The organism is Muricoccus harenae (assembly GCF_009848505.1).
GTDB classification, from domain to species: Bacteria; Pseudomonadota; Alphaproteobacteria; order Acetobacterales; family Acetobacteraceae; genus Roseomonas; species Roseomonas harenae.
This window is the reverse complement of record NZ_WWDL01000005.1, coordinates 1-54,005: the sequence shown is the minus strand read 5'-3', so window position 1 is coordinate 54,005 and position 54,005 is coordinate 1. Positions and strand designations below refer to the sequence as shown.

Annotated in this window: 55 protein-coding genes (1 of these 55 running past the window's edge); 28 read left to right on the top strand and 27 right to left on the bottom strand. The window is 70.0% G+C overall.

Features of this window, described 5'->3' with window-relative positions:
- The 9 genes from GSE44_RS05660 to GSE44_RS05620 form a co-directional block, all read right to left on the bottom strand.
- A protein-coding gene (locus GSE44_RS05660; protein ID WP_159347824.1) for a calcium-binding protein crosses the window boundary here: on the bottom strand, positions 1-971 show its 5' portion. Its footprint begins 187 nt before the window's first position; the window shows 971 of its 1,158 coding nt (coding positions 1-971); it begins with the start codon at positions 969-971; the stop codon falls past the left edge of the window.
- A gap of 139 nt (positions 972-1,110) precedes the next feature.
- Complete coding sequence (locus GSE44_RS05655) at positions 1,111-1,998, bottom strand: EamA family transporter (RefSeq protein WP_159347823.1); 888 nt, start codon at positions 1,996-1,998, stop codon at positions 1,111-1,113.
- A 266-nt stretch (positions 1,999-2,264) separates the two neighbouring features.
- Entirely contained in the window at positions 2,265-3,296 is a 1,032-nt protein-coding gene (locus GSE44_RS26380) for a calcium-binding protein (protein WP_159347822.1), read from the bottom strand.
- 231 nt (positions 3,297-3,527) lie between these two features.
- Complete coding sequence (locus GSE44_RS05645; protein ID WP_159347821.1) at positions 3,528-4,199, bottom strand: phosphoribosylanthranilate isomerase; 672 nt, start codon at positions 4,197-4,199, stop codon at positions 3,528-3,530.
- On the bottom strand, positions 4,196-4,906 hold the full coding sequence (gene pyrF, locus GSE44_RS05640) for an orotidine-5'-phosphate decarboxylase (protein ID WP_159347820.1): 711 nt from the start codon (positions 4,904-4,906) through the stop codon (positions 4,196-4,198). Before pyrF ends, GSE44_RS05645 begins: the two co-directional genes overlap by 4 nt.
- A 76-nt stretch (positions 4,907-4,982) precedes the next feature.
- Entirely contained in the window at positions 4,983-5,678 is a 696-nt protein-coding gene (locus GSE44_RS05635; protein ID WP_235924578.1) for an FMN-binding negative transcriptional regulator, read from the bottom strand.
- 253 nt (positions 5,679-5,931) lie between these two features.
- The gene (locus GSE44_RS05630; protein ID WP_159347819.1) at positions 5,932-7,167 is read right to left on the bottom strand and encodes an argininosuccinate synthase; all 1,236 of its coding nucleotides are present in this window, start codon (positions 7,165-7,167) and stop codon (positions 5,932-5,934) included.
- 106 nt (positions 7,168-7,273) lie between these two features.
- A complete protein-coding gene (locus GSE44_RS05625; protein ID WP_201305944.1) occupies positions 7,274-7,702 on the bottom strand; it encodes a transposase in 429 nt (142 codons plus the stop codon).
- A gap of 482 nt (positions 7,703-8,184) precedes the next feature.
- Entirely contained in the window at positions 8,185-9,456 is a 1,272-nt protein-coding gene (locus GSE44_RS05620; protein ID WP_159347818.1) for a cation:proton antiporter domain-containing protein, read from the bottom strand.
- A 258-nt stretch (positions 9,457-9,714) separates the two neighbouring features.
- Between GSE44_RS05620 and GSE44_RS05615 the strand changes: the two genes are divergently transcribed.
- Positions 9,715-11,061: an IS5 family transposase gene (locus tag GSE44_RS05615; protein ID WP_159347817.1), complete on the top strand. Its 1,347-nt coding sequence runs from the start codon at positions 9,715-9,717 to the stop codon at positions 11,059-11,061.
- Between the two features lie 280 nt (positions 11,062-11,341).
- Here GSE44_RS05615 and rlmN read toward each other — a convergent pair whose 3' ends face one another.
- The 3 genes from rlmN to GSE44_RS05600 all read right to left on the bottom strand — a co-directional run bounded on the left by rlmN (position 11,342) and on the right by GSE44_RS05600 (position 13,661).
- Positions 11,342-12,544 (bottom strand): 23S rRNA (adenine(2503)-C(2))-methyltransferase RlmN, encoded by a 1,203-nt coding sequence (gene rlmN, locus GSE44_RS05610; RefSeq protein ID WP_159347816.1) that lies wholly within the window; start codon positions 12,542-12,544, stop codon positions 11,342-11,344.
- A complete protein-coding gene (locus GSE44_RS05605) occupies positions 12,541-13,032 on the bottom strand; it encodes an invasion associated locus B family protein (protein WP_159347815.1) in 492 nt (163 codons plus the stop codon). Before GSE44_RS05605 ends, rlmN begins: the two co-directional genes overlap by 4 nt.
- Positions 13,033-13,277: 245 nt before the next feature.
- Positions 13,278-13,661 carry a hypothetical protein gene (locus GSE44_RS05600; protein ID WP_159347814.1) on the bottom strand — a complete coding sequence of 128 codons (384 nt, stop codon included), beginning with the start codon at positions 13,659-13,661 and terminating at the stop codon, positions 13,278-13,280.
- A gap of 217 nt (positions 13,662-13,878) precedes the next feature.
- Here GSE44_RS05600 and GSE44_RS05595 point away from each other — a divergent pair, with 217 nt between their 5' ends.
- On the top strand, positions 13,879-15,144 hold the full coding sequence (locus tag GSE44_RS05595; protein ID WP_159347813.1) for a class I SAM-dependent methyltransferase: 1,266 nt from the start codon (positions 13,879-13,881) through the stop codon (positions 15,142-15,144).
- The gene (locus tag GSE44_RS05590) at positions 15,141-15,662 is read left to right on the top strand and encodes a YdcF family protein (protein ID WP_201305943.1); all 522 of its coding nucleotides are present in this window, start codon (positions 15,141-15,143) and stop codon (positions 15,660-15,662) included. Before GSE44_RS05595 ends, GSE44_RS05590 begins: the two co-directional genes overlap by 4 nt.
- Before the next feature lie 78 nt (positions 15,663-15,740).
- Here GSE44_RS05590 and GSE44_RS05585 read toward each other — a convergent pair whose 3' ends face one another.
- A complete protein-coding gene (locus tag GSE44_RS05585; protein WP_159347812.1) occupies positions 15,741-16,076 on the bottom strand; it encodes a TIGR02300 family protein in 336 nt (111 codons plus the stop codon).
- 128 nt (positions 16,077-16,204) lie between these two features.
- Between GSE44_RS05585 and aroA the strand changes: the two genes are divergently transcribed.
- The 3 genes from aroA to rpsA all read left to right on the top strand — a co-directional run bounded on the left by aroA (position 16,205) and on the right by rpsA (position 20,214).
- Complete coding sequence (gene aroA / locus GSE44_RS05580) at positions 16,205-17,569, top strand: 3-phosphoshikimate 1-carboxyvinyltransferase (protein WP_408015091.1); 1,365 nt, start codon at positions 16,205-16,207, stop codon at positions 17,567-17,569.
- A gap of 35 nt (positions 17,570-17,604) precedes the next feature.
- Positions 17,605-18,240 carry a (d)CMP kinase gene (locus GSE44_RS05575; protein WP_159347811.1) on the top strand — a complete coding sequence of 212 codons (636 nt, stop codon included), beginning with the start codon at positions 17,605-17,607 and terminating at the stop codon, positions 18,238-18,240.
- A gap of 255 nt (positions 18,241-18,495) precedes the next feature.
- Complete coding sequence (gene rpsA / locus GSE44_RS05570; protein ID WP_159347810.1) at positions 18,496-20,214, top strand: 30S ribosomal protein S1; 1,719 nt, start codon at positions 18,496-18,498, stop codon at positions 20,212-20,214.
- A 67-nt stretch (positions 20,215-20,281) separates the two neighbouring features.
- On the opposite strand, the gene mltA is transcribed toward rpsA, so the two are convergent.
- Complete coding sequence (gene mltA, locus GSE44_RS05565) at positions 20,282-21,184, bottom strand: murein transglycosylase A (RefSeq protein WP_159347809.1); 903 nt, start codon at positions 21,182-21,184, stop codon at positions 20,282-20,284.
- Between the two features lie 119 nt (positions 21,185-21,303).
- Positions 21,304-21,957 (bottom strand): Tim44/TimA family putative adaptor protein, encoded by a 654-nt coding sequence (locus GSE44_RS05560; protein WP_159347808.1) that lies wholly within the window; start codon positions 21,955-21,957, stop codon positions 21,304-21,306.
- Between the two features lie 145 nt (positions 21,958-22,102).
- On the opposite strand from GSE44_RS05560, the gene GSE44_RS05555 reads away from it, so the two are divergent.
- Complete coding sequence (locus tag GSE44_RS05555; RefSeq protein ID WP_159347807.1) at positions 22,103-22,660, top strand: histidine phosphatase family protein; 558 nt, start codon at positions 22,103-22,105, stop codon at positions 22,658-22,660.
- Between the two features lie 44 nt (positions 22,661-22,704).
- Here the strand turns inward: GSE44_RS05555 and GSE44_RS05550 are convergent, their stop codons facing one another.
- Positions 22,705-23,397 (bottom strand): winged helix-turn-helix transcriptional regulator, encoded by a 693-nt coding sequence (locus GSE44_RS05550; protein ID WP_201305942.1) that lies wholly within the window; start codon positions 23,395-23,397, stop codon positions 22,705-22,707.
- Positions 23,398-23,598: 201 nt separating this feature from the next.
- Here GSE44_RS05550 and GSE44_RS05545 point away from each other — a divergent pair, with 201 nt between their 5' ends.
- Positions 23,599-24,759, top strand: coding sequence for an acyl-CoA dehydrogenase family protein (locus tag GSE44_RS05545; RefSeq protein WP_159347806.1), 1,161 nt, complete (start codon positions 23,599-23,601; stop codon positions 24,757-24,759).
- A gap of 134 nt (positions 24,760-24,893) precedes the next feature.
- Positions 24,894-25,403, top strand: a complete 510-nt coding sequence (gene secB, locus GSE44_RS05540; RefSeq protein WP_159347805.1) for a protein-export chaperone SecB — start codon at positions 24,894-24,896, stop codon at positions 25,401-25,403.
- A gap of 78 nt (positions 25,404-25,481) precedes the next feature.
- Here secB and GSE44_RS05535 read toward each other — a convergent pair whose 3' ends face one another.
- Complete coding sequence (locus GSE44_RS05535; protein ID WP_159347804.1) at positions 25,482-26,099, bottom strand: Maf family nucleotide pyrophosphatase; 618 nt, start codon at positions 26,097-26,099, stop codon at positions 25,482-25,484.
- Positions 26,096-26,971 (bottom strand): pyruvate, water dikinase regulatory protein, encoded by an 876-nt coding sequence (locus GSE44_RS05530; RefSeq protein ID WP_159347803.1) that lies wholly within the window; start codon positions 26,969-26,971, stop codon positions 26,096-26,098. Before GSE44_RS05530 ends, GSE44_RS05535 begins: the two co-directional genes overlap by 4 nt.
- 354 nt (positions 26,972-27,325) lie before the next feature.
- On the opposite strand from GSE44_RS05530, the gene hemE reads away from it, so the two are divergent.
- The 3 genes from hemE to GSE44_RS05515 all read left to right on the top strand — a co-directional run bounded on the left by hemE (position 27,326) and on the right by GSE44_RS05515 (position 31,465).
- Positions 27,326-28,378 carry a uroporphyrinogen decarboxylase gene (hemE, locus tag GSE44_RS05525; protein ID WP_159347802.1) on the top strand — a complete coding sequence of 351 codons (1,053 nt, stop codon included), beginning with the start codon at positions 27,326-27,328 and terminating at the stop codon, positions 28,376-28,378.
- A 509-nt stretch (positions 28,379-28,887) separates the two neighbouring features.
- Positions 28,888-30,390: a tripartite tricarboxylate transporter permease gene (locus GSE44_RS05520; protein ID WP_159347801.1), complete on the top strand. Its 1,503-nt coding sequence runs from the start codon at positions 28,888-28,890 to the stop codon at positions 30,388-30,390.
- 130 nt (positions 30,391-30,520) lie between these two features.
- Positions 30,521-31,465, top strand: coding sequence for a metallophosphoesterase (locus GSE44_RS05515; protein ID WP_159347800.1), 945 nt, complete (start codon positions 30,521-30,523; stop codon positions 31,463-31,465).
- 245 nt (positions 31,466-31,710) lie between these two features.
- On the opposite strand, the gene thrC is transcribed toward GSE44_RS05515, so the two are convergent.
- A complete protein-coding gene (thrC, locus tag GSE44_RS05510; protein ID WP_159347799.1) occupies positions 31,711-33,111 on the bottom strand; it encodes a threonine synthase in 1,401 nt (466 codons plus the stop codon).
- 100 nt (positions 33,112-33,211) lie between these two features.
- Between thrC and GSE44_RS05505 the strand changes: the two genes are divergently transcribed.
- The 7 genes from GSE44_RS05505 to GSE44_RS05475 all read left to right on the top strand — a co-directional run bounded on the left by GSE44_RS05505 (position 33,212) and on the right by GSE44_RS05475 (position 38,300).
- Positions 33,212-33,853: a histidine phosphatase family protein gene (locus tag GSE44_RS05505; protein WP_159347798.1), complete on the top strand. Its 642-nt coding sequence runs from the start codon at positions 33,212-33,214 to the stop codon at positions 33,851-33,853.
- 86 nt (positions 33,854-33,939) lie between these two features.
- Positions 33,940-34,251, top strand: a complete 312-nt coding sequence (locus GSE44_RS05500) for a putative quinol monooxygenase (protein ID WP_159347797.1) — start codon at positions 33,940-33,942, stop codon at positions 34,249-34,251.
- Positions 34,248-34,766: a CinA family protein gene (locus GSE44_RS05495; protein ID WP_159347796.1), complete on the top strand. Its 519-nt coding sequence runs from the start codon at positions 34,248-34,250 to the stop codon at positions 34,764-34,766. Before GSE44_RS05500 ends, GSE44_RS05495 begins: the two co-directional genes overlap by 4 nt.
- Before the next feature lie 57 nt (positions 34,767-34,823).
- A complete protein-coding gene (locus tag GSE44_RS05490; RefSeq protein WP_159347795.1) occupies positions 34,824-35,387 on the top strand; it encodes a TetR/AcrR family transcriptional regulator in 564 nt (187 codons plus the stop codon).
- Positions 35,384-36,367 carry an efflux RND transporter periplasmic adaptor subunit gene (locus GSE44_RS05485; protein WP_159347794.1) on the top strand — a complete coding sequence of 328 codons (984 nt, stop codon included), beginning with the start codon at positions 35,384-35,386 and terminating at the stop codon, positions 36,365-36,367. Before GSE44_RS05490 ends, GSE44_RS05485 begins: the two co-directional genes overlap by 4 nt.
- Positions 36,364-37,599 carry an ABC transporter permease DevC gene (gene devC / locus GSE44_RS05480; protein WP_235924577.1) on the top strand — a complete coding sequence of 412 codons (1,236 nt, stop codon included), beginning with the start codon at positions 36,364-36,366 and terminating at the stop codon, positions 37,597-37,599. Before GSE44_RS05485 ends, devC begins: the two co-directional genes overlap by 4 nt.
- The gene (locus tag GSE44_RS05475; protein WP_159347793.1) at positions 37,599-38,300 is read left to right on the top strand and encodes an ATP-binding cassette domain-containing protein; all 702 of its coding nucleotides are present in this window, start codon (positions 37,599-37,601) and stop codon (positions 38,298-38,300) included. The genes devC and GSE44_RS05475 overlap by 1 nt, the downstream gene beginning before the upstream one ends.
- Positions 38,301-38,361: 61 nt before the next feature.
- Here the strand turns inward: GSE44_RS05475 and GSE44_RS05470 are convergent, their stop codons facing one another.
- Positions 38,362-38,934: a DinB family protein gene (locus GSE44_RS05470; protein ID WP_235924576.1), complete on the bottom strand. Its 573-nt coding sequence runs from the start codon at positions 38,932-38,934 to the stop codon at positions 38,362-38,364.
- Between the two features lie 136 nt (positions 38,935-39,070).
- Positions 39,071-39,262, bottom strand: coding sequence for a hypothetical protein (locus GSE44_RS05465; RefSeq protein ID WP_159347792.1), 192 nt, complete (start codon positions 39,260-39,262; stop codon positions 39,071-39,073).
- A gap of 273 nt (positions 39,263-39,535) precedes the next feature.
- Here GSE44_RS05465 and GSE44_RS05460 point away from each other — a divergent pair, with 273 nt between their 5' ends.
- Positions 39,536-39,742 (top strand): hypothetical protein, encoded by a 207-nt coding sequence (locus tag GSE44_RS05460; protein WP_159347791.1) that lies wholly within the window; start codon positions 39,536-39,538, stop codon positions 39,740-39,742.
- Between the two features lie 15 nt (positions 39,743-39,757).
- On the opposite strand, the gene GSE44_RS05455 is transcribed toward GSE44_RS05460, so the two are convergent.
- Entirely contained in the window at positions 39,758-40,555 is a 798-nt protein-coding gene (locus GSE44_RS05455) for a M23 family metallopeptidase (RefSeq protein WP_159347790.1), read from the bottom strand.
- Positions 40,556-40,621: 66 nt separating this feature from the next.
- Positions 40,622-42,070 (bottom strand): exodeoxyribonuclease VII large subunit, encoded by a 1,449-nt coding sequence (gene xseA / locus GSE44_RS05450; protein ID WP_159347789.1) that lies wholly within the window; start codon positions 42,068-42,070, stop codon positions 40,622-40,624.
- A 105-nt stretch (positions 42,071-42,175) separates the two neighbouring features.
- Between xseA and GSE44_RS05445 the strand changes: the two genes are divergently transcribed.
- From GSE44_RS05445 to GSE44_RS05420, 6 genes are all read left to right on the top strand, one after another.
- Positions 42,176-43,348, top strand: coding sequence for a sensor histidine kinase (locus tag GSE44_RS05445; protein WP_159347788.1), 1,173 nt, complete (start codon positions 42,176-42,178; stop codon positions 43,346-43,348).
- Between the two features lie 115 nt (positions 43,349-43,463).
- On the top strand, positions 43,464-44,732 hold the full coding sequence (gene purD / locus GSE44_RS05440) for a phosphoribosylamine--glycine ligase (protein ID WP_159347787.1): 1,269 nt from the start codon (positions 43,464-43,466) through the stop codon (positions 44,730-44,732).
- Positions 44,733-44,750: 18 nt separating this feature from the next.
- A complete protein-coding gene (locus tag GSE44_RS05435) occupies positions 44,751-45,680 on the top strand; it encodes a DUF1835 domain-containing protein (RefSeq protein WP_159347786.1) in 930 nt (309 codons plus the stop codon).
- A 331-nt stretch (positions 45,681-46,011) separates the two neighbouring features.
- A complete protein-coding gene (gene trxA, locus GSE44_RS05430; protein ID WP_159347785.1) occupies positions 46,012-46,350 on the top strand; it encodes a thioredoxin TrxA in 339 nt (112 codons plus the stop codon).
- 5 nt (positions 46,351-46,355) lie between these two features.
- Complete coding sequence (locus GSE44_RS05425; protein ID WP_235924575.1) at positions 46,356-47,498, top strand: PQQ-dependent sugar dehydrogenase; 1,143 nt, start codon at positions 46,356-46,358, stop codon at positions 47,496-47,498.
- Positions 47,495-48,001 carry a glutathione peroxidase gene (locus tag GSE44_RS05420; protein ID WP_457852154.1) on the top strand — a complete coding sequence of 169 codons (507 nt, stop codon included), beginning with the start codon at positions 47,495-47,497 and terminating at the stop codon, positions 47,999-48,001. Before GSE44_RS05425 ends, GSE44_RS05420 begins: the two co-directional genes overlap by 4 nt.
- Positions 48,002-48,030: 29 nt before the next feature.
- Here GSE44_RS05420 and GSE44_RS05415 read toward each other — a convergent pair whose 3' ends face one another.
- Positions 48,031-48,258: a DUF4170 domain-containing protein gene (locus GSE44_RS05415; RefSeq protein WP_159347784.1), complete on the bottom strand. Its 228-nt coding sequence runs from the start codon at positions 48,256-48,258 to the stop codon at positions 48,031-48,033.
- A 199-nt stretch (positions 48,259-48,457) separates the two neighbouring features.
- On the opposite strand from GSE44_RS05415, the gene GSE44_RS05410 reads away from it, so the two are divergent.
- Complete coding sequence (locus GSE44_RS05410) at positions 48,458-49,804, top strand: putative DNA modification/repair radical SAM protein (RefSeq protein ID WP_159347783.1); 1,347 nt, start codon at positions 48,458-48,460, stop codon at positions 49,802-49,804.
- Between the two features lie 74 nt (positions 49,805-49,878).
- Here GSE44_RS05410 and GSE44_RS05405 read toward each other — a convergent pair whose 3' ends face one another.
- Together GSE44_RS05405 and GSE44_RS05400 are read right to left on the bottom strand one after the other, a co-directional pair.
- Positions 49,879-50,160 (bottom strand): glycine zipper domain-containing protein, encoded by a 282-nt coding sequence (locus GSE44_RS05405; protein WP_159347782.1) that lies wholly within the window; start codon positions 50,158-50,160, stop codon positions 49,879-49,881.
- Positions 50,161-50,173: 13 nt separating this feature from the next.
- On the bottom strand, positions 50,174-50,620 hold the full coding sequence (locus GSE44_RS05400) for a Rap1a/Tai family immunity protein (RefSeq protein WP_159347781.1): 447 nt from the start codon (positions 50,618-50,620) through the stop codon (positions 50,174-50,176).
- A 213-nt stretch (positions 50,621-50,833) separates the two neighbouring features.
- Here GSE44_RS05400 and GSE44_RS05395 point away from each other — a divergent pair, with 213 nt between their 5' ends.
- On the top strand, positions 50,834-52,513 hold the full coding sequence (locus GSE44_RS05395; protein WP_235924574.1) for a UdgX family uracil-DNA binding protein: 1,680 nt from the start codon (positions 50,834-50,836) through the stop codon (positions 52,511-52,513).
- A 251-nt stretch (positions 52,514-52,764) separates the two neighbouring features.
- On the opposite strand, the gene GSE44_RS05390 is transcribed toward GSE44_RS05395, so the two are convergent.
- Complete coding sequence (locus GSE44_RS05390; protein WP_159347780.1) at positions 52,765-53,673, bottom strand: oxygenase MpaB family protein; 909 nt, start codon at positions 53,671-53,673, stop codon at positions 52,765-52,767.
- Positions 53,674-54,005: the final 332 nt, after the last annotated feature.

Sequence of the window (54,005 nt, the reverse complement as noted above, 5' to 3'; positions counted from 1 at the left end):
GCATTGTCGGCGAAGGTCAGCGAGTAGTAGCCGGTGCCAAGGGAGATGCCCTCGATATTCGATACATTCGCGAAGGCATCATCGCCGACGCTGCCGCCAGTGAGAAGGCGGATAGTGTCGTAGCCCGTGCCGCCGTCGATCGTGTCGCCGCTGGTGAAGCTGATGTCGTCCAGGCCGCTGCCATAGAAGACGAAGGTGTCGTTGCCGGCGCCGCCCTTAAGCGTGTCGTCGCCGCCCGAGCTGCCGCCCTTGCCGCCACCATTGATGACATCGGCGCCCGAGCCGCCATTGATCACATCGGCGAAGTCGCTGCCGGTGGCCGTGATGCGCGGCCCGTCCGCCGCGACATTGATGGTCATCGAATCCGTCGCCGCGGTCCCGACGATGGAGACATGCCCGCCCGTGAAGGCCGTCACCGCCTCCGCGCCAAGGTTCAGCGTCCAGGCGCCATCCTCGACCTTGATGTATTCAAGGTTGGAGAACTTGTCGAAGCCGGCATCCTCGATCGTCCCGCCGACGCTGGTGAAGGACAGGGTGTCGACACCGAGGCCGCCATTCACCAGCACTGTGTCCATAAATTCGGCAATGGAGTGGAAAACGATCTTGTCGTCACTCCCACCGGTCCGGATGACATCCGCGCCGCCATTGCCGTCGATCTTGTCTTTGCCGGCGCCGGTCTCGATCGTATCCGCCAGCCCATGCGCGCCGCCGACGAAGACCACCGCCTCGCCCGCCGTATAGGCCGTGGCGTCGAGGGTAATGCCCGAGCCCACCACCTTCGTGCTCCCGCCGGTGAAGGCGGCCGCGGCCTCGGTGCCTAGGGTCACGGTCCCGCCGGCGCCACGAAGCTGCAGCACCTCAAGATTCGAGAAGCCGGCGAAATCCGCGTCCACGACGGTCAAGGAGGGGTTGAGCAGGATCAGTTGGTCCCACCCGCCGAGCGCGTCACCGCGTGCCCCCAGCAGCGGCATCTCGGCGAGGAAGAACTAGTCGTCGCCTTCCGTGGCGGTGAGCAGGGGCATGGACGCGTCTTAAAAAAGGGATCCGGGCCCATATTAGATAAATTAACGAACCCATTTCCGCAACGCCGCATTGCGCTCCCGAATCGATCTACTCGCGCTGTGGTTGCTTTGCAACGCCGACCCGAAGGGCGGTGACGCCAAGCCCGGCAAGCACCAGCGCCATGCCCGCCAGTCGGGCGGGACCGAAGCTCTCCCCCATGAAAAACGCGGAGGAGGCGGCACCGGTGATTGGGACCAGCAGGGCAAAGGGCGCAACCGTCGTGGCAGGGTAGCGGGACATGAGGAAGCCCCAGATGCCGTAGCCAAGGGTGGTCGCGACGACCGCCACATAGAGCACCCCCGCAATGCCACCCCAGCTCGGGTTCGCCAGCGCATGGCCGATCGCCGCAGGCCCCTCCAAGGCGAGGGACAGGCCGAGGAGCGGCAGGATCGGCACCAGGCTGAGCCAGGACATGAAGGCGAGCGGCCCGCCCGGCGAGGTGCCGGCGCCGCGCAGCAGCACATTCCCCAGCCCCCAACTCGCCGCACTGCCCAGGCAGAGCGCGAGCCCCGCCCCCGTGACGCCACCACCCCCCACCGTCGTGCCGATGAGCGCGAGGCCACTGAAAGCGACCGCCATGCCCGCGACGGCACGCCGCGTCGGCCGCTCGCGCAGGATGGCGGCGGCGAACAGCCCGGTGAGGAAGGCCTGGGACTGGGCGGTGACGGAGGCGAGGCCCGGCGGCATGCCCACCGCCATGCCGGTGAAGAGCAGCGCGAACTGCCCGACGAAGAGGAAGGCACCGATCAGCACCATCCGGCCCGCGGGAACCTTCGGCCGCGGAAGCCACAAGGCGGGCAGGGCCGCCACCACGAAGCGCAGCGCGGCCATGAGCAGCGGCGGCAATCCGCTCTCCAGCCCGATGCGGATCATGACGAAGTTGAAGCCCCAGAGCACCGCCGTCATCAGCGCCAGGGCAATATGGGCGGGCTTCATGCCACCCGGCGCGGCGGGAAGTGCGATGAAAGACGGCGGAGGGAATTGCAGGCGGGATGCTTCGCCTGGAGCATCCTCCCTTCGCGCGCACTCACGTCAGATGCTCCAGGCCGGAGTCGACAGGGCGGCTTCGCGGGTTTCGCGAAGCCGCCCCAGGACGATCCGCTTAGCCCGGCGCGGAGGGGACGTCCACGCCTGGGGGAGTAGTGGCGTGGACGACGCGCAGGGCCCCGGCCAGGCAGGGAGCTGCCTGGCCGCGGATCGCCTTAGACGAGGATGAAGTCGTGGTGGTCGAACTCCGCCTTGGTCACGCCCGCGAGGGTGAGCGTGCCGCCAAGGCCGAGCGCGTTGCCATCCAGGAGCAGGCCATCCGCCGTGTCGGAGGTGATGGAGGCGATCAGCGCATCCCACTCCTCCGGCGTGTCCAGCGTCGGCGGCAGGTCGGACTGCTGGATTACCAGGTGGTCGATGCCATCCTGGAAGTCGGTGATGACGCCCTTGTAGAAGGCGTTCTTCGTCAGGATGAACTCGTCGGCGCCGCCGCCGCCCGTCACCGTCGCGATGTTGCCGCCAAGCTTCACGCTGTCCACGCCGTCGCCGCCCGTGAAGGCGAAGCGGTAGCCGTCGCGGCCGAGCGCGCTCGCATCCACTTCGGTGTCGGTGGACTGCACTGCGTGGACGCGGACATTTCCGCCGTCGAAGGCTGCCATGGCCTCCGCGCCGAAGGTCAGGCTGTAGGCACCGGCGCCGACCGAGATGGCCTCGATATTGGAGACGTTCGTGAAGGCATCGTCGCCCAACGTCGCGCTGTCGAGCAGCCGCAGCACGTCGTAGCCGCTGCCGCCGTTGACGGTGTCGCCACTGGTCAGCGTGTTGCCGTAGAAGGTGAAGGTGTCGTTGCCCGCGCCGCCGTTCAGCGTGTCGTCGCCGCCGCCGCCATAGAGGCGGTCATTGCCGGCGGAGCCGATGGCATAGAGCGTCGGACCACCCGCGCGAACCTGGACCCAGAGCTGGTCGGTCGTCTCGGTCGCGGAGACCAGGGCCACACCGCCGGTAAAGGCGTTCTTGGCATTGGCGCCGAGATCGATGTCCCAGTTGCCGTTGCCGACCTTCATGCTCTCGAAATTGGTGATGCCCGCGAAGTCAGCATCCACCATGGCGCCACCCGTGGCCGTCTCGAGCGACCCGTCCGCGCCGACGAAGCGCAGCATGTCGAGGCCGGCGCCACCGTCCAGCGCCGTCACGTCAAGGAACTCGCTAATCGAACGGAACTTATAGATGTCGTTGCCCGCGCTCATGGTCCAACCGCCCCTTTTTTGGGTCTCGTGGTGAAGCGGTGGGGCCGGACGAGAATCGCCGGACCCCGTAGGTGTCTGGCGAAATAATGCGGGTCTGAAGGGCACTTGCCCAGCAACATTCCGGCAGTCGGCGCTGCACGTTGTAGTGAAACCAAAATGAATTTCTAAGTCATACCGACGTTCAAAATAGATACCATCCCGGCAGGACTTTAACTATTACAGCGCAAGGAGTCACTCGGCTCCGCGGTGCTTCGCGGCCTGCCGCACCGCCGCCGCAAAGGCCGCGATCTGCGCGGGGTCCTTCTTCCCGCGGGCGCGCTCCACGCCGGAGGAAACATCCACCCCCGGCGTGCCGGTTGCGCGAATGGCCTCGGCGACATTCACGGCGGTGAGGCCGCCCGCGAGCAGCCAGGGGCGCGGCACGGCACGCCCGGCCAGCAGCGACCAGTCGAAGGTCAGCGCGTTACCGCCGGGGATGGCGGAATCCGGCGGCGCCTTCGCATCCAGCAGGAAGCGATCCACCACAGGTGCAAAAGCAGCCAGCGGATCCAGGTCCTGCGCCGTGGCGATGCCGAGCGCCTTCATCACCGGCAATCCGAAGCGCGCGCGGATCTCGGCGGAGCGCGCAGGCGTTTCGCTGCCATGGAGCTGGAGGATGTCGAGCGGCACCTTCGCGAGCACCGCAGCGATCTCGTCATCCGTCGCATCGACGAAGAGTCCGACGCGCTGCGGCCCACCCGCGGCCGGCGCCGCGGCGCGCGCGGAGAGAGTGGCGGCTGCATCGGGCGTGAGGTTGCGCGGCGAGGGCCCGAAGAACACAAGCCCCACCATCTCCGCTCCGGCCTGCACGGCCGCGTCGAATCCTGCGGGATCATTCAGGCCGCAGAACTTCAGCTGCGTCATGCCGGCATCTCCGCGGCAATGGCCGCCGCCGCCGCTGAGGGATCCGGCGCGGCGGTGATGGGCCGGCCGATGACAAGCCAGTTGGCACCTGCCGCCGCAGTGTCGGCAGGCGTCGCGACGCGGGTCTGGTCGCCACGCGCGCTGCCGGCCGGGCGGACGCCGGGCACGACGAGCAGCGGCGAGGCACCATGCGCCGCGCGGATCAGCGCGACCTCGGGCGGTGCGCAGACAAGCCCGTCTGCGCCGGCCTCCAATGCGAGGCGTGCGAGGCGCAGGACCTGCTGCGCGGGGCCGCCCGCGACGCCCGTCTCCGCGAGGGTGGCGGCGCTGGTGCTGGTGAGGACGGTGACGGCCAGGATGGCGGGGCGGTCGTCCCCCGCCGCATCCTCGGCCGCGCGCCGGGCCGCCTCGATCATCGGCGCGCCGCCCGAGGCGTGGATGGTGAGCATCGCCGGGCGCAACGCGCAGGCGGAGCGCACCGCACCGGCGACGGTGTTCGGGATGTCGTGGAACTTGAGGTCGAGGAAGAGCGGCTTGTGGCGGGCGATGCGCGCGACCGCCTGCGGCCCGTTGGCGACGAAGAATTCCAGCCCGAGCTTCAGGCATCCGACATGCGGGGCGAGGGCTTCGGCCCAGGTCTCCGCCTGTTCCGGGCTTCGCGTATCGAGCGCCGCGATGATGCCTGCGCGGTTCGGTCGCTCGATCATGCCCGGGGTCCTCCTGCTCCGCGCTGCTTAGCGGCGCGGCGCGGCGGGCGCGAGGGGCGGCGACATGGCGCCCATGTCATCGCAAGTTCGCCATGGCCCGCGCCACCGCCTGGTCGCGCGCATCCTCGCTTGTGGCGAGGCCTTGCCGCACGCCGTCCTGGTCCGCCTCGGGCCGGTTCTGCGAGAGCTTCCGCTTGCCGGTGATCCGCTCGATCGAAAGCCGCAGGCCGATGATGCCGCGGAGCTGGGCGGCGATGAATTCGGGCGGCGCGTCGGTGACGGCCCAGGGCTCCGCACGGCTGGCCTCGTGGCGGTTGGTGAGGCGGGAGACGGCGTCGTGCAGGCGGGCGGGATCGTCGAAGCTTTCAAGGGCGCCTTCGACGGTGATGGCCTCGTAGTTCCAGGTGGGGACGACGCGGCCGTGCTCGGCCTTGGAGGCGTAGAAGCCGGGGGAAACATAGGCCTCGGGGCCGAGGAAGACGGCCAGCGCGCGGGGCGCGGTGGCGAGGGCCTTCGCATGCGGGTTGGCGCGGGCGAGGTGGCCGATCAGGTGGCCGCCATCCAGCACCAGCGGCAGGGGCGTGACGAGGGGCACGCCCTCGGGGCCGTTGGTGGTGAGCAGGGCGAGGCGCGAGGACGCGATGCTGGCGCGGAGGGCCTCGGGGTCGTCCTCGCGGAAGGCGGGCGGCGTGTACATGGCGGTGAGGCTAGGGCCGTTCGTGCCGTGCGGGGAACGGTGGAGTGTGCGCTGCTGCCATGCACCCTCGGTCATGGGGCCGGGACGCCTTCGAAGGGACGGCCCGTGGGGCTCCAGCGGAGGGATCCGAAGTCCAGGCCGCGGGGGATGAGGTTGTGGCGCGCGGCCCCGGCCATGGCGCGGTAGGCGGGCTGCTGGGAACGGCGAGGTTCCAGCCGGGCGGGTTGAAGATGGGCGCTGTCGTGGTGGAAGCCGGTGGGGAATTGGGGCCAAAGGGCCAGGAGGAGGCCGGCCGCCGTCACGGGGGTGACGGCGGCCGCGTGCCGGATCAGAGGGCGCCGCCCTTGCGGCCGGCCATGGCGCCGAGGCGCAGGCGGAGGGCGTTGAGCTTGATGAAGCCTTGGGCATCGAACTGGTCGTAGGCGCCCTGGTCTTCCTCGAAGGTGACGTGCTTCATCGAGTAGAGGCTGTGCGGGCTGCGGCGGCCGGTGACGATGGTGTTGCCCTTGTAGAGCTTCAGGCGGACTTCACCGGTGACGCTGGCCTGGGAGGCATCGGCCATGGCCTGGAGCATGCGGCGCTCCGGGCTGAACCAGAAGCCGTTGTAGATCAGCTCCGCGTAGCGGGGCATCAGGCTGTCCTTGAGGTGTGCGGCCTCACGGTCGAGCGTGATGGATTCGATGGCGCGGTGGGCGGTGTGGAGGATGGTGCCGCCGGGGGTTTCGTAGGCGCCGCGGGACTTCATGCCGACGAAGCGGTTCTCCACGAGGTCCAGGCGGCCGATGCCGTTTTCCTTGCCCAGCGCGTTGAGCTTGGTGAGCAGGGTTGCCGGGGACATGCGTTCGCCGTTGATGGCGACGGCGTCTCCACGCTCGAACTCGATGGTGATTTCGGTGACGCGGTCGGGGGCGTCCATGGGGGCCACCGTGCGCTGCCAGACGGCCTCGGGCGGTTCGTCCCAGGGTTCTTCCAGGACCTTACCTTCGCTGCTGCTGTGCAGGAGGTTGGCGTCCACGCTGAAGGGGGCTTCGCCGCGCTTGTCCTTCGCGATGGGGATCTGGTGATCCTCGGCGAATTGCAGGAGGCGGGTGCGGGAGGTGAGGTCCCATTCGCGCCAGGGGGCGATGACCTTCACGTCGGGCTTGAGGGCGTAGTAGGCGATTTCGAACCGGACCTGATCGTTGCCCTTGCCGGTGGCGCCGTGGGAGACGGCATCGGCGCCCATCTTCTCCGCGATTTCGATCTGGCGCTTGGCGATGAGCGGGCGGGCGATGGAGGTGCCGAGGAGGTAGCAGCCTTCATACTGGGCGTTCATGCGGAACATCGGGAAGACGAAGTCCCGCGTGAATTCCTCCCGCAGGTCGTCCATGAAGATGTTCTCCTCCTTGATGCCGAGGAGGAGGGCCTTGTCCTTCGCCGGGCCGAGTTCCTCGCCCTGGCCGAGATCGGCCGTGAAGGTGATGACTTCGGCGCCGTAGGTGGTTTGGAGCCATTTGAGGATGACGGAGGTGTCCAGCCCGCCGGAGTAGGCGAGGACAACCTTCTTGACGTCTTTTACGCGCATCGCGAGGGGGACCTTCCGCGGAAAGAGGCGGGCGGTGTGCCGCAGCGCGGGCGCGGGGGCAAGGTGGAGTTGGGCGTGCGGGGCGGGGGCTTCGTTTCGCTGTGGTTCATGGCCAGGCGAGCCGGACGGAGCGGGGGATGCGGGCGCGGCCGAGGGCGGCGCGGCTGAGTGCTTCGAGGCTTCGGAAGCGTTGCTTTGCCGCTTCGAGCTGTGACGGCGTGCGCGGCGCCGGGGGGAGCGGGGCGCGGGAGAGCATTTCGGACAAAAGGGGATCCGGCAGGAGCCAGGGCGGGCCGTTGAGGGCGGTGCGGAGGCCGAGCTTCCGGATGAGGACCAGGAGGGCCATGCCGCCGAGGCGGGCGGCGCGGCGGGTGGCGCGGCAGATGAAGTATTCGATCCGGCGGAGGGGGTGGTTGGGGGCGGTTTTGGCGAGTTCCTGCAGCAGGCGGTGCCAGAGGCCGGCATGGGTGAGGCGGCGGAAGAAGCGAAGAACTTGACGACGAAATTCCGAAACATTATCCAGAATACAGGTCATATCTGGAAATTCTCAAGAGGTTGGGAACCATTGTTTTCTCGAGCGGTGACTTCCGGCAGGCTCACGAAGACCTCAAATCGACGCTTAGCCTAAACATAGAACCAAAAGACGTCCTTTCGCATTTATTTCAATTTTCGATTATCGGTTACTATAAGCCCGGTGGTACGCAAGGCGGGGCAGGCTTTGTGTGGAGACACAAAGAGAGAAGAACAAGGTTCGATGACAAAGCCATTCAATTCCGTACCCACCTCGGATTAGTGGAGACGCTTGGACTTAAGAGGTTCTCGAAGTCGCAGGCCGATATCAACCAACTTAGCTAATGAATGCCGCTATGAAGGCCGGGATACGGTAGAAGAGCCGACGAATTGGAACGGCATATAAGTATAGGTTTCTGGATAACGACTTAAGCCCTTGAGGGGTCCGGGGACCAAAAGTCCCCGGCGGAGGGTGCGGGAGGCGGCGCCTCCCGCGGGCCACGTTCTCTACAGTCGCTCCTCAGTGCCCGGTCTGACCCACCGCACCAGCCCCGGCACCCCCACCCATTGCAGCGCCGCCGAGGCCACCACCATCAGCGCCACCACGGCCACCACCGCGTCCCGCGCCAGGTAGGGTTCGCCACCCGGTGTGGTGGCGGGGACGGCGAGGGCGACGGCGAGGGCGACGACGCTGCGGCCGGCGCCGCCGGCCATCAGGGCTGCGCCTTGCCAGGGGGGGACACGGCCGCCGTCCGCGCGGGGGATGGGAGGTGAGGCGGGGTGGGCCAGGGCGGCCCAGGAGAGGGTGAACTGGACGGCCCAGCAGAGGGCCATCAGGGCCAGGGCCGTGGATGCGAGCAGGGGCCAGGGGAGGGATTTGGCGCCTTCCAGGGCTTCGGGCAGGGCGCGGCCCATGAGGAAGAAGAGGGCGCCGGTCAGGATGGCGTCCAGGCTGCGCCAGAGATCCCTGGTGAGTTGGCGGGATTCGGGGGAGGCGATGCAGAGGCCCGATTTCTCGTCCTTTGCGTGGCACCAGGCGATGACGAGGCCGGCGCCGATGAGGGGGCCGATGGGGGAGGCGCCGATGGCTTCGCCGAGGGCGGCGGCGGCGAAGGGGGTGGCGAGGGAGAGGGCGGTTTCAGCCTGCGGGGCGTCCAGCCGGCGGCGGAGGGCGGCCATGGCGTAGCCGAGGGCGATGCCAACGGCGCCGCCGACGATGGTGTCGTAGGCGAGGGTGGCGGAGATGGCTGTGAAGCCGGGGAAGGGGCCGCCGACGGATTTTGCCGTGAAGATCGACAGGGAGACGCCGATGAGGGGCGCGCTGGCGAGTTGGGCGGACATGGCTTCGGTGAGTGTGGGGGGGAGGCGTTTGTCGAGGCCGGATTCGGTGAGGACGCGGGGTTCGGCGATGGCGGCGGCGACGCCGATGGCCATGCAGGCGACGGGGTCCAGGCCCGGGAGGAGGAGGGCGGCGCCGTAGCCGCAGGCGGTGGTGAGGCCGAGGGTCCAGAGGGCGCCGAGGCCGACGCCGCGCCAGGCGGCGCGCTGGAGGAGGGATGGGGGGAGGTTGGTGACGCCCGCGTAGAGGAGGGGCGGGAGGATGAGGCCGAGGACGATGAGGGGGTCCACGCGGAGGGGCGGGACGGGTCCGGGGAGGAGGATGGAGGCAAGGCCGCCCGCGAACCAGAGGATGGAGGGGGGGATGCGGGTGAGGCGTGCCGCGGCGAGGAGGAGGGCGACGGCGACGATGGTGAGGGCGACGAAGCGGGTTTCGGCCAAGGTGGTTCCTCGTTCTCGCCGGTGGGGAACGGGGGAGGGGTTTAGGGGTTGGGTGGGGTGTTGGTGTGGAGGGAGCGCCCACGCGCTTGTCAGATTGGCATTGATTTATGCGGGTGAAGTCATTCCGGGTGTGTCTTAAGTAGTCGGCCTTGAACAACCAGCAACCTGTTGATCCGGGGCAGGAAAGCTCAGGATTTGGGATGCTGGAATTGCAGGGTTTGGTTGGAACGGGCGGCAAATCCTGCGATTCTGCCGGCCATGAAGCACCGTTCCCGCCCGGCTGAGCAGGACGACCTGCTACGCCCACGCTTGGTCGACATGATCGATGGGCGGCATGAGTTGGTTCGGCTCGCCGCTTTGATGGACTGGGGCTGGTTCGAGCGGGAATGGGCCGGCTTCTTCCCCGCCCAGGAGGGACGACCGGCCACAGATCCGCGTCTGGTAGCGGGGCTGATGTACCTGCAGCACGCCTACGGCCTCTCCGACGAGGCGGTGCTCGCCCGCTGGGTGGAGAACCCCTATTTCCAGCACTTCACCGGCGAGGTCTTCTTCCAGCACCGCGCACCCATCCATCCGTCCTCGCTCAGCCGCTGGCGCGGTCGCATCGGTGAGGAGGGCGTGGAGTGGCTGCTGACCAAGACCATCGAGGCAGGGCGGGCCTCAGGCGCCCTATCGGAACGTAGCCTGGCCGAGATCGCGGTGGACACCACGGTGATGGAGAAGGCCATCGCCCACCTGACCGACAGCAGGCTCTACGAGAAGGCGCGCCGCTCCCTGGTGGCGCTGGCCGGCAGGGCCGGGATCACCTTGCGGCAGAACTACAACCGCTTGGCCCCGCGCCTGGCCGCCCGGGCGGGGCGGCATGCCCATGCCCGGCAGTTCCGACGCATGCGCAAGGTGCTGCGCACGCTAAAGGGCTACACGGGGCGCGTCCTGCGCGACATCGGCCGCAAGATCGGCGCCGTCCCTGACGAGCGGCTGCGGACACGGATCGAGCAGCGCATGGCCCTCGTCACCCGCCTGCTGCGGCAGACGCCGAAAGCCCCGAACAAGATCTACGCCCTGCACGAGCCGGAGGTGGATTGCATCTCCAAGGGCAAGGCCCGCATCCGCTATGAGTTCGGGACCAAGGTCAGCATCGCCACCACGCTCGCCGGCGGCTTTGTCGTCGGCATGCGCTCCATGCCCGGCAATCCCTATGACGGGCACACCCTTCCCGACACCCTCCAGCAGGTCGAAACCCTGACCGGGCAACTCCCCAGCCTGGCCGTGGTCGATCGCGGCTACCGCGGCCATGGGGTGCAGGGCACCAGGGTGCTCATCAGCGGCACACGGCGTGGCCTGACGCCGAGGCTGACAAGACTGCTCCGGCGCCGCAGCGCCATCGAACCCGAGATCGGCCACATGAAGACCGACGGACGCCTCGCCCGCTGCGCCCTCAGGGGCACCCTCGGCGACGCCCTCTACGCCGTGCTCTGCGGCTGCGGGCACAACATCCGCAAGATCCTCGCCCACCTCAGGGCTCTCTTGGCCGCTCTCATCGCCAGCCTCATCCAGGCGATCGATCGGGCGGAACGCGACCAGATTACCGCCCACGCAGCCTGATGGGGTTATTCAAGGCCGACTAAGTAGAGGAATCAAGTGGCCCTCAAAGACCGATGCTGGAGGAGCGGCGCCGAAAATGATGGCGTTCTCATGTTTCCTGCGGGACCTCGCCTACTGGTTGCGTTCATCGCGTGGATTAAAGCCGCGGTGGAGTGACCGCTGGTCATAGCACGCGTTACTTGCGCGGTGATTTCGCGCGGGCGCGTTATTGGCGATGCTTGGCTGGAAGGTGGAGCGGGATAGAAGAGGGCCGGGGGATACTTCCCCCGGCTTTTTTTGTTCAGGCGGCGGTGGCGGGAGCGGGGGCTTTCTTCGCCCGTTCGCTTTCGGTCTTGAGCTGGCCGCAGGCGGCCATGATGTCCTTGCCACGGGGGCGGCGGACCGGGCTGGAGTAGCCGGCGTCGTTCAGGATGGTGGCGAAGCGCTCGATCTGGGCGCGTTTGGAGGTGGCGTAGGGTGAGCCCGGCCAGGGGTTGAAGGGGATCAGGTTCACTTTGGCGGGGAGGCCGTGGAGGAGGCGGACGAGTTCGCGGGCCTCGGCTTCGCTGTCGTTGATGCCGTCCAGCATGACGTATTCGAAGGTGATGCGGCGTGCGTTGGTGGCGCCCGGGTAGCGGTGGCAGGCGGCCATCAGTTCCTTGATGGGGTATTTGCGGTTGAGGGGGACGATTTCGTCCCGCAGTTCGTCGGTGACCGCGTGGAGGGAGACGGCGAGGTTGACGCCGAGTTCGGCGCCCGCGCGGTCCATCATGGGGACGACGCCGCTCGTGCTGAGGGTGATGCGGCGGCGGGAGAGGCCGATGCCCTCATGGTCCATGGCGATCTTCAGGGCGGTGGCGGTGGCCTCGTAGTTATAGAGGGGTTCGCCCATGCCCATGACGACGATGTTGGAGAGCATGCGGGTTTCGGATTGCGGGCTGGGCCATTCGCCGTAGCTGTCGCGGGCGGCCATGAACTGGCCGACGATTTCGCCCGCCGAGAGGTTGCGGACGAGTTTCTGGGTGCCGGTGTGGCAGAAGCGGCAGGAGAGGGTGCAGCCGACCTGGGTTGAGATGCAGACGGCGCCGCGGTCGTCATCCGGGATGTAGACGGTTTCCACCTGCTGCTTGTCGCGCATGCGGAAGAGCCATTTGCGGGTGCCGTCGGTGCTGGTTTGCTCGGTCGTCACCTCCGGGCGGGAGATGGTGAAGCGTTCGGCGAGCTTGGCCTGCATGGGCTTGGCGATGCTGGACATCTGGGCGAAGTCGCGGGCGCCCTGGTGGTAGATCCAGTGCCAGATCTGCTTGGCGCGGAAGGCTTTTTCCCCGATCCCGACCACTGCTTCCGTCAGTTCCTCACGCGAGAGGCCGACAAGGTCCTGGCGGCCTTGCTCGTCCGTCTGGGCCGGGGGGGCGAAGATGGCGGACTTGGCGAGGATGCGGGTGCGTTCGGCCTCGGTGAGGGCGTCAGCCGGCGCGAGGGGGAGGGGGGTCCGGACGGTCATCGGCGTGGGGGACACTCTTTCGAGATCGCCTCGTAGGCGGCGGTGAAGCCGGAGAGGGAGAAGGTCTCGGTTGTGCTGCGGTTGTTGGGGGCGGGGCTTTTCGCGACGGCTTCGCGGCCGCTGCGGAAGGCGGCGACGGTGGCGCGGCCGTCCCGGGCGAAGGCGTTGTCGCCGGCGGTGTAGAAGTCGAGGTCGTTGTTGCCGACATCGACCTTCACCTCGGCGTTGCGGGGGAAGGGGCGGCCGATGCGGAGGGCCACCTGGTCACGGCCCTGGGGGCGGTGGGTGACGGTGAGGAGGGCGTTCTGGCGGCCTTCCATGCGGGTGAAGGCGTAGCAGACCTTGTTGGCCCCTTCCTGGTGGGTGGCGGCGGTCCAGTCCCCGAAGGCGCCGAGGCGCTGGGGGCCGTTCGGGGCGGCGTTGCGCTGGGCAAGGGCCGGGGTTGCAGCCAGCAGCAGGGCCGCGAGGACAGGGGCGATGCGGGTCATGGCCCCGCAGATAGTCCTCCTTACTCCCCCGGTTCAACCGCAAGTGCCGCATGTCGGGTGGTCATCTTCATGGGCGCTCGCCTGCGGGGTGTGTCGGGGCGGGAGTCCGAGGGGTCCGGGTGGGGTGCTTCCGGCGCCTGGCGGGGCTGTTCTTCCGCGGGGGAGAGGCGGTCAGGTGCGGCGTTGCCGGCCAGGCACGGCTTCGGAGGTCTTCCCATGGGGAACCGAAGGCCGTGGCGGTTCCATTATTCAGCTGTGCGGGGTTTGGCGAAAGGCAGGGTCATCTGCCGGAAGTCGACGAGAACGACCTCGCATGACGGCTCATTGGCCCGCGCCTCGTATTCGGGCCAGTCAGAATCCTCGTCGGCCGGCTCGAAGAACAGCGTGTTGAACGGGAGGCGTGGATGCTCGACGAGGAAAACCGCGCATTCGCGGCTGCCGATCTCGATCCAATCGACGGTGTAGGTCTGCCCGGCCGTCAGGACCGTGCGTGCCGCCATTGATGGAAGGTCGTCGTCCGATCCTCCCGTGAAGGTCACTTTGGTTCCAGGCTTCGAATTGTAGTCCATGGGCTCCTTAGAGCAGCAGCGGGCTGCGTCGAGATAGGAATAATCGGAAGTCCAGGTCATCGAGCCGCTTCATGGATGATCACCGGCGGCCGTGCGGCCGAAGATGTTCCCGACGGGGCAGCGACGGCGGCGGGGGCGGGGCCCCGCGGGAGTGATTGCGGTTGCAGCCCCTGCCGCCGCTGGGCCGGGGGAAATCCGCTTCACCCGCCCAACGGCCCGCCGCCCGGTATCTGGCACCTATTTGGCACCGCGCACGCGCGGCCTTATTCCGGGGCCCATGCAGGACGCGACCGACGCCCAACTCGCCGCCCAGTACGAGGCGCTTCCCTATCCCGCCCGCGACCCGCGGGACGAGGCGAAGCGGCTGATCATCGGCAGCCCGTCGCATCTGCTGGAGGTGGACCACTGGATCTTCGGGGCGCGGCGGCCGGCTTCGCAGCCGCTGCGGGCGCTGGTGGCCGGGGGCGGGACCGGGGATGGGGCAATCATGCTGGCGCAGCAGATGGCCTGGGCCGGACGGGCGGGGGAGGTGGTGTGGCTGGACCGGTCCGGCGCCGCGCGGAAGGTCGCGGAGGCGCGGGCGGCGGCGCGGGGGCTGACGAATATCCGCTTCGTCGAGGGCTCCATCATGGAGCTGCCGGAGCTGGGGCTGTTCGACTACGTCGATTGCTGCGGGGTTCTGCACCATCTGCCCGACCCGGCGACAGGGCTGCGGAACCTGGGCCGGGTGGTGGCGCCGGGCGGCGGCATGGGGATCATGGTCTATGCGCCGCATGGGCGGACGGGCGTGTACATGCTGCAGGACGCGCTGCGCATGATCGCGCCGGCGGCCGAGGCGCCGGCGGCGCGGGTGGACATCGCCAAGCGGGTGATGCGGCATCTGCCGGAGACGGCCTGGCTGCGGAAGAACCCCTGGATCACGGACCATCTGCCGCTGCCGCAGGGCGGAGGGGATAGCGGGCTTTATGACCTGCTGCTGAACCCGCGCGACGTGTCCTTTACCGTGCCGCAGCTGGATGCGCTGGTGCGGGGGGCGGGGATGCGGATCGCCTGTCTGGTGGAGCCGGTGCGCTACGACCCCGATCCGCTGCTGCCGGACCCGAGGCTGCGGGCGCGGACCGCCGCGATGGGCATGATCGAGCGGGCGGCGCTGGCGGAGGCGCTGGCGGGGAATATGGGCATCCACATCGCCTATCTGGCGCGGGGGGAGGACCCGGAGGTGAAGCCGGACTGGGAGGACCGTTCCGCCGTGCCGGTGCTGCGGAGCGGGGATAGCGCGAGCTGGGCCAAGGGCATTCGGGGCGGCGCCCTGCCGGTGACCTTCGACGGGCTGCGGGTGATGCTGCCGGTGCCGCCGCTGGCGGGGGCGATCCTGTCACGGATCGACGGCAAGCGGAGCCTGGCCGAAGTGGCGCGGGCGGTGGAAGCGGGGGGTGCTTCCCCCGCGCAGGTGGCGCGCGACATGGCGGCGCTGCGGGGGGCAATGGAGCCGATGAACCGGCTGCTGCTGGCCGCGCCATCCCCGGGGCCCCGACCGGCGTGAACGCCCCGCATGGTTCCGGCGCCGGGGCGCGGCCCGCCATCGTGATCTTCGGGGCGGCGGTGCGGCCCGATGGGCGGCCGAGCGAGACGATGCGGCGGCGCGTGGCGGCGGCGGTGGAGCTTGGCGAGCGGCTGGGCGGCGAGGCGCTGTTCGTGCCGACTGGTGGGGAGGGGCTGCATGGGGCCGCGGAATCCGCCGTGATGGCGAAGCTGCTGCGGGACTGGGGAATCGACCCGGCGCGCATCATGGAGGAGCCGACGGGAACGGATACGCTGTCCTCCGCCCGGGCCGTCGCGGCGCTGCTGCGGGGCTGGGAGGGGCCGGTGCATCCGGTTTCGTCCGGCTACCACTTGCGGCGCTGTGCGGTGCTGCTGCGGCTGATGGGCCTGCGCGTGGCGCCCGGCCAGGCCGCGCGGGCCGGCCCCGGCTTCAGCGAATGGCGCTGGCGCCTGCGCGAGCTGCCTGCGCTGCCCTATGACGCCGCCCTGGCCGCCTGGCACCGCCTACGCGGCCACTAACCGGTCGTGGAGTCCGGGGGCCGCGTGCGGCCCCCGGCGGAGGGTTCGGGAGGCAAAGCCTCCCGGGGTGTCAGCGCCTCAGCGCTCCTCTTCGTCGCGGTCCGGGCTGTCGACGCCGATTTCCTCGGCCAGGTCCTCGTCCGCGTCGTCCAGGTCGTCCGCGTCATCCGCCACTTCGGCATCCGCGTCGTCGACCTCGGCCTCCACCTCGTCGGCATCCACCCCTTCCACGGCGGCGACGCGCTTGCGGGGCTTCTCCTCCGGCAGGGCGGCGGCGACGCGGCGGGCGCGGGGCTGTTCGGCCGGCTGTTCCGTGCTGCACTTGGGGCAGACGGCGGGATTCTTGGTCAGGTCGTAGAAGCGGGCACCGCAGGCGACGCAGGTCCGCTTGAGGCCGAGTTCGGCAAGGGCCATCAGGGAAGCCTCGGATGGGTCCGCCGGGGCGGCAGACCGGGGGTGTTCGGAAGGGCGGCGCGGATTGCCATGGGGGCCGGGGCGTGTCAAACGCCCGGGTCATCGTCCCCAGTCAGTAAGTGCCGCCGATGCCAGACCAACTCACGCATACGGCAGGGGGCCCGATGCGGGCCTCGGCCCCCCGGAAGGGGCTGCAGGGGCGCCTCACGGTTCCCGGCGACAAGTCCGTCTCCCACCGGGCGCTGATGTTCGGCGCGCTGGCCGTGGGCACCACCGAGATCACCGGGCTGCTGGAGGGGGAGGACGTGCTCCGCACCGCCGCCGCCATGCGCGCGCTGGGCGCCGAGGTGGAGCGGGTGGGCGAGGGGCATTGGCGCGTGGCCGGACGCGGCGTGGGCGGGCTGGTGGAGCCGGCCGATGTGCTGGACATGGGCAATTCGGGCACCGCCGCGCGGCTGATCTGCGGGCTGCTGGCCGGGCATCCGGTATTTGCCGTGCTGACGGGGGATGCGTCCCTGCGGAAGCGGCCGATGAAGCGGGTGACGGATCCGCTTTCGGCTTCGGGCGCGCGGTTCACGGGGCGCTCGGGCGGGCGGCTGCCGCTGGCGGTGGAGGGTGCGACCGATCCGCTGCCGCTGGATTACGAGGTGCCGGTGCCGTCCGCGCAGGTGAAGTCGGCCGTGCTGCTGGCCGGGCTTTGCGCGCGGGGCACGACGCGGGTGGTGGAGCGCGAGGCGACGCGCGACCACACCGAGAACATGCTGCGGCATTTCGGGGCGACGGTGCGGGTGCAGGCGGATGGGAACCGCCGGGTGATCGAGCTGGACGGGCAGCCGGAGCTGCGGGCCGCGCCGGTGGTGGTGCCGGCCGATCCGTCCTCGGCGGCCTTTCCGCTGGTGGCGGCGCTGCTGGTGCCGGGGTCTTCCGTGACGGTGGAGGGGGTGGGGCTGAATCCGCTCCGCGCCGGGCTGTTCGGGACGCTGCTGGAAATGGGCGCGCGGCTCACCGTTTCGAACGAGCGGGTCGAGGGCGGGGAGAAGGTGGGGGACCTGACCGCCGAGTTCTCCGAGTTGCGGGCGGTGGATGTTCCCGCGGAGCGGGCGCCCTCGATGATCGATGAGTATCCGGTGCTGGCGGTCGCTGCCGCCTTTGCGCGCGGGACGACGCGGCTGCGGGGGTTGGCGGAGCTGCGGGTGAAGGAGAGCGACCGGCTGGCGGCGACGCTGGCGCTGCTTTCCGTGAATGGCGTGCAGGCGGTGGTGGAGGGGGACGACCTTTTCGTCACCGGCACCGGGGCGGCGGCGCCGGGTGGCGGGGTGGTGGAGACGCATATGGATCATCGGCTGGCCATGTCGGCGCTGGTGATGGGCATGGCGTCCGAGAAGCCGGTGGAGGTGGATGATGCCGCCTTCATCGAGACCTCCTTCCCCGGCTTCGTCCCGATGATGAACCGGATCGCGGGCGGGGCGGCCATCGTGCCGGCGGCGGCTTGAGCGGGACGGTGCCGGACGGGGCATCTCCGGAAGGGATGACGGCGCCTGTGGTGATCGCGGTGGACGGGCCGGCCGCGGCGGGCAAGGGGACGCTGGCGCGGCGGCTCGCGGCGGAGCTGGGGCTGCCTTACCTGGATACGGGGCTCCTCTACCGGGCGGTGGCGCGGCGGGTGCTGCTTTCGGGCGGAATGCCCACCGATCCGGCAGCGGCCGAGGCGGCGGCTCGGGGGCTGGAGCCCGAGGACCTGCAGCGGGGTGACCTTCGCGGGCCGGATGTGGACCAGGGCGCGAGCCAGGTGGCCGCCCAGCCGGCGGTGCGGGCGGCGCTGCTGGAGTTCCAGCGCAGCTTCGCCGCGCGGAACGGGGCGGTGATGGATGGGCGCGACATCGGCACGGTGGTCTGCCCCGAGGCGCGGGTGAAGCTGTTCGTGACGGCCTCGGCGGAGGCGCGGGCGCATCGGCGCTGGCTGGAGCGGCAGGGGCGGGGCGAGGCGGTGCCGCTGTCCGAGGTGGCGGCCGAGATGGCAGTGCGGGATGCGCGGGACGCGGCGCGGGACGTGGCGCCGATGGGGGCGGCCAAGGATGCGGTGGTGCTGGATACGACCGCTCTGGATGCCGAGGGGGCGTTCCAGGAAGCCTGGGTGATGGTGCAGGGGCGGCTGGCCGGGTGAAAGCAGGGGCAAGGCCTCTGCGCGGGATTTCCTTGCATTCCAGCCTTCAAACGCGGTAAAGGGTAATGGCAGCCGGGTGCCTCGTGCCCCCGGCGCGTGCTCGTTTTCCCATCCTGGGAGTTCGGGCGTATTCCCAACCGGCCCGGCATTCGGGCAAGACGTGTCATCCCGGCCGACCCAAAGCGGTGGCCAGACGGGACGGGGCGCAGGACCCCGGCGAGCGCTTGGCGCCGCCATCCAGGAACACATCGCTACATGGCATCTGCCACCACCCTCGACCGGCCGGGTGCCGGCGGCGAGGACTTCGCCTCCATGCTCGACGAGACGCTCGGGGCCGATACCGGCTTCGCGGGCTCCGTCGTCACGGGCAAGGTGATCCGCATTGATGACGACGTCGCTGTCGTCGATGTCGGCCTCAAGAGCGAGGGGCGCGTGCCCCTGCGCGAATTCGCTGCCCCCGGCCAGAAGGCTGAGGTGAAGCCGGGCGACCTCATCGAGCTCTTTGTCGAGCGTTATGAGGACCGTGACGGCTCGATCGTCCTGTCGCGCGAGAAGGCGCGGCGCGAGGAGGCCTGGACGAGCCTCGAGAAGCAGTTCCAGGCGCAGGTGCGCGTGAATGGCGTGATCTTCGGGCGCGTGAAGGGCGGCTTCACCGTCGACCTTGGCGGCGCCGTGGCCTTCCTTCCCGGTTCCCAGGTCGATATCCGCCCCGTGCGCGACGTTGGCCCGCTGATGGGTTCGCCGCAGCCCTTCCAGATCCTCAAGATGGACCGCGCCCGCGGGAACATCGTGGTGTCGCGCCGCGCTGTGCTCGAGGAGACCCGTGCGGAGCAGCGTTCCGAGCTGATCCAGGGCCTCAAGGAAGGCATGGTGCTCGACGGCGTGGTGAAGAACATCACCGACTACGGCGCCTTCGTGGACCTGGGTGGCGTGGATGGCCTGCTGCATGTCACCGACATCGCGTGGCGCCGCATCAACCACCCGAGCGAGGCCCTGACCATCGGCCAGCCGGTGAAGGTGCAGGTGATCCGCTTCAACTCGGAGACGCAGCGCATCAGCCTTGGCATGAAGCAGCTGATGTCCGATCCGTGGGAGGGCGTGGCCGCCAAGTACCCGGTGCAGGGCAAGTTCTCGGGCCGCGTGACGAACATCACCGACTACGGCGCCTTCGTGGAGCTGGAGCCGGGCGTCGAGGGCCTCGTGCACGTGTCCGAGATGTCCTGGACGAAGAAGAACGTCCATCCGGGCAAGATCGTCGCCACTTCGCAGGAAGTGGAGGTGGTCATCCTCGATGTGGACGAGCCGAAGCGCCGCATCTCGCTGGGCCTCAAGCAGGCGCAGGGCAACCCGTGGGAGGTGTTCATGGACGCCAACCCGCCGGGCACCATCGTCGAAGGCGAGATCCGCAACATCACCGAGTTCGGGCTGTTCGTCGGCCTGGCCCCGGAGATCGACGGCATGGTCCACATGTCCGACCTGTCCTGGGACCTTACCCCCGAGCAGGCGATGGCGAACTACAACAAGGGCGACATGGTTAAGGCCAAGGTCCTTGATATCGACATCGAGAAGGAGCGCATCTCGCTTGGCATCAAGCAGCTCGAGGCCGATCCGGCCGCCGAGGTGCTGGACAAGGTGCGCAAGGGCGACGTGGTCACCTGCATCGTGACCAAGGTCGAGGCCAACGGCATCGAGGTGAAGGTCGACGAGGTCCTCACGGGCTTCATCCGCCGCGCCGAGCTTGCGCGCGACCGTGGCGACCAGCGCCCCGACAAGTTCGCCATTGGCGAGAAGGTCGATGCGAAGGTGACGGCCGTGGATCGCGCTGCCCGCCGCCTGGCCCTGACCATCAAGGGCAAGGAGATCGAGGAGGAGCGCGAGGCTGTTAAGGAGTTCGGCACCACCGACAGCGGTGCCTCGCTCGGCGACATCCTCGGCGCGGCCATCCGCCGCCGGAACCTCGCTTCCGACGAGTGATCGGGCCGGGGCTTTTGCCCCGACCGGACAGAAGGAGGGTCGTCCCGCGAGGGGCGGCCCTTTTTCGTTAGGGGGTGCGGGTTTCCCTGGGGCGCAGGACCCAGATGCGGCCAGTTTCGCGCATCTTCCCGGCGGCAATGCCGGCTTCGTCGCCCCAGCCCCAGAACAGGTCCGCTCGCGCCGGGCCGCGGATGGCGCCGCCGGTGTCGCCGGCGATGACCAGGCGTTCGAGCCTTTTTCCAGTCAGCGGGTGGCGGGTGGCGATCCAGACAGGGGAGCCGAGGGGCGTGTGGGTGCGGTCCACCGCGACGGAGCGGCCGGGGGTGAGGGGGGCGCCGAGGGTGCCGGCCGGGCCGCCTTCGGGGGGCAGGTCGTCGCGCCAGCGGAAAAAGACCCAGGAGGGGTTGGCGTTCATCAGGGATCGCGCCTCGCCAGGCGGGGCCTCGTGCAGCCAGGTGCGGATGGACTGCATGGAGACATCTTCCCGCGCCATGGCGCCGCGTTCGATCAGGAGGCGCCCGACGGGGATATAGGGGTGCTGGTTCTTGCCAGCATAGCCGAGGCGGCGGGTGCTTCCATCGGGATAGACGCCGCGGCCGGAGCCCTGGATCTGCAGGAAGAAAGCATCGACCGGATCGGCCCATGCCAGGATTTCGCCGGGCCATTCGCCGCGCGCGACGGCGGCCTCGATTCCCGCGCGGTCGAGGTCCGGGGCGCCGGGGGCGGCGGCCAGGAGGGGGGCGGCGAAGCCGGGGGCGGGGGTGGCGGATATCCGCAGGACCGGTTCGTAATAGCCGGTGATCAGCCCTTCCCCGGCGGGGACGGGCTCAAAATGGGTGGTGATGAAGGCGCGGGCGGCGCGCTCGTCTCCGGCGGGCAGGCGCGTGGCGGCGGCGCAGGCGGCGGAGAGGGGGCCGGGATCGGCCATGGCGGCGCAGCCGGCCTGGAAGGCTGGGATGGCTTTCGACATGCGGTCGCGGTCCCAGCCGGGGATTCCGCATGCGGAGAGCGACAGCAGGGCAAGCAGAGGAAGGCGCCGGCTCCAGGCCCTGGCTGGGGACCCGGGGTCGGCGCCCTTGGTGGGACGGCTCAAGCGGAGCGGGTGCCGACGAGCTTCCAGGTCGGGTCGGAGTTCCGCACGTCGCGCTGGAAGGTCCAGATGTCGGTCAGTTCGGTCACGGCATCGGCGCCGGCCACGGGCTTGCCGGTGGCGTCCGTGGTCAGGTTCACCTGGTCGGAGACGAAGCGGACCGTCACCTCGGCGATGGTGCCGCGCAGGTCGGCGCCGTCGATCGAGGCGTCGCGGATTTCGCGGATTTCGGTGCGCTGCACCTCGCCCTTCTTCTCGCGCTCGGTGATCGCGCCCTCGAAGCCGGCATAGGTCTCTTCCGACAGGAGGTCCCGCAGGAGCTGGCGATTTCCGGCAGCGAAGCCTTCCACGATCATGCGGAAGGCGCCCTCGGCCCCGGCCAGGAAGCCGGCGGGGTCGAAGCTCGGGTCGGCGGCGCGGATGCGGGCCAGGGCCTGGCCCACCGGGCCGCGCGCATCGGGTACGCCGCGCAGCGGCTGGGCCGGCGCCACAATCGGCTCGGCACCGGTAGGCGCGGTGGGGACGGGGGCGCGCTCCGCCGGCGGGCGTTCGAAGCCCGTGCGGCGTCCCAGCACGCTGCGCAGGCGCAGCACCAGGAAGGCTGCCACCATCCCGAACAGGATCAGATCAATCGGGAAGCCGCCGCCCTGCATCATATTCTCCTCATGACATAACAGTTAGGCGCGAGGTGGCTCCGCCGCAACAGGCTCATCCATTGTGTGACCGCTATGCGACCGCTACCTGCACGCCCAGACATGCGAACTCAGAACCTGCGCGCTCGGACCGGAGAAACTGCCCATGATCCTGCTGCGACACGGCCAGAGCGAGTTCAACCTGCACTTCACCGTTACCCGGAAGGACCCCGGGATCGAGGATCCGAAGCTCACCCCGCTGGGCCATGAGCAGGCTGAGGCCGCGGCCGAGGCGCTGGAGCGGGAAGATGTGCGCCGCATCCTGGCCAGCCCCTATACCCGCGCCCTGCAGACCGCCGCCCCCCTGGCCCGGCGCCTGGGGCTTCCCGTGCATGTGCAGCCGCTGGTGCGGGAACGATTCGCCTTCGCCTGCGATGTCGGCTCCCCGCGCGATGCGCTGGCGGAGGCCTGGCCGGAGCATGACTTCGCGCATCTGGACGCCATCTGGTGGCCCGAGCAGGAGGAGCCGGGCGATTCCGTGCTGTCCCGTGCGAAGCTGTTCCGCCACGAGATGCGGGAGCGGCCGGACTGGGCACATACGGTGGTGGTCTGCCACTGGGGCTTCATCCTGGCGATGACCGGCCAGTCGCTGATGAACGGGCAATGGGTGCGGATCGACCCGACCGAGGACGGGCCGGAGAGCGTTTGCTGGCATCACGGCTGACCGGGCCCGGGATTCCTCCCGGGCGGCGGCCGTCATGCCATTGGTCACGACACCGGCTGCGGCTTCTCCGCGAAGGGGCTGAGGCCGAGCCATTGCTGCATGGCCCGCGCGATCCGCGGATCGCCCAGCAATTCGAGGCGGCCCGCCTCGACCTCCCGCCCGACAGTGGAGAGGCCCATCCAGATGGTGGTCATGCTCCGCAGGGAGCCGGTGACGAACAGGTCGACCTCGAAGCCGGGATCGAAGCCGCAGAGGTCCACCACGCCCTGGTCCACCACCAGCCACCAGTTGCGCCGGCTTTCCGGAAGTTCGGGGTACTGAAAATGAATCGTGCAGCGCTTCGGCGGGAGCGGCCTGGGGTCCAGGTTGCGCCGCATGTCCCACATGAGCAGCGAGGGATCGAGATTCTTCAGCGAAAGCTGTGAATCCACCCAGCGCTGGCCCCAATACCCCATGCCGAGGACGATGCCGCGCAGGTCCTTCCCCGCCGGCGAGAGGCGGTATTCCACCACGCCGCGGTCATTCGGGCGCGCTTCGACCACGCCGGCATGCTCCAGCTCCTTCAGCCGCTTGGACAGGAGGGCGGGGGACATGCGCGGCACGCCGCGGCGCAGGTCGTTGAAGCGGGTGCTGCCGGTGAGAAGCTCCCGGACCAGAAGGATGGTCCATCGCGAGCAGAGGATCTCGGATGCCATCGCGACCGGGCAGAACTGGCCGTAGCTGGCTTGGCCTTCCATGGAGCCCTCCGGTGACCGGGCCGGGGCGGTTCCCCGCTCCCGCGTCTCATTCGCCGCGCTCCATTCTAGGGCAGTCCGGCCGCGCCATGGTACAGTTCCGGCCGAGTACAATGCCGCCCCGGTACAGTTCCTATACTAGCGTACGCGGCAGGTTTTCCTTGACCATCTCCGGACACCCGAGAAACGAGGGAGATCAGCGTCATGAGTGTCGCAGCCACGGCCGAGATTGGGGTGCTGGGTTCCGCCGCCGGCACGATCGAGGAGCGGGCAAGGCGCCTCGTTCCGCATCTGGCGGAGCGCGCGGCGGAGTTCGACGAGCGCGACCGCTTCGTCGGGGACAACTACGCGCTGCTGAAGGAGGCGGGGCTGGTCGAGGCCGGCGTTCCCGAGGAGATGGGCGGCGGCGGGGCCGGAATCCGCGAGCTGGCGGGGATGCTTCGCGTGCTGGCGCATGGATGCGGCTCCACGGCGCTGGCCTTTTCGATGCACACGCATCAGGTGGCGGTGCCGGCCTGGCGCTGGCGCCACCAGAATGCCCAGCCGGCCGAGGCGCTGCTGCGCCGCGTTGCGAAGGAGCGGATCATCCTGCTGTCCAGCGGCGGCTCGGACTGGATCGGCGGCTCGGGGGAGGCGCGGCGGGTGGAGGGCGGCTACCGCGTCTTCGGCCGCAAGTGCTTCTCCTCCGGCTCGCTGGCGGGTGACGTGCTGATGACCGGCGCGGTCCTGCACGAGGAGGACGGCGACAGCGTGATCCATTTCGGGGCGCCCATGGGCGCCCCGGAGATCCGCATCGAGGACAACTGGCGGGCGCTGGGCATGCGGGGCACGGGGTCCAACGACATCGTGCTCGACGGGCTGTTCGTGGCCGACGGCCAGGTGGCCTTCCGGCGCAAGGCGGGCGAGTGGCATCCGGTGTTCCAGATCATCGCCACCACGGCCTTCCCGCTGATCTATGCCGTCTATCTCGGCGTGGCGGAACGGGCGCGGGAGGTGGCGCTCGGGCTCGCGCGGCCCCGGCGGGCCAACGACGACCTGCTCAGCCTGGCCGGGCAGATGGAGACGGCGCTGAGGGCGGCCCGGCTGGCCCATGGCTGGATGCTGCAGGCGGCGGAGCGCAACGCCCCCTCCGAGGAGAGCGTGAATGACGTCATGATGGGTCGCTCGCTGGTGGCGGAGCATGCGATCCGGGCGGTGGAGCTGGCGATGGAGCTGGCCGGGGGGGGTGCCTTCCAGCGGAAGCATGGGCTGGAGCGCCTGTTTCGCGATGTCCAGGGCGCGCGCTTCCATCCGCTCCAGGCCGGGCCGCAGTCGCGCTATGCCGGTGCGATGGCGCTGGGGCTTCCGGTGTCGCGGATTTTCTGAACAGCGCTTTGGCAGGGCGGGCGTTGCACAGGGGCGGGTATCCGGGGACGGGGTTCGGCGGCCAACCCGCCTGACATCCCGCCCCGGTGCGTGCTACCCCGCCGCGCCAACCGCGATCCAAGGCCCAAGAACCCATGTCCGACTTGCCGCCGCCCGCCAACATGCCGCCGAATGGTGCCCCGAACGGCCAGCCCCCGGGTCCGCTCGTGGTGAACTTGCAATATGTGAAGGACCTTTCCTTCGAAGTCCCGGGGGCCCCCGAGATCTACACCTCCATGCGCGAGCAGCCGCGGATCGACGTGGCGCTGGATGTCCAGGCGCGCGCGCTGCAGCAGGGCGGCAATGTCTTCGAGGTGACGCTGCAGATCCGCTGCGAGGCCAAGACCACCGAGAATGTGACGGCCTTCATCGTGGAGCTGGCCTATTCGGGCATCTTCACGGTCAATGTGCAGCCGGACGTGCTCGAGCCTGTGCTGCTGGTCGAGTGCCCACGGCTGCTCTTCCCCTTCGCACGCAACATTCTTTCCGACGTGACGCGCGACGGCGGCTTCATGCCGGTGGCGCTGACGCCGATCGACTTCGTGGCGCTGTGGCAGTCCCGGCGGGGGCAGGGCGGGGCGCCTGAGGGGACGATGCTGTCCTGAGGGTTGCCACTGGGGAAGGCTCTGCCTTCCCCAGACCCCTTTCGCCAGGAACCTGAGGTTCCTGGACCTCCCGTCTGTTCAGCGGAGCAGGGTTCCGTGCTGGCGGAGGAAGCCCAGGAGGGGGAGCAGGGGCAGGCCCAGGATGGCGGCCTGCTCGCCCTCGACCTTGTCGAAGAGGTGGATGCCGGGGCCTTCCAGGCGGTAGGCGCCGACGGTTGTCGTCACCTGCTCTCCCTCCAGCGCGAGATAGGCGTCGAGGAAGGCGTCTGAGACCGGACGCATGGTCAGTCGCGGGGTGGCGACATGCTGCCAGATGCGCTGGCCGCCCCGCCAGCACAGCACGGCGGTGACCAGCTGGTGGGTCTTTCCGCGCAGCGCCTCCAGGTGGCGGCGCGCGTCCTCGATGCTTTCCGGCTTATCGAACCAGCGGTCCTCTAGCACCAGCATCTGGTCGCAGCCGATCACCAGCGCTTCCGGCCGGCGGGCGGCGATGCGGCGGGCCTTGGCCTCGGCGAGCATCATCGCGGCATCGGCGGCGGGGTAGCCCTCGGCGCGCGCGCTTTCCTTGATGGCGGCTTCGTCAACGGCGGCGGCGATGGCCTCGAAGCGCAGGCCGGCGGCTTCCAGCACGGCGCGGCGGGCGGTTGAGGCGCTGGCGAGGATGAGGGGCGGGTCGGAGGTTTGCAGGGCGCTCATCGTGCCGGCGGGCCCTGGTTGGCGCCGTGGGGCGTTCCGGGCGGGGCCGAGCGGGCGTGCCAGGCTTCCATGAGCTGGAGCACGGTGGCGGCGGTTTCCTCGATGCTGCGGCGGGTGACGTCGATCACCGGCCAGCCGCGGGAGGTGCAAAGGCGGCGGGCGGAGAGGATTTCGGCCTTCACCGCATCCGGGTCCACGTAATCCGTCGCGTCCTGGCGTACGCCGCCGTGGCCGATCAGCTTCAGCCGGTGGCGGCGGATTTCCAGCAGCGCGTTCACGTCGATCGTCAGGCCAATGACGGGGCAGGGCGGTTTGTCGAGCTCGGGCGGTAGGGCGGCGCCGGGGACGATAGGGACATTGGCGGCCTTGATGCCGCGATTGGCCAGGTAGAAGCAGGTGGGTGTCTTGCTGCTGCGGGAGACGCCAACGAGGCAGGCATCGGCTTCCGAGATGCCGGCGGTGCCCTGCCCGTCGTCATGGGCCAGGACGTAGTGCATGGCGTCGATCCGGCGGAAATAATCGGCGTCCAGCACATGCTGGGCGGCGCGCTTCTCCTTCGCGGCCTCGCCGATGGCGGCCTGCAGCAGGTCCAGCGTCTGGTCGAGGACCGAGAGGCTAGTGACGCCGAGGCGCCCGCAGAATTCCTCAATGCTGTGGCGGAGCGACTTGTCGGCCAGGGTGAAGAGGACCGGGCCGGGCTCCGCCTGGATGCCTTCCAGCACCTGTTCCAGCTGGAACCGGGAGCGGACGAGGAACCATCGGTGCTGGATGACATGCGGGTCCTCGAAGCGCGCGAGGGTGGCGCGCGCCATCGAGTTCAGCGTTTCCCCCGTGCTGTCGGAGACAAGGTGGAGATTGGTGGTGCGTGGCATCGGGGGGAGCCTAGCCCAAGGGGCCTGTCGTGGGGATGGGTTCTGGGGATGGGGCCGGTATGGCGCGATTGGCCTGGGTGAGTCCTGGGGATGGAATCAGGTGGTGATCACCCCGGCGTGAGTCATGGGGGCCGTGAGTCACGACTCACGCCACCCTGGATGGAATCCTCCGCCCTGACTCTGAGTCCTGCGGGGCGAGTCGCCGACTCGGCTTCGATTAGCGAGTCGCGGCGCGCTCCAGCCTGTGGAAAACCCTCGGGACGACAGGCGCCGGCGATTGCGTCCACAAGACTCACAGGGTCCCTCTACCACCCCTCCTTTCTTAAGAATCCTAATTAGAGTGAAAGAGGCGCGATGGACCGCGTGGATAAACCCTTCCTGAGAGCCCTTGCCGGGGAGCCCGTCTGGCCGCCGCCGATCTGGCTGATGCGCCAGGCGGGGCGGTACCTGCCCGAGTACCGCGCCACGAAGGAGAAGGCGGGCGGCTTCCTGGAACTGTGCCTGAACCCCGAGCTGTCGGCCGAGGTGACCTTCCAGCCGCTGCGCCGCTTCCCGATGGACGCGGCCATCCTGTTCACCGACCTGCCGATGCTGCCCTGGGCCATGGGGCAGGCGCTGCGCTACGGGCAGGGCGGGGATGATGGGGTAGGGCCGATCCTGGAGCCGGTGCGGGATGCGGCCGCGCTGGCGGCGCTGCGGCCGGGGGATGCGGCGCGGCGTGCGGCGCCGATCATGGAGACGGTGGGACGCATCCGGGCGGGGCTGGAGCGGGACCATAAGGGAACGGCGCTGATCGGCTTCGCGGGGGCGCCCTGGACGGTGGCCTGCTACATGATCGACGGCCGCGGCGGACATGGCTTCCCGGTGGCCCGGCGGATGGCTGAGGACGACCCTGGGCTTCTGGAGAGCCTGTTCACGGTGCTGCTGGAGGCTTCGGAGGAGTATCTCGTCGCCCAGACGGAGGCGGGGGCGGAGGCGCTGATGCTGTTCGACTCCTGGGCGGGAATGCTGCCGCCCGACGGGTTCGAACGGTGGGTGGTCGAGCCGACGGCCACCTTAACCGCCAGGCTGCGGGCGCGGCTGGGGGCGGATTTCCCGCTGATCGGCTTTCCCCGGCTCGCGGGCGAGGCGGGGATTGCCGCCTATGCCGCGCGTGCAGGGGTGCAGGCGGTGGGGCTGGACGAGACGGTGGACCTGCTTGGGGCGCTGCCGGGGAATGTGACGCTGCAGGGCAACCTGGACTCGCGGGCGCTGGTCGAGGGCGGGGAGAGGATGCGGGCTGAGACCGCGGCGATCCTGGACGCGATGCGGGGGCGGCCCTTCGTGTTCAACCTCGGGCACGGGATTACGCCGGATACGCCGCCGGAGCACGTGGCGGCGTTGGTGGAGCAGGTGAAGCGGGGGTGACGCCGGAGGCTCTGCCTCCGGACCGCCGCCGGGGCCGCGGGCCCCGGACCCCGCCTTGGGTGTGCACCGATTGGACGAGACAGCCAGAAGAGCGCGGGCACGCCGTGCCTGCACCGGGACCACGGATTCGTGAGATGAAGAATGGTTCACCTGAGCGACATGTTTTGTCAGGGTTGAGCCAGGGCACCGGGAATGCAGGAAACGCCGCGTGAAATTGTCCGCCCCTTGGGGCAAAATCGGCAATCGCCCGAGGATGGTATTTACGGCTGGATTTTCGGGGGCGAACCACGCGCACGCGCTGGGCGGCGTGCGTGGCAATGGCTTCGAGCACTTCTCCCTGCGCGGCAGTGCCCGGGCCTCCGAAGGCTATCGAAGTCCGTCCTTTGGCTGAGCGCGCCTAGGCGCCGCTTTCCTTCTCCTTCCTTCCAGACTGCCACCGCCGCGCTTCCGCGCCGGCGCCGTCATGCATGGCGTGCGGTTCGCGCGCGGCTACCGGGATGCTCACCTCCATGCTGGAGAACCTCCTGCTCGGCTTCGATGTCGCGCTGAGTCTGAAGAACCTGCTTTTTGCCTTTCTCGGCGCGCTGATCGGCACGGCCATCGGCGTGCTGCCCGGTCTCGGCCCCACGGCCACGATTTCGCTGCTGCTGCCGCTGACCTTCGGGCAGGACCCGGTGACGGCCATCATCATGCTCGCTGGCATCTATTACGGCGCGCAGTATGGCGGCTCGACCACGGCGATCCTGCTGAATCTGCCTGGTGAGATCTCCGGCGTCGTCACGGCGATCGAGGGGCACCAGATGGCGCGGCAGGGCCGTGCCGGGGCGGCTCTGGCGGCGGCGGCCCTCGGTTCCTTCTTCGCCGGCACCATCTCCACCGGCGTGGTGGCGGCGGCGGGGCCGGCGCTGACCTCGGTGGCGCTGTCCTTCGGGCCGCCGGAGTATTTCTCGCTGATGGCGCTTGGCCTCATCGTCTCCTGCGTGCTGTCGCAGGGCAATGTCATCCGGGCCGTGAGCATGGTTCTGCTGGGCGTGATGCTGGGCTTCGTCGGAACGGATGTGCAGACCGGGCAGCAGCGCTTCACCTTCGGCGTGCCCGAACTGTCGGACGGCATCAACTTCGTCGTGCTGGCGATGGGGCTATTCGGCGTCTCCGAGATCATCATCAACCTGAGCTATCCGGAGAACCGCAGCGGCACGGTGGCCAAGCACGGGAAGCTGTGGCTGACGCGGGAGGAATGGCGCTACGCGGCGCCGGCCGCCGTGAGGGGCACGGTGCTGGGCACGGTGCTGGGCATCCTGCCTGGCGGCGGCGCCTCGATCTCCTCCTTCGGCTCCTACATGCTGGAGCGGAAGATCACCCGCCGGCCGGAGATGTTCGGCAAGGGCGCGATCGAGGGACTGGCGGGGCCGGAGAGCGCCAACAATGCGGGCGCGCAGAGTGCCTTCATCCCGCTGCTCACCCTCGGCATTCCGTCCAACGCCGTCATGGCGCTGATGGTGGGCGCGCTGATCATCCAGGGCATCCAGCCGGGACCGCGCATGATGGAGGCGCAGCCCAGCCTGTTCTGGGGCCTGATCTGCTCCATGTGGGTCGGCAATGTGATGCTGCTGATCATCAACCTGCCGATGGTGGGGCTGTGGGTGCAACTGCTGCGCGTGCCCTACAAGTACATGTACCCTTCGATCCTGGTGTTCTGCTGCATCGGCGCCTACAGCCTGAACAACAGCGTCTTCGACATTTACATCATGGGGGCGGCTTCGCTGCTCGGCTATGTGCTGACGCGGTTGAAGCTGGATACGGCGCCGCTGCTGCTGGGCTTCGTGCTCGGCCCCATGATGGAGGAGCATCTGCGCCGTGCGATGCTGCTCTCGCGCGGGGATTGGATGACCTTCCTGGAGAGGCCGATCAGCGCTTCCATCCTGGGCGTGGCGGCGCTGGCGCTGGCGCTGATGCTGTCCCCCGCGATCCGGCGCAAGAAGGATCAGGCGCTGGCGGATGAACCGGCCTGAACCGGTGCGGGGGGAGCGATTCCCCCGCATGCCAGGTTGGCGCGACGTCTCTGTTCCGTCATGCAGGCTTCATCGGGGTGCGATGGGGCGTGCCTAGTCTCCCGGCCCGATCGCGACCGGGAGACACCGCATGACGAACCGCCGTTCCATCCTTGCCGGCACGGGCGCCGCGGCGCTGCTGGCGCAGTTCCAGGGCTTCGCCGCGGCGCAGACGCCTGCCGCGCCGGGACAGCCGCTGTTCCGCTTCGGCCTGGTGTCGGATCCGCAATATGCGCCGGTCCCACCGAACCTGGTGAATGGCCGCTACTACGCCAACAGCCTGTGGAAGATGCAGGAGGCGGTCGCCACCTTCAACGCGCAGCCCGACCTGCGTTTCGTGGTGACGCTGGGCGACATCATCGACCGGCAATTCGAAAGCTTCGCGCATATCCTGCCGATCTATGACACGCTGAAGCACGAGAAGTTCTTCCTGCTCGGCAACCACGACTTCGAGGTGGGACGGGAATCGCTGCATGCCGTGGTGCGCACTGTGGGGATGCCGCGCGCCTATTACGACTTCGTCGGCGGCGGCTTCCGCTTCATCATGCTGGACGGCAACGACGTAAGTCTCTTCGCGCCGCCAGCCGGCGATGCGCGGCGGGAACTGGCGGCGCAGCGGCTGAAGGCGCTGAAGGACCGGGGCGCGGAGAATGCGCAGAGCTGGAACGGCTCGCTCGGCGATGAGCAGTTCGCCTGGCTGGAAGCGACGTTGCGTCGTGCGCGCGAGGCGGGAGAACGGGTGATCGTGATGAACCACTACCCGGTGTTCCCCGCCAACAAGCACAACATGTGGGATTCCGAGCGGATCGTGACGCTGCTGACCGGGCAGCCGCATGTCGTGGCCTTCTTCAACGGCCATAATCACGCGGGCAATTACGGCGAGCGCGAGGGCGTGCACTTCCTGAACTTCAAGGGAATGGTGGATACGCCGACGACCACGGCCTATTCGATCGTCTCCGTGCATGCGGACCGGATCGAGATCCAGGGCTTCGGGCGGGAGGAGAACCGGATGCTGGCGCTTCGGGCGAAGGCCTGAGGGACGGCCCCGGAGGCTCTGCCTCCGGACCTCCGCCGGGGTGGCGGCGGCCACCCCGGACCCCGCGATCTGTTTTTTGGTCTGCGCGCCGGCTGTGGCGCCGCAGGCAGATTCTCCGGGACGCGCGGGCTGGCCTGTCAGTCGCCTGAGGTCGTGGACCTCAGGCGCGCTTCAAAACAGATCGTGGGGTCCGGGGGCCGCGTTCGGCCCCCGGTGGGGTCCAGGGGCAAAGCCCCTGGCCTTACTCAGCCATTCCGCCGCGCATGCGCCCGCACGGCGGACTGCACGGCCGCGAGGTCGTTCGGCAGCACCGTGAAGCGTTCCTCGCGCTCGTAGAGGTCGGCCATATGCGGCGGCAGGCCGGGGCGGGTGCCGGTGGCCTGTTCGACCGCGTCCGGGAATTTCGCCGGATGGGCGGTGGCGGCGACGATGATGGGCGTGGCCATGTCGTCGGGCGGGCAGGCGTGGCTGGCGGCGGCGCCGGCGGCGGTGTGGGGGTCGGCCAGGTAGCCTTGCGCGTGGAGGCGGCGCATCTCCGCGATGGTGTCCTCGTCCGACACGGCCTTGGCGCGGAAGAGGGCCGTGGCATCTCGCCAGGTGCTGTCCGCGATGGGCATGGCGCCGGTCTCGCGGAAGGCGCGCATGGTGGCGGCGGTCTTCGCGCCGTCCCGGTGCAGGAGTTCGAAGAGCAGGCGCTCGAAGTTGGAGGAGACCTGGATGTCCATGCTGGGCGACAGGCTCGGCACGACCGGCTGCGCCGTCATGTCATTGGCGCCGATCCAGCGCGCGAGGATGTCGTTGCGGTTGGAGCCGATGATGAGGGTGGAGATGGGCAGGCCCATCCGGCGGGCGGCCCAGGCGGCGAAGACATTGCCGAAATTGCCGGTGGGGACGGCGAAGGCGATTTCGCGCTGCGGGGCGCCGAGGGCGAGGGCGGAATAGACGTAGTAGGGAATCTGCGCCGCGATGCGCGCCCAGTTGATGGAGTTGACGGCGGAGAGGCTCATCTCGGCGCGGAAGGGTGCATCGTTGAACATGGCCTTCACCATGTCCTGGCAGGTGTCGAAGTCGCCCTTGATGGCGATGTTCTTCACGTTGGGGGACAGGACGGTCGTCATCTGCCGGCGCTGCACCGCGCTGGTGCGGCCTTCGGGGTGGAGGATGACGATGTCGACGCTCGCGCGGTCACGGCAGGCCTCGATGGCGGCGGAGCCGGTGTCGCCCGAAGTGGCGCCGACGATGGTGATGCGTTCGCCGCGCCGGGACAGCACATGGTCGAACATGCGGCCGAGGAGCTGGAGGGCGAAGTCCTTGAAGGCCAGCGTCGGGCCGTGGAACAGCTCGAGGGCGAAGCGGCGTTCGTCGAGCTGGATCAGCGGGGCAACAGCCGGGGTGGTGAAGCCAGCATAGGCGTCGCGGCACATGGCCAGCAGGGCGCCATCCTCGAAGCAGTCGCCGGTGAAGCGGGCGATGATGTTGGCAGCGAGGTCCGGATAAGGGAGGCCGCGGAGTGCGTCCCATTCCTCGGGGAGGAGGATGGGCCAGGTCTCCGGCAGGAAGAGGCCGCCATCCTCGGCCAGGCCGGCGAGGAGGACGGATTCGAAGGAGCGGGGGGCGGCCTCGCCGCGTGTGGAGACGTAGCGCATGGCAGGGGCTTAGCGGAAAGGTGCGGCGGCCGGAATGGCTGCTGCTGCATGGGGGCTTCGTGATTGGAAGGGGGCCGCCGGTGGGCGCCAGGATGGTGGCATGATCCGGCGTGCATTTCTGACCCTTGCCCTCCTCCTGCCGGCCTGGTCGGGCTTGGCGCAGGAGCTGGTGGCGGCCCGGCCGGGAATGCCGGAGGGGGATGCGCTGGTGGCGCGGCTGCGGGCCGGCGGGCTGGTGCTGTTCATGCGCCATGCCGATACGCGGGGGGAGGCCTGCGACCGAAGCTTCCGGGTGGGAGACCGGGCGGGGCAGCGGAACATCTCGGCGCTCGGGCGGGAGCAGGCGGCGGCGGTGGGGCGGCGGCTGGCGGAGCTGGGCGTGCGGCTGGAGGAGCCGGTTCTGGCGGGGCCTGTGTTCCGGGCGCGCGACACGGCGGAGATCGCCTTCGGGGCCGGGCGGGTGCGGGTGACCGATGACCTGCTAGCCGATGATTATGCGGGCGGGCGGCTGGCCGAAGTGATGGCGGGCCATCGGCGGCTGCTCTCGGCGCCGGTGGCGGCGGGGGTGAACCGGATGCTGGTGGGGCACCGGACGCCGCTGATCATGATCGCCGGGACGCCGGTGGGGGGGCGGGCGCTCCCGGAAGGGGCCATTGCGGTGATGGAGCCGGGCGCGGATTTCCGCGTCCTGGGAATCCTGGAACTGGCGCCGCTGCCGGGCGGGGGGTTCCACGGGTGCTGATCCCGGTGCTGCACGGGGAGGCATTCCGGCACTGGCGGCAATCGGCCTAGCCTGCGGGTCCCGAACACCGGGTTGAGGAACAGTCCATGATCCATGTCGTCGCCATCATCACCGCCAAGCCCGGCCAGCGGGAGGCGCTGCTCGGGCTCTTCCGCGCCAATATGCCCGCCGTGCTGGCAGAGGATGGCTGCATCGAATACGGGCCGGTGGTCGATGTGCCGGATTTCGGGCCGGTGCAGACGCCGGTGGGCCCGGACACCTTCCTGGTGATCGAGAAGTGGGAGACGCCCGAGGCGCTGAAGGCGCATGGCGCCGCACCGCATATGGTGGCCTATGGCAAGGCATCCCGCGAGCTGATCGCCAGCCGCACCATCCATGTGCTGGCGCCGGCGGCATGACCAGCCGGGAGCTGGCCGCGCGGGTGGCGGCGCTGCTGATCGCGCGGCGGCAGACCCTGGCGGTGGCGGAATCCTCGGCCGGGGGGCTGATCGCCTCCGGGTTGCTCGCGGTGCCCGGCGCCTCGGCTTATTTCCTCGGCGGGGCGGTGGTCTACACCGCCCAGGCGCGCGAGGCGCTGCTCGGGATCACGCCCGAGATGATGGCGGGGATGCGGCCCTCCACCGAGGGATATGCGAAGCTGCTGGCGGCCGGTGCGCGGGGCAAGCTGGGCGCCGACTGGGGGCTGGCGGAGACCGGGGCGACGGGGCCTTCCGGCAACCGCTATGGCGATGCGGCCGGACATGCATGTTTTGCGGTGAGCGGGTGGCTGGCCTGGAGGATGGCGCAGGACCAAGCCCCGCCGGGCGGGGAGGCGGCGCGGACGCTGGAGACCGGGTCGGCGGACCGGGAGGCGAATATGGAGGCCTTTGCCGTCGGCGCGCTGCGGATGCTGGAGGAGGCACTGACCAGCTGAGGCAGGCCAGGGCCGGCTCACGGAAACTGTACCGTCCGGACGGTACAGTTCAGGGGCATGTCGCCCGAAGCCGCCCGCCCTGATGTCCGCACCCGTGTCCTCGACGCCGCGGAGGCCATCATCCGCGCCAGGGGCGTGCATGCCCTGACGATCGAGGGGGCGGCGCGGGAGGCGAAGGTCTCCAAGGGCGGGCTGCTCTATCATTTCGCCTCCAAGGAGGCGCTGCTGGCTGCGCTGATGCAGCGGCTGGCGGATGGCATCACGGCGGATTGGGAGGCGATCGTCGCCTCGCAGCCCGAGGGGCCGCAGCGGGCGCTGCGGGCCTGCCTGGCCTTCACCTTCGACGAGCCGGCCATCCGCGAGACCCATGCGCGCACGGCGGCGGTGCTGCTCGCAGCCTTCCACCACGATCCCGCGCTGCTGGACCCGATCCGCGCATTTTTTGCCCGCATCCGGGCTGAGGCGGTGGCGGATGGCACGCCGGCCGGGGTGGCCTCGGCGATCATGCTGGCGGGGGACGGGCTGTTCATGGCTCGGCTGTTCCGGCTCTACGAGCCGGGGGCGGCGGAGCTGGCCTCGCTGCGCGCGACGCTGCACGGGCTGCTCGGGAGCGTGTCGTGAGGCGCTGGGCCTGGATCGGGACGGCGCTGGTCGCGGCCGGGATCGGGGCCTGGGCGGCGGGGATCGGGCCCTTCGCGCCGGCGCCGGTGGCTCCGCCCGTGGCGGATGCCGCGCCGGCCGGGGTGGGCGCGCTGGGGCGGGTGGAGCCGGCGGGGCGCATCCGGCGGCTCTCGGCGCCTTACACCGGGGCGCGGCTGGACCGGCTGCTGGTGACCGAGGGCGAGACGGTGGCCGAGGGGCAGGTGCTGGCCGAGTTCTCGGAGGCCGCGCAACGCGATGCGGCGGTGGCCGAGGCGGCGGCGAAGCTGGCGCAGGCCAATGTGATGCTGGAGCGCACCCGCCGGGGCGGGAGCGTGAGCGAGGTGGAGGCGGTTGAGGCGCGGGTGGATGCGCTGAGCGCGGCGGAGGAGACGGCGCGGCGGGATGCCGCGCGGTCCCAGTCCCTCGTGGCTTCCGGCGCGGGGGCGGCGGCCCAGGCGGAGCGCAACCGGTATCTGGCGGCGCAGCGCCGGGCGGAGCGTGCGGCGGCGGAGGCGGAGCTGGAGACGCTGCGCAACCCGCGGCCCGAGGATGTGGCGCGGGCGCAGGCGGATGCGGCGCTGACGCGGCTGCTTGCGCCCACTTCCGGGACCGTGCTGCGCGTGATCGCGCGCGCCGGCGAGGCGGCGGGAACGGAGGGCGTGCTGGAGCTGGGCGACCTGTCGCGGCTCGACGTGGTGGCGGATGTGTATGAGACCGATCTGCCGCGGCTGCGCGAGGGCGCGGTGGCGGAGGTGATCGTGCCCGGCGAGGAGGTGCGACACAATGCGGTGGTACGCGAGATCGGCTGGGTGGTGCGGCGCACGACGCAGGCGGGCACGGACCCCGTGGCAGCGGTGGATGCGCGCACGGTGGAGGTGCGGCTGACGCTGGACGAGGCCGGGCGGCAGGCGTTGCTGCGGCGTTCCGGCATGCAGGTGCAGGTGGCGATCCGGCCATGAACGCGATCACGGATCTTCGCGGGCGAGTGCGGGACGGGGCGCGCGAGGCGGCGCGGCCGCCGGGGCTGCTCGCGGCCTCCGGCCTCGCGCTGCGGCTGGCCTGGCGGCAGCTGTGGTCCGAGAAGGCGCGGCTGGCCTCGGCCATCGCGGGGGTGATGTTCGCTTGCGTGCTGGTGTTCATGCAGCTCGGCTTCCGCGCCGCGCCGTTCGAGAGCGCGACGACGCTGATCGGCGCGATGCGGGCGGATTTGTTCCTGATGAACCCGATGACGCTCGCCTCCTTCCGGCCGGAGCCGATGGCGCGCGTGCGCGTTTCGCAGGCCCTGGGGGTGGAGGCGGTGCAGGCGGCGGTGCCGGTGTATCTGGCGCAGTCGAGCTTCCGGAATCCGGAGACGGGGCGGCGGCGCACGATCCAGTTGGTGGGATTCGACGTGGAGGCGGGGGTGCTGGACCTGCCCGGGCTGGCGCCGCTGCGCGATGCGCTGAAGCAGCCGGACAGCTTCGCCTTCGATTCCCGTTCGCGCCCGGAATTCGGGCCAGTGACACAGATGTTCCAGGAGCGCGGCGCCTATCCCGTGCAGATTGGCAACCGCGAGATGCGGGTGGTGGGCACGATCGAGATGGGCACCTCCTTCGGCGCGGATGGCAATGCCGTGCTGCCGGAGGTGAATTTCCAGCGCGTGGTGCGGGAGCAGCCGGCGGTGATGGTGGACCTGGCCGCGATCCGGCTGAAGCCGGGGGCTGACCTGCTGCAGGCGCAGGCGGCGTTGCGCGCGGTGCTGCCGCCCGATGTTGCCGTGCTGACGCAGGCGCAGCTGCGCGCGCATGAGCGGCGCTACTGGGAGGAGGGAACGCCGATCGGCTTCATCTTCACCTTCGGCAGCCTGATGGGGCTGATCGTGGGGATGGTGATCGTCTACCAGATCCTGTTCAGCGACATCGCCGGGCATCTGAAGGAGTATGCGACGCTGAAGGCGATGGGTTATTCCAACGGGCATCTCTCGCGCGTGGTGCTGGGGGCGGCGGTGGTGCTGGCTTTCCTGGGCTTCGTGCCGGGGGTGGTGGCGTCCGCGGTGCTGTATGGCGTGGTGGCGGATGCGACCTTCCTGCCGTTGCACATGACGGGCGGGCGGGCGCTGGCGGTATTCGGGATGATCTTCGCCATGTGCGCGGCGGCAGGGCTGCTGGCGATGCGCAAGCTGCGCGATGCCAATCCGGCGGACATGTTCTGATGATGAATCCTGTCGAGATCTCGGATCTCACCTACGCCTATGGCGAGGGCGTGCTGCGGCGGGAGGTGCTGCGGGACGTGGACCTGCGCGTGGCGCCGGGGGAGATCGTGCTGCTCACCGGCCCTTCGGGCAGCGGCAAGACGACGCTGCTGACGCTGGCGGGCGCGCTGCGCGCGGTGCAGCAGGGATCCTGCCGCGTGCTGGGACGGGAGCTGGCAGGGGCGCGGGAGGCGGATCGCGTCGCGTTGCGGCGGAACATCGGATTCATCTTCCAGAACCACAACCTGCTGGGCTTCCTGAGCGCGCGGCAGAACGTGGCCATGGCGCTGGAGCTGGATGGCGGCACCACGGATCGCGGGCGGCTGGAGCGCGCGGGGGAGATGCTGGCTTCGGTGGGGCTGGCGGAGCATGCGGAGAAGCGGCCGGGGCAGCTTTCGGGCGGGCAGCGACAGCGCGTGGCGGTGGCGCGGGCGCTGGTGGGTTCGCCCGGGCTGGTACTGGCGGATGAGCCGACCGCTGCGCTGGACAAGGCCAGCGGGCAGGAGGTGGTGCATCTGCTGCGCGACCTGGCGCGGTCCCGCGGTGCCGCGATCCTGCTGGTGACGCATGATCCGCGCATCCTGGACGTGGCGGACCGGATCGTGGCGATGGAGGATGGGCGCGTGGTGGCCGATGGGGCTGCGCGGGCGGTGGTGGGCTAGGCACGAGCGCGGCGGCGGTTGCAACGACTGTTGCAATCAGCGGCCTGCGTGGAGCAGGCGGTCAGGTGACGGATTGCGGCGGGGGCCAGACCGTTTCCTCCGTCCAGCCGAGCTCCGCGAACTCCCCGGCGCGCAGTGGTGCCTCTTTCGCGGAGAAGAATTCGTCGAGCTGGGGCGGGCGTACCGAGGTGCCGCTCAGCATCGCATGGGCCTGGCCGCGATGGTGGATCTGGTGCTGGAACAGATGCAGCAGCAAACGGTCCATCCGCTCCTGCTGGATACGCGTTGCGCGGTGCACGGAAACGATGCGTTCCAGGCCGGCGTCGTCCAACGCCGCCACGAGGGTGATCAGGCGGTGGTCGATCTCCGCCTGCGCTTCCTGGAGTGCGGCGACGGTGGCGCAGGGCTCCGGATCCGCCCAGGCCGCCGGGCCGAGCGTGCCTCCTTCCATCGCGTCCACGTAGAAGCGATCGATGACGAGGATGTGGTTGAGCGTGGCGCGCAGGCTCGGGAAGAAACCGGTGCGTGGCGCGTCGAACTCGCCGGGCTTTAGCCGGGTGCAGGCGGCCAGCAGGCGATGGTTCGCCCAGGCGTTGTTGTAGGCCATGCCGCGATAGGGACGCAGAACATCCATCAGCATCATTGGAGGCGACGCGCGCCTCCGGCCTCCGTTGTCTGTGACGCAAGGTATCATGCGCGGGTGGTGATTGCGTCAGCGCGGGTCAAGCCTGCCTTCCTGTGGCCGCCGCGCTTCCCGATTTCGTTCGGGACTATGGAACTACCAGCGCGGCGCCGCTGGCGTAGAGGCGTTCGCGCAAACCGTGCATTGGGCGCAGGAGGACGATGCCCGGGGCCGGGCGTCGCATGAGCTCGGCCTGAGTTTCGGCGATGGCGGCGCTGGCGGCGTCATCGCTGCGGAAGATGGCGACGAGCGGCGGCTCGTTGAGGGGCGGTGGCAGCATACGACCTAAATTCGGGACGGTGTGTGAAGCATAGGTTAACGGGCCCGTCATGCTGCCGGCGTAAGGGTTTTGGTGGAGCGAAACGCGGGCCCGCTTGCCGCGTTCAGGGCCCCGGCGGGGAAAATAGATCCTTCACCGTCTTGTCACGGCGGGCCATCTTGAGTGCGCCGGTCCGCGACAACACTGTTGGCGAGACGGGCGATCCACTGTTCCGACCGGATGTTTCCGGCGGCACGGGATGGGCGCCTGGTCCTGGTTCCGGAGTTCGAGTTCATGCGCGCACCACTTCCTGGCCGCGACTATTTTCCGCCGCGCGTTCTTCTGCGTGGCATCACCCCGTCCACCATGGTGGATGGTGCGCGGGCGGGGAATCGCGAGGCGGCGCCGCGCGACGGCTTGCTGGCGCTGCGCCCCGGCCCGGCCTTGCTGCCCGCCGTGCCGCCGTCGCCGATGATGGGGGTGCGGCCCGCGGCGGCCTGAATGACGGAAGCCGAATCAGGGGAGCAGGAGACGCGGATCGAGCGCCGTCGCGAGCCAGAAGAGGGCCAGGTGCAGGTGCGGGCCGGTGACGCGGCCGGTGGCGCCGGATGCGCCGATGACCTGGCCGCGCGACACTGCCTCCCCCTCCCGCACGTCCAGCCGCGACATATGGGCGTAGAGGGTGGTCACGCCGTGGCCATGCTCGATCAGCAGGGTGTTTCCCGTGAAATAGAGATCGTCGGCGGGGGTGACGCGGCCTGAGGCCGCGGCGGCCAGCGGCGTGCCGGTGGGCACCGCGATGTCCAGCCCGAGATGGGGCGCGCGGGGCTGCCCGTTCAGGATGCGCTGGCTGCCATAGACGCCGCTGATGCGGCCGCGCGTAGGCCATTCGAAGCCCTCGGCGAAATGCGGCGTGGCGCTGTCCGTGCGGCGGGCCGCGTTCAGGCGTTCCTGTTCCGCGCGGATGCGGGCGAGGGCTTCGGCATCGGGCGTCACCATGCGGCCGGGGAGGCCTTCGAGACGCTGGATGTCCCATTCGCGCGGGGCGACCGCGAGGCGGCGTTCCTCGCGGCGGCCGTCCGGGGTGGTGACGGCGAGGCTGGCCTGTGGTCCGGCGTCCCGCCCGAGGCCGAAGGCGAAGATGCCCTGGAGGGAGACGCGAAGGTTGCGGCCTTCATAGGCGATGCGGCTGCCGGGATCCGCGCGGCCGGTGACGAGCGCGCCCTGCGTCACGCGATCCGGGAGGATGAGGGCCGCAGCCGGCCGGGCAAGCAGCAGAGCGGGCAGGGCAAGGACAGCGCGGCGAGTTGCCATGGGTGCTCCAGTAAACCGACGAAAATAGAAGGGGGTCCGGGGGGATACCTCCCCCGGCCTGTCCCCTTAAAGCAGCGTCTCCTGCTCCGCCGCCGCCTTTCCGCGCTTCTTCGCGCGCTCATCCGCCACGTTCACGCTGCCATCCGCGAATTGCAGCGTCAGCCGCTGCCCCGGGGCGACGCTGGCTGCCGCCGTGACGGGGAGGCCGCTGCTGTCGCGCACCAGGGCGAAGCCGCGTTCCAGGAGGGCCTGGTAGGAGGCGCCTTCGAGGCGGGCGGAGAGGCCGCGCAGCGCCGTGCGGCATTCGCGCATGCGGGAGCGGAGGAACGGCGTGGGATCGGGCTGCAAGGCGAGGGTGCGGGACTTGCGGGCTAGGGCGGCCTGGGTTGCGCCGGTGATGCGGAGGCCGAGGAGGTCCAGGACCGCACGCCGCTGCGCGATGGCTTCCTGTGGGCGAGGAAGGCGGGAGGCGGCGGATTCGAGGGTGCGGCGCTTGGCCGCGATCAGCGCGCGCGGGGCGAGCTGCAGGCGGTGGCCGCGATCCTCCAGTCGGTTGCGGCCGGCGGCGATGAGGGCGGGAAGGTCGGGCAGGCCGGAGGAGGCGCGGGAGAGGCGCAGATGGCCGCGCTCGAGCACGGAATGGCCCGCGCGGGCGAGGCGGGTGGCGCGTTGCTGCAGGGCGGCCAGGAGTTCCTCGCGGGAAGGGACGGCGAGTTCGGCCGCGGCGGTGGGGGTGGGGGCGCGGCGGTCGGAGGCGAAGTCGATCAGCGTCGTGTCGGTTTCGTGGCCGACGGCGGAGATGAGCGGGATGGGGGAGGCGGCGGCGGCGCGGACGACGATTTCCTCGTTGAAGGCCATCAGGTCCTCAAGGCTGCCGCCGCCGCGCGCGACGATGATGACATCGGGTCGCGGGATGCGCCCGAGGGGGGAGAGGCCGCCCATGATGGCGATGGCGGCGGCGACCTGCTCGGCGGCGCCGTTGCCCTGCACGGCCACGGGGATCAGCAGCACGCGGCGGGGGAAGCGGCGGGCGAGAGTGGTGCGGATGTCGTGCAGCACCGCGCCCTTCTCGCTGGTGATGACGCCGATCACCTCGGGCAGGAAGGGCAGGGGGCGCTTGCGGGCTTCGTCGAACAGGCCTTCGGCGCCGAGGCGCAGGCGGAGCTTCTCGATACGGGCGAGAAGCGCGCCTTCGCCGGCATATTCCAGGCGCTCGATCTGCAGGGCGTAGTCGGAGCGCTTGTCGGAAGCGGTGATCTTGCCTGTCGCGATCACCTCCACCCCGTTTTCCGGTTTCACGGTGAGTTTCGAGAGGGCGCCGCGCCAGATAATGGCACGGATCGTGCCGCTTTCGTCCTTCATCGAGAGGTAGGAGTGGCCGGAGGGATAGGTCTTGAACTCGCAGATCTCGCCGCGCACGCGGATGCGGCCGAAGGCGCTCTCCAGCGTGCGCTTCACCGCGCCGGAGATTTCCGAGACGCTGTATTCGGGGATGTTGCTGGGCGTGCCGTCCATCGGGGGATTATGGCGGTTCGCGGGCGCCGGCGCCACGCGCCGGCCAGAAACTTCCGGCCGCCCCGGCCTTTCCGTTACTTCAACAGCAGGAGGCTACCAGCCCGCATGTCCGTGGACGCCACCGAAATCCCGATGGAGGAGCAGCTTGCGCGGCTGCGCCGCTATGCGGAGATCCTCAGCGATTTCGGGCGCATGGCGGCCGAGAGCAGCGAGGCGGACCGGGTGGCGCAGCTGGCCTGCGTGCAGGCCGCGCGGGGCATTGGCGTGCGGCACAGCAAGGTGCTGCGCTACCGGCCAGAGGCGGCGGACCTGCTGATCATTGCGGGGGTGGGGTGGAAGCCGGGGGTGGTGGGGCATGTGAGCCTGGGCACCGACCTGGCCTCACCGCCAGGCCAGGCGCTGCGCACGCGGCTGCCGAACGTGATCGGGGACGTCTCGCGCAATCCGGAGTTCCGCTACTCGGCGCTGCTTCGGGAGCACGGCATCATCTCGGTGCTGAACGTGCCCGTGGCGGTTGATGGCGATGTGTGGGGCGTGCTGGAGGTGGACAGCGAAATCCCGCGCTATTTCGGGCCCGACGACACGCAGTTCCTCCAGGCCCTGGGGAACACGCTGGGGCTGGCGCTGCGCGGGCGGATCGGGATCAAGGAGGTGGTGGACGCGGCCGCCGACACCGCCCGGCTGCTGGCGCAGGAACGGATGCTGCGGGTTGAGCTGCAGCATCGCAGCAAGAACGACCTGCAGCTGATCATGGCGCTGCTGGTGATGCAGCGGCGCCGGCTGCCGGATGCGGAGGCGCGGCGGATCTTCGGCCATGTGCTTGAGCGTGTGGGAGCGATCGGCGTGGCGCATGACCAGCTGAACCTGGACAGCGGCACGGGGCAGATCGAGATCGCCGATTACCTGCAGGCGCTATGCGGCAATCTCTCGCAACGGCGGGAGGGGGTTTTGATCGAGACGTCACTGGAGCCGGTGGAAATGCCGCATGCCCGGGCGGTGCCGCTGGGGCTGATCGTGAACGAGCTGGTGACCAATGCGCTGAAGCACGCCTTTCCGGAGGGGCGGAGCGGGACGATCCGGGTGGAGTTCGCCACCCTGTCGGGCGGCGAGGCGCAGCTCTGCGTGCGCGACGACGGGGCGGGCATGGGGCCGCCGCGCGCGGGCAGTTCGGGCACGGAGTTGGTGCGGGGGCTGGTGAAGCAGATCGGCGGGCGCATGGTGCAGGCGGAGCAGGCGCAGGGGACGGGGTTCTGCGTGCTTTTTCCGCTCGTGACCTGAGGCGGGCTTCGCGGGCTGCTGGCCAGGCGCCCTAAGGCGCAGACGCGGGGCGGCTTACGCGGCATAAGGCGGCGCGCCGGTGCAGCAGCCGGCGGTGCAGGAGATTGGGGTGCGCATGAAGGTTCTTCTGGTCGGCGGCGGTGGCCGCGAGCATGCGCTGGCATGGAAGATCGTGCAGAGTCCGCTGCTGACGCAGCTGTGGTGCGCTCCGGGCAATCCGGGGATCGCGGAATTCGCCGGCTGCGTGGCGATCGGGGCGGAGGACATCCCGGGGCTGGTGGGCTTTGCGCGGGAGAATGGCGTGGAGCTGGTGGTGGCAGGCCCGGAGGCGCCGCTGACGCTGGGGCTGGCCGATGCCTGCGCCGAGGCGGGGATTCCCTGTTTCGGGCCAAGCGCGGCGGCGGCCATGCTGGAAGGGTCTAAGGCCTTCACCAAGGAGGTGCTGGATGCCGCGGGGGCACCGACCGCGGCGTGGCGGCGCTTCGACGATCCGGTGGCGGCGCGCGACTATGTGCGGGTGCGGGGCGCGCCGATCGTGGTCAAGGCGGATGGGCTGGCGGCCGGGAAGGGCGTGGTGGTCGCGGCCACGCTGGAGGAGGCCGAGGCGGCCATCGCCGACATCATGGAGAGTCGCGTGCATGGCGCGGCTGGCGCCAGCGTGGTGATCGAGGAATGCATGATGGGGGAGGAGGCCTCCTTCTTCGCCCTGTGCGACGGGGTGCGGGCGGTGCCGATGGCGGCGGCGCAGGACCATAAGCGCGTGGGGGATGGCGATACCGGGCCGAACACCGGCGGCATGGGCGCCTATTCGCCGCCGCCCGCCTTCACCGACGCGATGCGGGACGAGGTGATGACGCGGGTGGTGGAGCCGGTGCTGGCGGAGATGGCGCGGCGGGGCTCGCCCTTCCGGGGCGTGCTGTTCGTCGGGCTGATGCTGACGGCGACGGGGCCGCGGGTGATCGAGTTCAACGTGCGTTTCGGCGATCCGGAGTGCCAGGCGCTGATGATGCGCCTGAAGAGCGACCTGCTGCCGGCGCTGCTGGCCTCCGCGCGCGGCGATCTTTCGGGGGTGGAGCTGGAATGGTCGGCGGATCCCTCGCTCGTCGTGGTGGTGGCGGCGCGGGGCTATCCGGGGGCGGTGACCAAGGGCGAGCCGATCGGCGGGCTGGAAAAGGCGGCGGCCATCCCCGGCGTGCGGGTGTTCCATGCGGGCACGGCGCAGGGCGCGGATGGGGCCGTGGTGGCCTCGGGCGGACGGGTGCTCGGGATCGGTGCGACGGCGCCGGACCTGCGGACGGCGCGGGAGGCGGCCTATGCCGCGGTGGATGCGCTGGACTGGCCCGGCGGGTTTTGCCGGCGCGACATCGCGCACCGGGCGCTCTGAAGCCGGTGTCCTGAACTGATGGAGGGGACCGCTTCCATCCGATGCGGCGACGACCTGCGGGGCCGGGTGCCGGGAGCGTATTTCTGCCTGGCCGACCCCGTCTGCCAGGGCCCGGTGGAGGGGAAGTTCCTTTCCGAATACGTCTCCCGCCGCGCGGTCTTCGTAGCCGGGCATTACGGGCATGGGGTGGCGGCGGTGCGGGCGCGGCTGGCGGCGGAGTATGCGGCCCTGCGGGAACTGGCCGGGCATGAGCGCATCCTGCTGTGGTTCGAGCATGACCTGTGGGACCAGGCGGTGCTGATCCGGCTGCTGTCCCTGCTGGCGGACATGCCCGTGCTGGCGGGGCGGCTGCACCTGATGCCGGCGGATGGCCTCCGGACCTTCCCCGAGCTGCCGCAGGGGGAACTGGAGGCGCTGGTACCGGAGCCGCTGCCCTGGTCCGGGGTGGAGGCCGGGGCGGAGGTGTGGCGGGCCTTCTCCGCACCGGACCCGACGGCGCTGGACCGGCTTTCCCGCCGGGCCCTGCCCTTTCCGCATCTGGCGCGGGCGATGCGGCGGCACCTGCAGGACCTGCCCTGGGTGACGGATGGGCTGGGGCTGACGGAGCGGCGGCTGATGGAAGGCGTCGCGGGCGGGGCGGGGGATGAGAGCGCGCTGTTCCGGCACCTGCGGGCCTCCGATCCGGTGTTCCACGTGACCGACCTGATCGTGCAGGACCTGCTGAAGCGGCTTTCGACCGGGACGCGGCGGCTGGTTTCGCGGGATGCGCCGCATGGGCTGACGCCACGCGGGGCGGCGATCCTGGCGGGGGAGGAGCGCTATGTGCCGGGGCCGCGCTTCCAGGCGGGGGTGGTGGTCGGGCCGGGCGGCGGGTGGTGGTGGAACCCGCGGGCGGCGGGGGTGACGGATGTGCCGCCGGGGCGGGGACGGGCTGGGTTGTTTGGGTGAGGGGGGCGCCGGAGGCTCTGCCTCCGGACCTCCGCCGGGGGGCCGGCGGGCCCCCCGGACCCCGCGATCAGTTTTTGGGTAGGCGCCGCAGGCGAATTTTTTAAGCCGCGCGGTCTGACCTGTCAGTCGCCTGAGGTCACCGACCTCAGGCGCATCTGCAAACAGATCGCGGGGTCCGGGGGGCGCGTTCGCCCCACGGTGGGGGTGCAGGGGGCAAGGCCCCCTGCTTCACGCCGTGCTGACAGCGCCCAAGGCTTGACCCTTGGCCATCCCGAACCGACTTTCCGTGCCAAGCCCCTTGCAGGGACCCCCCTTCGGGAATTGGGATAAGATGAGCGAGAACACCAAGGCTGTCAGCGACGACAGCTTCAAGACCGACGTGCTGGAGGCCTCCGGCCCCGTGCTCGTGGATTTCTGGGCCGAGTGGTGCGGCCCCTGCCGCATGGTTGGCCCGATCCTGGACGAGATCGGCCGCGACTATGCGGGCAAGCTGACCGTGGCCAAGGTCAATATCGACGAGAACCCGATGACGCCGAACGAGTACGCGGTGCGCGGCATTCCGACGATGATCCTGTTCAAGGACGGCAAGCCCGTGGAGACGAAGGTGGGCGCCATGCCGCGCGGCCAGCTTCGCGACTGGGTGGACCAGGCGATCGGCGCCAAGGCCTGATCCGCTTGCGGGCCGCGCGCTTCCTCGCGCCATTGCTGGGATTGGGGCTGGCTGCCTGTTCGGCCGGCCCTGTCTCGGCGCAGGAGGTGGTGCGCAGCGAGCAGGCCAGCTTCCGGGTGCGGGATTTCTCGACGGGGCTGGAGCATCCCTGGGGTGCCGCCTTCCTGCCGGATGGGCGGCTGCTGGTGACAGAGCGGCCGGGGCGGCTGCGGGTTATCGGGCAGGACGGGCGCGTTTCGGCGCCGGTGCAGGGCGTGCCCGATGTGGTGGCGCAGGGGCAGGGCGGGCTGCTGGATGTGGCCCTGGCGCCGGATTTCGCGCAGACGCGGCAGCTTTACCTGTGCTTTGCCGGAGCGGCGCAGGGCGGGGTGCTGACGCGGCTGGTGAGCGCGCGCCTCTCGGCCGACATGGCGCGGCTGGAGGGGGTGGCGACGCTGCTGGATGCGACGCCCGCGCAGTCCTCCGGACGGAACCATTACGGCTGCCGGATCGTCTTCGGGCGGGACGGGAAGCTCTACCTGTCCACTGGCGACCGGTATTCCGACAAGTCGCGGGCGCAAAGGCTGGGGGATCTGGCCGGGAAGGTGCTGCGGCTGGAGCGGGACGGGCGGCCGGCGGAGGGGAACCCCTTCATCGGGCGCGAGGGCGCGCGGGCGGAGATCTTCTCCTACGGGCATCGGAACCCGCAGGGGCTGGCGGTGAATCCGGCCACCGGCTCGATGATCGAGATCGAGTTCGGGGCGCGGGGCGGGGATGAGGTGAACCGGCTGCGCGCTGGCGCGAATTACGGCTGGCCGCTCGTGTCCTACGGAACGGATTACAATGGCAGCTCGATCGGGACGGGAAAGGCGAGCGCGCCCGGGATCGAGGAGCCGTTGCGGCACTGGACGCCGGCGGTGAGCCCTTCGGGCGGCAATTTCTATGTGGGCGATGCCTTTCCGGCCTGGCGGGGAAACCTGTTCCTGGCGGCGCTGAGCCCGCCGGGACTGGTGCGGCTTTCCATGGATGGGGACCGGGTGGTGGGCGAGGAGCGGCTGTTGTGGAACCGGACGCGGTTCCGGCAGGTGCTGCCTGGGCCCGATGGGTTCCTCTATATCCTGACCGATGAGGCGCGTGGGCGCGTGCTGCGGCTGGAGCCGGCTTCGTGAGCAGCCAGGGTGTTGAGGCGGCGGGGCTGTTCGGCTTATCCGCGCCCCTGCCGATGGGCGGCTCCGCGCCGCTGGCGGATTACCGCGGCCAGGTGCTGCTGATCGTGAACACCGCCAGCCAGTGCGGCTTCACGCCGCAATATGCGGGGCTGGAGGAATTGCAGCGGCGCTACGGACCGCGCGGCTTCTCGGTGCTGGCCTTTCCCTGCAACCAGTTCGGCAAGCAGGAACCCGGGGACGCGGCGGAGATCGCCAGCTTCTGCACCACCAAATACGACGTGACCTTTCCGGTCTTCGCGAAGGTGGAGGTGAATGGGGCGGGGGCGGATCCGGTGTTCCGCTTCCTCAAGCAGGAGGCGCCCGGGGCGCTCGGCACGCAGGCGGTGAAGTGGAACTTCACCAAGTTCCTGGTGGACCGCGCCGGGCGGGTGGTGGCGCGCTATGCGCCCGCCACCGCGCCCGCGAAGCTGGCGGGCGAGATCGAGCGGCTGCTGGACGCCTGATACTGGCGGCTGCTTGCAGCCGGGGCGCCTCAGGCGGCCTTGGCGCCGCCGGGGCGGGGAACGCTGATCACGAAGAGGCGGTGGTTGGCGATGTCGATGTTGCGGCGCGCCTTCTCGTTCCAGACGCGGTCGGCAGTCTTGACGTCGTGATAGGGGCCGTAGCTTTCCTCGGTGCCGGGCTCGAGAGTGGTGAAGCTCGCGTCGGTGAAGACGCCGCCCCAGATGAAGTGGAGCTGCGGGTAGGTGTTGTCTGGCATGGACCCCTGCTTGGCGTTGGTGCAGTGCGGCACATAAGCCCGCGAGGGTGATTTCCCAAGCACGGGCAGGTTACGAATGCGGCGGGGTGGCTGCCCGGAAGCGGGTCCTTCCGTTGTTCCAGGGGCATGTTGTTCTGCTTTTGTGCTTGTCGGTCCGGAGGAGCGGGGCTATATCCCGGGGCCAGCCGGAAGGTGCCCGATGGAGCTGCGCGAGAAGCTCGAAATCCTCGCGGATGCCGCGAAATACGATGCGTCCTGTGCGTCCTCCGGCACTGAGAAGCGGGATAGCCGCGATGGCGGGCTGGGCAGCACGGAGGGCATGGGGATTTGCCATGCCTATGCGCCAGATGGGCGCTGCATCTCGCTGCTGAAGGTGCTGCTGACGAATGCCTGCGTGTTCGACTGCGCCTATTGCATCAACCGCGCTTCCTCGAACGTGCGGCGGGCGCGGTTCTCGGTGCGGGAGATCGTGGAGCTGACGCTCGACTTCTACCGGCGGAACTACATCGAGGGGCTGTTCCTTTCCTCCGGCATCATCCGTTCGCCGGATTATACGATGGAGCAGATCGTGCGCGTGGCGCGGGAGCTGCGCGAGACGCATGGCTTCAAGGGCTACATTCATCTCAAGACCATTCCCGACGCGGCGCCGGAGTTGCTGGCGGAGGCGGGGCGGCATGCGGACCGGCTGTCGATCAATGTGGAGTTGCCGCAGGCGGAGAGCCTGAAGGCGCTGGCGCCGGAGAAGGATGTGGGCGCCATTCGCCTGGCGATGGCGGGGCTGCGCACGCGCATCGACGCGGCGAAGGAAGCGCGGAACGAGGCGGCGGTGGTGAAGGTGGCGATGGGCGGCGGGCGCCGTGCCACCGCGCCGCGTTTTGCGCCTGCGGGGCAGTCCACGCAGATGATCGTGGGGGCGGATGCGTCCACGGATGCGGTGATCCTGGATACGAGCGCGAACCTGTACGGGTCGTATCGGCTGAAGCGCGTTTATTTCTCGGCCTATTCGCCGATTCCGGATGCGTCCTCGCTGCTGCCGCCCGCCGCACCGCCGCTGGTGCGGGAGCACCGGCTGTATCAGGCGGATTGGCTGCTGCGCTTCTATGGCTTCACCGCGCCGGAGGTGATGGCGGGCGGGGAGGGCGGGATGCTGGACCTGGAGGTGGATCCGAAGCTCGCCTGGGCGCTGAAGCATCGCGCGGTGTTCCCGGTGGATGTGAACCACGCGGATCGGGAGATGCTGCTGCGCGTGCCGGGGCTGGGCGCGAAGACGGTGGAGAAGATCGTGGCCGCGCGGCGCGTGCGGGCCTTCCGGATGCAAGACCTGGCGCGGCTGCGGGTGAATCTGCGGAAGGTGGGGCCGTTCATCACGGCGGTGGATCACCGCCCGCGCGGGGGGCTGCTCGATCGCGCGGACCTGCGTGCCTTGCTGCTGCCGAAGGATGGGCTGGCGGAGCGGAATTCCATTCTGTCCGCCGGCATTCTGGCGCGGCCGGTACAGCTGCCGCTTTTCGGCGTGGCGCCGCATCAGGCCGTCCTGGCAGCCTGATGCAGCGCGGGCCTGTGGATCAGGGATTCCGGCACGGCGGGCATGGGTCTTTTGGCCCATGCCCGCCGCTTGCGTCAGCGGCGGTAGCGCCGCGCGTCGCGCCGGCCCTGCATATAGGCGCGTTCTTGCGCCTGCTCGGACTGGTCGTAGAGGTAGCCGGCGCCCGCGCCGACGCCGCCGCCGAGCAGTGCGCCCCAGCCGGCATTGCCGCTGAAGGAGCCGACGAGGCCGCCAAGGGCCGCGCCGCCCAATGCCCCGGTGCCGACGGTGCGCTGGGTGCGGTCCATCCCGGCGCAGGCGCTGAGGGAGAGGGCGGCGAGCAGGGGAAGGGCCAGGCGGGAGGCGCGCAGGGTCATGGTCTTCCTCATCTCAACGGGCGCTGCGGGAACCGCGCGCGGCGGGCTGGGCCGCCCCGGCGGAGCAGGGATAGGTGGCCTGGGCCCAGCGCAGCAATCCGTCGGTCGCCGGCTCGCTGCCATATTGCGGGTTCTGCTTCGCCCAGTTCGCGAAGGCGATTGCCGATTCCGCGACCGAGGGGGTCGGGTTCGGCAGGCAGTATAGCGGCGGGCGCCGGCCGCCCGCGGGATGCAGCATGGTGTGGTAGTGGCCGAAGGCTGTCACATAGCCCTGGCAATAGGCGATGGCCTCCAGGCGCTGCACGCCCGTGGTGCTGGGCAGGCAGATCGCGGCCAGGTCCGCGGTGGTGGAGACGGAGGTCGGCGCCGAAGGTGACTGGGCGCGCGCGGTGGACGGCGCGGCGAGAAGCGCCGCGACGGGCAGGGCCGCCAGGGCGGCGATCCGGTGGATGGTCCGCATGGGTCTTCTGATGTCTCCCCTCACGGTTCCGGCGGCGGACAGGAGCTGCCCACCGCCAGAATTCGTGGATGCGTTGACGGGCCGCGAACGGACCCGGGGCGATTTCGGCCCCAGGCGGGGGGTACCACAACCCGTGATGGCACACAGGAGCGATCAACAATCGGCGTGCCGGGACGGGCCGGTGGCGTCGCGGCACGCCATGGAAGGCACGGGATGACCGGTTTTTGCGTGACGCTCCGGGCACCGGACGACTTCGAGGGCTGGCGCGATGCCGCGCGCGCGCTGGTCATGGCCGGGGTGCCGCCGGAGGCGGTGACGTGGCGGGTGGAGGGCGATCCTGTGCCGTTGTTCGGTGGCGGACCGCCGCCCGCGCCGCCGGCCGGTGCCGAGGCGCCGCGTGCGCCGCGCGACTTTCCCGATCTGGCGCGGCTGGTGTCGCGGCATCGCGATCCGGAGCGGTTCGCCTTGCTGCATGCGCTGCTGCATCGGCTGCAGGGCGAGCGCGGCCTGCTGGAGGATGCCGCCGATCCGGTGGTGGCGCGGGCGCAGGCGATGGCGCGCGCGGTGCGGCGGGACGCGCATAAGATGCACGCCTTCCTGCGCTTCCGCGAAGTGCGGGTGGAGGAGGGGGTGCTGTCCGCGCCGCTGCCCGGGCCGGCACCGGAGGCCGTGCCGCGCGATCCGGCGCCCGTGCGGGAGGCGCGCGGCTTCGCGCTGGCGCTCCGCGACATAGGGCGCCTCGATGATGATGACGTCGTGCCGGAGGCCGCGCCGGCACCGCCGGCCGTGCAGCCGGATGGACGTTTCGTCGCGTGGTACGAGCCCGAGCATCACATCCTGCGCGCGGAGGCCGGGTTCTTCCTGCGGCGCTTTGCGAGCCTGCGCTGGTCGATCCTGACGCCGGAGGGTTCGGCGCACTGGGATGGGGCGACGTTGCTCTTCGGCCCTGGTGCGCGGCGCACCGATGCGCCGGCGGAGGATGCGGCGGAGGTGCTGTGGCGGGCCTATTTCGCCTCGATCTTCAATCCTGCGCGGTTGAAGCCCGATGCGATGCGGGCCGAGATGCCGAAGAAGTACTGGCGCAATCTGCCCGAGGCGCAGGACATCCCGCGGCTGATGGCGGAGGCGCCGAAGCGTGTGGCGGAGATGGTGGCGCGCGGCGCGACGCCGGCCGCGGAGCGCCGGCAGCGCGGCGTGCACCTGCCGGCGCATCTGAAGACGCATCTGGGTGGGGGCGCAGGCGTTGAATCCGCCATGCCGGCCGATCTGCTGAACGACAGTGCTGATTTCACCAAGGGCCAGGCCGCGCTGCGGCGCGACCTGCTGGCGCGCAACGACCTGCCGCCCTGGGTGGCCAATGCCACGCAGCCCGTGATGGGCGAGGGGCCGCAGAACCCTTTGCTCATGTTCATCGGCGAGCAGCCGGGCGACGAGGAGGATATCCAGGGCCGGCCTTTCGTGGGCCCCGCCGGGCGGCTGTGGAACAAGGCGCTGGAGGAGGCAGGGGTTCCGCGTGACGAGGCCTATGTCACTAATGCGGTGAAGCACTTCAAGTTCACGCCCACCGGCAAGCGGCGGCTGCACCAGTCGCCGGATGCGGGGGATATCGCCTTCTACCGGCCCTTCCTGCAGCGTGAGATCGGGCTGGTGCAGCCGCGGCTGGTCGTGACGCTGGGGGCGACGGCGCTGCGGGCTGTCTCGGGCCGCGCCATGCCGGTGACGAAGCTGCGCGGGTCCCTGCTGCGCGACCCCGAGGGGCGGCCATTCTATCCGACCGTGCATCCCTCCTACCTGCTGCGGCTGCCCAGTGCGGAGGCGAAGGCGCGGGAATATGATCGCTTCGTCGAGGACCTGGGGCAGGCGGCGGCGACGGCGCGGAAGCTGGCGGCCTGAGTGACCACCGGAGGCTCTGCCTCCGGACCTCCGCCGGGGTGGCAGCGGCCACCCCGGACCCGGCGTTCAGTTTTTTAGGGGAAGGGCGCCGGCTGTGGCGCCGCAGGCAGATCCCTTGGCGGCGCGGGCTGATAGTCGGTCGCCTGAGGTCTTGGACCTCAGGCGCACAAAATAGATCGCGGGGTCCGGGGGGCCCGCCGCCCCCCAGCGGAGGGTCCGGGAGGCGGCGCCTCCCGGGGGCGAAGGTATTGCTAGCGGTAGAGGTAATCCGCCGGAAGGCCGAGGCGCAGGCTGGCCTGCACCGCCGGGCTCGCGCGCAGCATGATCCGGTCCGAGACGCGGCCGAGCATCCGCACCAGCGGCTTCTCCCAGGTGTGAAGGCCGTGGGAGGCGGTGAGGCCGAGGCGTTCCCGCACCCAGGCCGGCGTCATTTCCACCGCGGCGCGCAGCAGGAGGCGCTGCACCGGGCGCAGCGGGGCCGGGAAGGCGGGGGCGTGGCGCATGATCTCCAGGAATTCGAAGACGATGGGGGAGGGTTCCAGCCGGTCCCGCATGGAATCCAGCATGGCCTCCCATTCGGTGACGGAGCCTGGCGCCGAGAGGGCGCCGTAGAGGCGGGCGGCGGGTGCGCCCTCGGCATAGAAGCGGTCGAACTCCGCCGGTGAGAGGGGGCGGACATAGCGGTTGTAGGCCTCGCCGAAGCCGAAGCCGGCGGTGGCCTGCACCCAGCTCAGCAGCTCCACGTCATTGGCGTGGTAGGCGGCGCCGGAGGGCGTGTCGCCCGCCACCTTGTCGTGCATCCGCACCACGCCGGCGATCATCCGCTCCGCCACGCTGCGGGCGCCGTAGACGGTGACCATGGCGGCCAGGCCGGTGCGGCGGAGGCGGCGCACCGGTTCGGTGCGGAAGGAGGAATGCTCCCAGACGCCGCTGCGTACGCGCGGCTCGGCAAACTCCAGGATCACGGCCGCGACGCCGCCGACGAACAGCGCCACGGGGTTGCGGAAGACGCGCCAGGAGACGGACTCCGCGGGGATGAGGGCGGGTTCGCCCTGGGGCTGGGTGAAGTCGACGGCGGGGGTGTCGGGGGATTCAAGCAGGCTGCGTACGGCGGCGTCGATGCGGCGGCTGAGGGAGGTGGGCAGCGCAAGGGCGGGCATGGGGAGGGGAACATGGGGCGGGGGGCGCGGTTGCCCCAGGGGCATTGGCCTTGGCCTCAGCCGCCCGGCTTCGTTGCGCCCCATCGTCCACAGGTCTCGGACATCGAAATGAATCGCGGGAGGGCCGGAGGAGGACTAGACCAGATGTCCGTCTGAGGCGGGAGTGGCCCGCCTCGAACTGTGCAGGAATGACGAGGGTTGCGCTGGGTGTGTCGGCGCCTTGCCTCAGCACAGGAGACGGGCCGTGGGAGAGACTATCACTTTTGTCGGGCTGGACGTGCACAAGGCGACGATCGCCGTCTGTGTGGCGGAGGCTGGCCGGGACGGCGAGG

Excerpts from the sequence above, each read along its gene's own strand:
- GSE44_RS05655 (WP_159347823.1), bottom strand. The coding sequence starts at position 1,998 with ATGAAGCCCGCCCATATTGCCCTGGCGCTGATGACGGCGGTGCTCTGG.
- GSE44_RS26380 (WP_159347822.1), bottom strand. The coding sequence starts at position 3,296 with ATGAGCGCGGGCAACGACATCTATAAGTTCCGTTCGATTAGCGAGTTC.
- GSE44_RS05645 (WP_159347821.1), bottom strand. The coding sequence starts at position 4,199 with ATGACGCAGCTGAAGTTCTGCGGCCTGAATGATCCCGCAGGATTCGAC.
- pyrF (WP_159347820.1), bottom strand. The coding sequence starts at position 4,906 with ATGATCGAGCGACCGAACCGCGCAGGCATCATCGCGGCGCTCGATACG.
- GSE44_RS05635 (WP_235924578.1), bottom strand. The coding sequence starts at position 5,678 with ATGACCGAGGGTGCATGGCAGCAGCGCACACTCCACCGTTCCCCGCAC.
- GSE44_RS05630 (WP_159347819.1), bottom strand. The coding sequence starts at position 7,167 with ATGCGCGTAAAAGACGTCAAGAAGGTTGTCCTCGCCTACTCCGGCGGG.
- GSE44_RS05625 (WP_201305944.1), bottom strand. The coding sequence starts at position 7,702 with ATGACCTGTATTCTGGATAATGTTTCGGAATTTCGTCGTCAAGTTCTT.
- GSE44_RS05615 (WP_159347817.1), top strand. The coding sequence starts at position 9,715 with ATGAAGCACCGTTCCCGCCCGGCTGAGCAGGACGACCTGCTACGCCCA.
- rlmN (WP_159347816.1), bottom strand. The coding sequence starts at position 12,544 with ATGACCGTCCGGACCCCCCTCCCCCTCGCGCCGGCTGACGCCCTCACC.
- GSE44_RS05605 (WP_159347815.1), bottom strand. The coding sequence starts at position 13,032 with ATGACCCGCATCGCCCCTGTCCTCGCGGCCCTGCTGCTGGCTGCAACC.
- GSE44_RS05600 (WP_159347814.1), bottom strand. The coding sequence starts at position 13,661 with ATGACCTGGACTTCCGATTATTCCTATCTCGACGCAGCCCGCTGCTGC.
- GSE44_RS05595 (WP_159347813.1), top strand. The coding sequence starts at position 13,879 with ATGCAGGACGCGACCGACGCCCAACTCGCCGCCCAGTACGAGGCGCTT.
- GSE44_RS05585 (WP_159347812.1), bottom strand. The coding sequence starts at position 16,076 with ATGGCCCTTGCCGAACTCGGCCTCAAGCGGACCTGCGTCGCCTGCGGT.
- aroA (WP_408015091.1), top strand. The coding sequence starts at position 16,205 with ATGCCAGACCAACTCACGCATACGGCAGGGGGCCCGATGCGGGCCTCG.
- GSE44_RS05575 (WP_159347811.1), top strand. The coding sequence starts at position 17,605 with ATGACGGCGCCTGTGGTGATCGCGGTGGACGGGCCGGCCGCGGCGGGC.
- rpsA (WP_159347810.1), top strand. The coding sequence starts at position 18,496 with ATGGCATCTGCCACCACCCTCGACCGGCCGGGTGCCGGCGGCGAGGAC.
- mltA (WP_159347809.1), bottom strand. The coding sequence starts at position 21,184 with ATGTCGAAAGCCATCCCAGCCTTCCAGGCCGGCTGCGCCGCCATGGCC.
- GSE44_RS05560 (WP_159347808.1), bottom strand. The coding sequence starts at position 21,957 with ATGCAGGGCGGCGGCTTCCCGATTGATCTGATCCTGTTCGGGATGGTG.
- GSE44_RS05555 (WP_159347807.1), top strand. The coding sequence starts at position 22,103 with ATGATCCTGCTGCGACACGGCCAGAGCGAGTTCAACCTGCACTTCACC.
- GSE44_RS05550 (WP_201305942.1), bottom strand. The coding sequence starts at position 23,397 with ATGGAAGGCCAAGCCAGCTACGGCCAGTTCTGCCCGGTCGCGATGGCA.
- GSE44_RS05545 (WP_159347806.1), top strand. The coding sequence starts at position 23,599 with ATGAGTGTCGCAGCCACGGCCGAGATTGGGGTGCTGGGTTCCGCCGCC.
- secB (WP_159347805.1), top strand. The coding sequence starts at position 24,894 with ATGTCCGACTTGCCGCCGCCCGCCAACATGCCGCCGAATGGTGCCCCG.
- GSE44_RS05535 (WP_159347804.1), bottom strand. The coding sequence starts at position 26,099 with ATGAGCGCCCTGCAAACCTCCGACCCGCCCCTCATCCTCGCCAGCGCC.
- GSE44_RS05530 (WP_159347803.1), bottom strand. The coding sequence starts at position 26,971 with ATGCCACGCACCACCAATCTCCACCTTGTCTCCGACAGCACGGGGGAA.
- hemE (WP_159347802.1), top strand. The coding sequence starts at position 27,326 with ATGGACCGCGTGGATAAACCCTTCCTGAGAGCCCTTGCCGGGGAGCCC.
- GSE44_RS05520 (WP_159347801.1), top strand. The coding sequence starts at position 28,888 with ATGCTGGAGAACCTCCTGCTCGGCTTCGATGTCGCGCTGAGTCTGAAG.
- GSE44_RS05515 (WP_159347800.1), top strand. The coding sequence starts at position 30,521 with ATGACGAACCGCCGTTCCATCCTTGCCGGCACGGGCGCCGCGGCGCTG.
- thrC (WP_159347799.1), bottom strand. The coding sequence starts at position 33,111 with ATGCGCTACGTCTCCACACGCGGCGAGGCCGCCCCCCGCTCCTTCGAA.
- GSE44_RS05505 (WP_159347798.1), top strand. The coding sequence starts at position 33,212 with ATGATCCGGCGTGCATTTCTGACCCTTGCCCTCCTCCTGCCGGCCTGG.
- GSE44_RS05500 (WP_159347797.1), top strand. The coding sequence starts at position 33,940 with ATGATCCATGTCGTCGCCATCATCACCGCCAAGCCCGGCCAGCGGGAG.
- GSE44_RS05495 (WP_159347796.1), top strand. The coding sequence starts at position 34,248 with ATGACCAGCCGGGAGCTGGCCGCGCGGGTGGCGGCGCTGCTGATCGCG.
- GSE44_RS05490 (WP_159347795.1), top strand. The coding sequence starts at position 34,824 with ATGTCGCCCGAAGCCGCCCGCCCTGATGTCCGCACCCGTGTCCTCGAC.
- devC (WP_235924577.1), top strand. The coding sequence starts at position 36,364 with ATGAACGCGATCACGGATCTTCGCGGGCGAGTGCGGGACGGGGCGCGC.
- GSE44_RS05475 (WP_159347793.1), top strand. The coding sequence starts at position 37,599 with ATGATGAATCCTGTCGAGATCTCGGATCTCACCTACGCCTATGGCGAG.
- GSE44_RS05470 (WP_235924576.1), bottom strand. The coding sequence starts at position 38,934 with ATGGATGTTCTGCGTCCCTATCGCGGCATGGCCTACAACAACGCCTGG.
- GSE44_RS05465 (WP_159347792.1), bottom strand. The coding sequence starts at position 39,262 with ATGCTGCCACCGCCCCTCAACGAGCCGCCGCTCGTCGCCATCTTCCGC.
- GSE44_RS05460 (WP_159347791.1), top strand. The coding sequence starts at position 39,536 with ATGCGCGCACCACTTCCTGGCCGCGACTATTTTCCGCCGCGCGTTCTT.
- GSE44_RS05455 (WP_159347790.1), bottom strand. The coding sequence starts at position 40,555 with ATGGCAACTCGCCGCGCTGTCCTTGCCCTGCCCGCTCTGCTGCTTGCC.
- xseA (WP_159347789.1), bottom strand. The coding sequence starts at position 42,070 with ATGGACGGCACGCCCAGCAACATCCCCGAATACAGCGTCTCGGAAATC.
- GSE44_RS05445 (WP_159347788.1), top strand. The coding sequence starts at position 42,176 with ATGTCCGTGGACGCCACCGAAATCCCGATGGAGGAGCAGCTTGCGCGG.
- purD (WP_159347787.1), top strand. The coding sequence starts at position 43,464 with ATGAAGGTTCTTCTGGTCGGCGGCGGTGGCCGCGAGCATGCGCTGGCA.
- GSE44_RS05435 (WP_159347786.1), top strand. The coding sequence starts at position 44,751 with ATGGAGGGGACCGCTTCCATCCGATGCGGCGACGACCTGCGGGGCCGG.
- trxA (WP_159347785.1), top strand. The coding sequence starts at position 46,012 with ATGAGCGAGAACACCAAGGCTGTCAGCGACGACAGCTTCAAGACCGAC.
- GSE44_RS05415 (WP_159347784.1), bottom strand. The coding sequence starts at position 48,258 with ATGCCAGACAACACCTACCCGCAGCTCCACTTCATCTGGGGCGGCGTC.
- GSE44_RS05410 (WP_159347783.1), top strand. The coding sequence starts at position 48,458 with ATGGAGCTGCGCGAGAAGCTCGAAATCCTCGCGGATGCCGCGAAATAC.
- GSE44_RS05405 (WP_159347782.1), bottom strand. The coding sequence starts at position 50,160 with ATGACCCTGCGCGCCTCCCGCCTGGCCCTTCCCCTGCTCGCCGCCCTC.
- GSE44_RS05400 (WP_159347781.1), bottom strand. The coding sequence starts at position 50,620 with ATGCGGACCATCCACCGGATCGCCGCCCTGGCGGCCCTGCCCGTCGCG.
- GSE44_RS05395 (WP_235924574.1), top strand. The coding sequence starts at position 50,834 with ATGACCGGTTTTTGCGTGACGCTCCGGGCACCGGACGACTTCGAGGGC.
- GSE44_RS05390 (WP_159347780.1), bottom strand. The coding sequence starts at position 53,673 with ATGCCCGCCCTTGCGCTGCCCACCTCCCTCAGCCGCCGCATCGACGCC.